This is a genomic window from Hydrogenophaga sp. H7 (assembly GCF_002025745.1).
GTDB lineage: Bacteria > Pseudomonadota > Gammaproteobacteria > Burkholderiales > Burkholderiaceae_C > Hydrogenophaga > Hydrogenophaga pseudoflava.
This window is the reverse complement of record NZ_MCIC01000012.1, coordinates 109591-165098: the sequence shown is the minus strand read 5'-3', so window position 1 is coordinate 165098 and position 55508 is coordinate 109591. Positions and strand designations below refer to the sequence as shown.

General features: G+C 68.8%; 55 protein-coding genes (2 of these 55 only partly in view). 26 read left to right on the top strand and 29 right to left on the bottom strand.

The genetic code is table 11. From position 1 onward, the window contains the following. The 3 genes from BC358_RS07270 to BC358_RS07260 all read left to right on the top strand — a co-directional run. On the top strand, positions 1–1327 hold the 3' portion of the coding sequence (locus tag BC358_RS07270) for an aldehyde dehydrogenase family protein (RefSeq protein WP_079365293.1). It extends 194 nt beyond the left edge of the window; only the last 1327 of its 1521 coding nucleotides appear in the window; its start codon lies beyond the left edge, outside the window; its stop codon occupies positions 1325–1327. Positions 1328–1406: 79 nt separating this feature from the next. Then, on the top strand, positions 1407–1769 hold the full coding sequence (locus BC358_RS07265; RefSeq protein ID WP_079365292.1) for a DUF779 domain-containing protein: 363 nt from the start codon (positions 1407–1409) through the stop codon (positions 1767–1769). 69 nt (positions 1770–1838) lie between these two features. Next, positions 1839–3929, top strand: coding sequence for a TonB-dependent receptor (locus tag BC358_RS07260; protein WP_179130026.1), 2091 nt, complete (start codon positions 1839–1841; stop codon positions 3927–3929). A gap of 13 nt (positions 3930–3942) precedes the next feature. Here BC358_RS07260 and BC358_RS07255 read toward each other — a convergent pair whose 3' ends face one another. Further along, complete coding sequence (locus tag BC358_RS07255; RefSeq protein ID WP_079365290.1) at positions 3943–4701, bottom strand: ABC transporter ATP-binding protein; 759 nt, start codon at positions 4699–4701, stop codon at positions 3943–3945. Beyond that, positions 4698–5756, bottom strand: coding sequence for a tripartite tricarboxylate transporter substrate binding protein (locus BC358_RS07250; protein WP_079365289.1), 1059 nt, complete (start codon positions 5754–5756; stop codon positions 4698–4700). The genes BC358_RS07255 and BC358_RS07250 overlap by 4 nt, the downstream gene beginning before the upstream one ends. A 177-nt stretch (positions 5757–5933) precedes the next feature. On the opposite strand from BC358_RS07250, the gene BC358_RS07245 reads away from it, so the two are divergent. The 8 genes from BC358_RS07245 (at position 5934) to BC358_RS07210 (ending at position 13882) form a co-directional block, all read left to right on the top strand. Then, positions 5934–6938: a PQQ-dependent catabolism-associated beta-propeller protein gene (locus BC358_RS07245; protein WP_079365288.1), complete on the top strand. Its 1005-nt coding sequence runs from the start codon at positions 5934–5936 to the stop codon at positions 6936–6938. Positions 6939–7066: 128 nt separating this feature from the next. Further along, positions 7067–8224 (top strand): branched-chain amino acid ABC transporter substrate-binding protein, encoded by a 1158-nt coding sequence (locus BC358_RS07240; RefSeq protein ID WP_256861443.1) that lies wholly within the window; start codon positions 7067–7069, stop codon positions 8222–8224. Further along, the gene (locus BC358_RS07235; RefSeq protein WP_079365286.1) at positions 8206–9051 is read left to right on the top strand and encodes an ABC transporter permease; all 846 of its coding nucleotides are present in this window, start codon (positions 8206–8208) and stop codon (positions 9049–9051) included. Before BC358_RS07240 ends, BC358_RS07235 begins: the two co-directional genes overlap by 19 nt. Before the next feature lie 21 nt (positions 9052–9072). Next, positions 9073–9870: a quinoprotein dehydrogenase-associated SoxYZ-like carrier gene (locus BC358_RS07230; protein ID WP_079365285.1), complete on the top strand. Its 798-nt coding sequence runs from the start codon at positions 9073–9075 to the stop codon at positions 9868–9870. Continuing rightward, entirely contained in the window at positions 9867–10862 is a 996-nt protein-coding gene (locus BC358_RS07225) for a quinoprotein relay system zinc metallohydrolase 1 (protein WP_079365284.1), read from the top strand. Before BC358_RS07230 ends, BC358_RS07225 begins: the two co-directional genes overlap by 4 nt. Positions 10863–11159: 297 nt before the next feature. Then, positions 11160–12851, top strand: a complete 1692-nt coding sequence (locus BC358_RS07220; RefSeq protein WP_066156046.1) for a PQQ-dependent methanol/ethanol family dehydrogenase — start codon at positions 11160–11162, stop codon at positions 12849–12851. A 165-nt stretch (positions 12852–13016) separates the two neighbouring features. Next, complete coding sequence (locus tag BC358_RS07215; protein WP_243721611.1) at positions 13017–13337, top strand: c-type cytochrome; 321 nt, start codon at positions 13017–13019, stop codon at positions 13335–13337. Beyond that, entirely contained in the window at positions 13313–13882 is a 570-nt protein-coding gene (locus BC358_RS07210) for a hypothetical protein (RefSeq protein ID WP_079365282.1), read from the top strand. Before BC358_RS07215 ends, BC358_RS07210 begins: the two co-directional genes overlap by 25 nt. Positions 13883–13915: 33 nt before the next feature. Here BC358_RS07210 and BC358_RS07205 read toward each other — a convergent pair whose 3' ends face one another. Continuing rightward, positions 13916–14620, bottom strand: a complete 705-nt coding sequence (locus BC358_RS07205) for a DUF5666 domain-containing protein (RefSeq protein WP_079365281.1) — start codon at positions 14618–14620, stop codon at positions 13916–13918. A gap of 253 nt (positions 14621–14873) precedes the next feature. Between BC358_RS07205 and BC358_RS22080 the strand changes: the two genes are divergently transcribed. Continuing rightward, positions 14874–15569, top strand: coding sequence for a hypothetical protein (locus BC358_RS22080; protein ID WP_066155644.1), 696 nt, complete (start codon positions 14874–14876; stop codon positions 15567–15569). Between the two features lie 22 nt (positions 15570–15591). On the opposite strand, the gene BC358_RS07195 is transcribed toward BC358_RS22080, so the two are convergent. The 9 genes from BC358_RS07195 to pqqA all read right to left on the bottom strand — a co-directional run bounded on the left by BC358_RS07195 (position 15592) and on the right by pqqA (position 21418). Beyond that, a complete protein-coding gene (locus BC358_RS07195) occupies positions 15592–16284 on the bottom strand; it encodes a hypothetical protein (RefSeq protein WP_079365280.1) in 693 nt (230 codons plus the stop codon). Then, positions 16281–16805 carry a hypothetical protein gene (locus BC358_RS07190; RefSeq protein WP_066155650.1) on the bottom strand — a complete coding sequence of 175 codons (525 nt, stop codon included), beginning with the start codon at positions 16803–16805 and terminating at the stop codon, positions 16281–16283. The genes BC358_RS07195 and BC358_RS07190 overlap by 4 nt, the downstream gene beginning before the upstream one ends. A gap of 20 nt (positions 16806–16825) precedes the next feature. Beyond that, a complete protein-coding gene (locus BC358_RS07185; protein ID WP_079365279.1) occupies positions 16826–17437 on the bottom strand; it encodes a hypothetical protein in 612 nt (203 codons plus the stop codon). Further along, positions 17412–18137 (bottom strand): MotA/TolQ/ExbB proton channel family protein, encoded by a 726-nt coding sequence (locus BC358_RS07180; RefSeq protein ID WP_256861442.1) that lies wholly within the window; start codon positions 18135–18137, stop codon positions 17412–17414. The genes BC358_RS07185 and BC358_RS07180 overlap by 26 nt, the downstream gene beginning before the upstream one ends. Positions 18138–18141: 4 nt before the next feature. Beyond that, the gene (pqqE, locus tag BC358_RS07175; RefSeq protein WP_256861441.1) at positions 18142–19368 is read right to left on the bottom strand and encodes a pyrroloquinoline quinone biosynthesis protein PqqE; all 1227 of its coding nucleotides are present in this window, start codon (positions 19366–19368) and stop codon (positions 18142–18144) included. Then, entirely contained in the window at positions 19352–19618 is a 267-nt protein-coding gene (pqqD, locus tag BC358_RS07170) for a pyrroloquinoline quinone biosynthesis peptide chaperone PqqD (protein WP_066155654.1), read from the bottom strand. The genes pqqE and pqqD overlap by 17 nt, the downstream gene beginning before the upstream one ends. Continuing rightward, entirely contained in the window at positions 19615–20346 is a 732-nt protein-coding gene (gene pqqC, locus BC358_RS07165) for a pyrroloquinoline-quinone synthase PqqC (protein ID WP_066155657.1), read from the bottom strand. The genes pqqD and pqqC overlap by 4 nt, the downstream gene beginning before the upstream one ends. A gap of 7 nt (positions 20347–20353) precedes the next feature. Next, positions 20354–21271, bottom strand: a complete 918-nt coding sequence (pqqB, locus tag BC358_RS07160; RefSeq protein ID WP_079365277.1) for a pyrroloquinoline quinone biosynthesis protein PqqB — start codon at positions 21269–21271, stop codon at positions 20354–20356. Between the two features lie 72 nt (positions 21272–21343). After that, positions 21344–21418 carry a pyrroloquinoline quinone precursor peptide PqqA gene (pqqA, locus tag BC358_RS07155; RefSeq protein WP_068167214.1) on the bottom strand — a complete coding sequence of 25 codons (75 nt, stop codon included), beginning with the start codon at positions 21416–21418 and terminating at the stop codon, positions 21344–21346. A gap of 31 nt (positions 21419–21449) precedes the next feature. Between pqqA and BC358_RS07150 the strand changes: the two genes are divergently transcribed. Next, positions 21450–22556 (top strand): alpha/beta fold hydrolase, encoded by a 1107-nt coding sequence (locus BC358_RS07150; RefSeq protein ID WP_256861440.1) that lies wholly within the window; start codon positions 21450–21452, stop codon positions 22554–22556. Next, complete coding sequence (locus BC358_RS07145) at positions 22553–23557, top strand: MBL fold metallo-hydrolase (RefSeq protein ID WP_079365275.1); 1005 nt, start codon at positions 22553–22555, stop codon at positions 23555–23557. The genes BC358_RS07150 and BC358_RS07145 overlap by 4 nt, the downstream gene beginning before the upstream one ends. A gap of 18 nt (positions 23558–23575) precedes the next feature. Here BC358_RS07145 and BC358_RS07140 read toward each other — a convergent pair whose 3' ends face one another. Next, entirely contained in the window at positions 23576–25627 is a 2052-nt protein-coding gene (locus BC358_RS07140; protein ID WP_079365274.1) for a sigma-54-dependent Fis family transcriptional regulator, read from the bottom strand. Positions 25628–26031: 404 nt separating this feature from the next. Here BC358_RS07140 and pedF point away from each other — a divergent pair, with 404 nt between their 5' ends. Both pedF and BC358_RS07130 read left to right on the top strand, forming a co-directional pair. Continuing rightward, on the top strand, positions 26032–26517 hold the full coding sequence (gene pedF, locus BC358_RS07135) for a cytochrome c-550 PedF (protein ID WP_066155669.1): 486 nt from the start codon (positions 26032–26034) through the stop codon (positions 26515–26517). Between the two features lie 53 nt (positions 26518–26570). Next, positions 26571–27461, top strand: coding sequence for an ABC transporter substrate-binding protein (locus BC358_RS07130; RefSeq protein ID WP_079365273.1), 891 nt, complete (start codon positions 26571–26573; stop codon positions 27459–27461). Positions 27462–27484: 23 nt separating this feature from the next. On the opposite strand, the gene BC358_RS07125 is transcribed toward BC358_RS07130, so the two are convergent. The 8 genes from BC358_RS07125 to BC358_RS07090 form a co-directional block, all read right to left on the bottom strand. Further along, positions 27485–28591, bottom strand: coding sequence for a helix-turn-helix domain-containing protein (locus tag BC358_RS07125; RefSeq protein WP_079365272.1), 1107 nt, complete (start codon positions 28589–28591; stop codon positions 27485–27487). A gap of 133 nt (positions 28592–28724) precedes the next feature. Further along, positions 28725–29798: an XdhC family protein gene (locus BC358_RS07120; RefSeq protein WP_079365271.1), complete on the bottom strand. Its 1074-nt coding sequence runs from the start codon at positions 29796–29798 to the stop codon at positions 28725–28727. 41 nt (positions 29799–29839) lie between these two features. Then, positions 29840–30439: a CoxG family protein gene (locus tag BC358_RS07115; RefSeq protein ID WP_079365270.1), complete on the bottom strand. Its 600-nt coding sequence runs from the start codon at positions 30437–30439 to the stop codon at positions 29840–29842. Between the two features lie 40 nt (positions 30440–30479). Continuing rightward, positions 30480–31664: a VWA domain-containing protein gene (locus BC358_RS07110; protein WP_079365269.1), complete on the bottom strand. Its 1185-nt coding sequence runs from the start codon at positions 31662–31664 to the stop codon at positions 30480–30482. Positions 31665–31675: 11 nt separating this feature from the next. Beyond that, positions 31676–32608 (bottom strand): MoxR family ATPase, encoded by a 933-nt coding sequence (locus BC358_RS07105; RefSeq protein WP_066155685.1) that lies wholly within the window; start codon positions 32606–32608, stop codon positions 31676–31678. Positions 32609–32678: 70 nt separating this feature from the next. Further along, positions 32679–33467: a xanthine dehydrogenase family protein subunit M gene (locus tag BC358_RS07100; RefSeq protein WP_079365268.1), complete on the bottom strand. Its 789-nt coding sequence runs from the start codon at positions 33465–33467 to the stop codon at positions 32679–32681. A gap of 16 nt (positions 33468–33483) precedes the next feature. After that, positions 33484–35856 carry a xanthine dehydrogenase family protein molybdopterin-binding subunit gene (locus BC358_RS07095; protein WP_079365267.1) on the bottom strand — a complete coding sequence of 791 codons (2373 nt, stop codon included), beginning with the start codon at positions 35854–35856 and terminating at the stop codon, positions 33484–33486. Positions 35857–35867: 11 nt separating this feature from the next. Beyond that, positions 35868–36338 (bottom strand): (2Fe-2S)-binding protein, encoded by a 471-nt coding sequence (locus tag BC358_RS07090; protein WP_079365266.1) that lies wholly within the window; start codon positions 36336–36338, stop codon positions 35868–35870. A gap of 441 nt (positions 36339–36779) precedes the next feature. Between BC358_RS07090 and BC358_RS07085 the strand changes: the two genes are divergently transcribed. From BC358_RS07085 to BC358_RS07040, 10 genes are all read left to right on the top strand, one after another. Beyond that, a complete protein-coding gene (locus tag BC358_RS07085; protein WP_066155694.1) occupies positions 36780–37253 on the top strand; it encodes a 4Fe-4S dicluster domain-containing protein in 474 nt (157 codons plus the stop codon). Positions 37254–37281: 28 nt separating this feature from the next. Beyond that, positions 37282–39129 carry an aldehyde ferredoxin oxidoreductase family protein gene (locus tag BC358_RS07080; RefSeq protein WP_066155698.1) on the top strand — a complete coding sequence of 616 codons (1848 nt, stop codon included), beginning with the start codon at positions 37282–37284 and terminating at the stop codon, positions 39127–39129. A gap of 78 nt (positions 39130–39207) precedes the next feature. Beyond that, complete coding sequence (locus BC358_RS07075) at positions 39208–40563, top strand: NAD(P)/FAD-dependent oxidoreductase (RefSeq protein WP_066155700.1); 1356 nt, start codon at positions 39208–39210, stop codon at positions 40561–40563. 7 nt (positions 40564–40570) lie between these two features. Further along, positions 40571–40825 (top strand): MoaD/ThiS family protein, encoded by a 255-nt coding sequence (locus BC358_RS07070; protein ID WP_066155703.1) that lies wholly within the window; start codon positions 40571–40573, stop codon positions 40823–40825. A 22-nt stretch (positions 40826–40847) separates the two neighbouring features. Further along, positions 40848–41147 carry a hypothetical protein gene (locus BC358_RS07065; protein WP_079365265.1) on the top strand — a complete coding sequence of 100 codons (300 nt, stop codon included), beginning with the start codon at positions 40848–40850 and terminating at the stop codon, positions 41145–41147. A gap of 229 nt (positions 41148–41376) precedes the next feature. Further along, positions 41377–42333, top strand: a complete 957-nt coding sequence (locus BC358_RS07060) for a LysR substrate-binding domain-containing protein (protein WP_079365264.1) — start codon at positions 41377–41379, stop codon at positions 42331–42333. Between the two features lie 58 nt (positions 42334–42391). Continuing rightward, on the top strand, positions 42392–44158 hold the full coding sequence (locus tag BC358_RS07055) for an NADH-ubiquinone oxidoreductase-F iron-sulfur binding region domain-containing protein (protein WP_079365263.1): 1767 nt from the start codon (positions 42392–42394) through the stop codon (positions 44156–44158). After that, the gene (gene fdhF, locus BC358_RS07050; protein WP_079365262.1) at positions 44155–46974 is read left to right on the top strand and encodes a formate dehydrogenase subunit alpha; all 2820 of its coding nucleotides are present in this window, start codon (positions 44155–44157) and stop codon (positions 46972–46974) included. The genes BC358_RS07055 and fdhF overlap by 4 nt, the downstream gene beginning before the upstream one ends. A 64-nt stretch (positions 46975–47038) precedes the next feature. Then, positions 47039–47485, top strand: a complete 447-nt coding sequence (locus BC358_RS07045) for an OsmC family protein (RefSeq protein WP_066155715.1) — start codon at positions 47039–47041, stop codon at positions 47483–47485. Positions 47486–47606: 121 nt separating this feature from the next. Continuing rightward, positions 47607–48173, top strand: coding sequence for an Rrf2 family transcriptional regulator (locus BC358_RS07040; protein ID WP_079365261.1), 567 nt, complete (start codon positions 47607–47609; stop codon positions 48171–48173). A gap of 21 nt (positions 48174–48194) precedes the next feature. Here the strand turns inward: BC358_RS07040 and BC358_RS07035 are convergent, their stop codons facing one another. From BC358_RS07035 to BC358_RS07000, 8 genes are all read right to left on the bottom strand, one after another. Further along, a complete protein-coding gene (locus BC358_RS07035) occupies positions 48195–49190 on the bottom strand; it encodes an FAD:protein FMN transferase (RefSeq protein ID WP_143434213.1) in 996 nt (331 codons plus the stop codon). Between the two features lie 19 nt (positions 49191–49209). Beyond that, positions 49210–49626, bottom strand: a complete 417-nt coding sequence (locus tag BC358_RS07030) for a cytochrome c5 family protein (RefSeq protein ID WP_066155725.1) — start codon at positions 49624–49626, stop codon at positions 49210–49212. A gap of 82 nt (positions 49627–49708) precedes the next feature. Beyond that, positions 49709–50341, bottom strand: a complete 633-nt coding sequence (locus tag BC358_RS07025; RefSeq protein WP_079365259.1) for a nitrous oxide reductase accessory protein NosL — start codon at positions 50339–50341, stop codon at positions 49709–49711. A gap of 2 nt (positions 50342–50343) precedes the next feature. After that, positions 50344–50901 carry a nitrous oxide reductase accessory protein NosL gene (locus BC358_RS07020; RefSeq protein WP_079365258.1) on the bottom strand — a complete coding sequence of 186 codons (558 nt, stop codon included), beginning with the start codon at positions 50899–50901 and terminating at the stop codon, positions 50344–50346. Beyond that, positions 50898–51725, bottom strand: a complete 828-nt coding sequence (locus BC358_RS07015; RefSeq protein ID WP_079365257.1) for an ABC transporter permease — start codon at positions 51723–51725, stop codon at positions 50898–50900. Before BC358_RS07015 ends, BC358_RS07020 begins: the two co-directional genes overlap by 4 nt. Further along, the gene (locus BC358_RS07010) at positions 51722–52666 is read right to left on the bottom strand and encodes an ABC transporter ATP-binding protein (RefSeq protein WP_079365256.1); all 945 of its coding nucleotides are present in this window, start codon (positions 52664–52666) and stop codon (positions 51722–51724) included. Before BC358_RS07010 ends, BC358_RS07015 begins: the two co-directional genes overlap by 4 nt. Then, a complete protein-coding gene (locus BC358_RS07005) occupies positions 52647–53897 on the bottom strand; it encodes a nitrous oxide reductase family maturation protein NosD (protein ID WP_256861456.1) in 1251 nt (416 codons plus the stop codon). The genes BC358_RS07010 and BC358_RS07005 overlap by 20 nt, the downstream gene beginning before the upstream one ends. 41 nt (positions 53898–53938) lie before the next feature. Next, positions 53939–55508, bottom strand: the 3' portion of a protein-coding gene (locus BC358_RS07000; protein ID WP_079365255.1) for a NosR/NirI family protein. Its footprint extends 1067 nt past the window's final position; only the last 1570 of its 2637 coding nucleotides appear in the window; its start codon lies off the right edge, out of view; the stop codon is at positions 53939–53941.

Below are 55508 nucleotides of genomic sequence, written 5' to 3'. Positions count from 1 at the left end.
CCACGCCGCGGCCGAAGCCTGGGGCAAGACCGATGTGACGACCCGCAGCAACCTGCTGCTGAAAATCGCCGACCGCCTGGAAGCCAACCTGGAGCTGCTGGCCTACGCCGAGACCATCGACAACGGCAAGCCGATCCGCGAAACCCTGAACGCGGACATCCCGCTGGCGATCGACCACTTCCGCTACTTCGCCGGTGCCCTGCGTGCGCAGGAAGGTGGCATCTCCGAGATCGACGAGAACACCGTGGCGTACCACATCCACGAGCCGCTGGGCGTGGTGGGCCAGATCATTCCCTGGAACTTCCCGATCCTGATGGCCGCCTGGAAGATTCCGCCGGCCCTGGGCGCCGGCAACTGCATCGTGCTCAAGCCCGCCGAGTCCACGCCCATCAGCCTGCTGATCCTGATCGAGCTGATCGCCGACCTGCTGCCCCCGGGCGTGCTGAACGTGGTCAACGGTTTCGGCCGCGAAGCCGGCATGCCGCTGGCCACCAGCAAGCGCATCGCCAAGATCGCTTTCACCGGCTCCACCTCCACCGGCCGCGTGATCGCGCAGGCCGCCGCCAACAACCTGATTCCGGCCACGCTGGAACTGGGCGGCAAGTCGCCCAACATCTTCTTCGCCGACATCATGGACAAGGACGACTCGTTCCTGGACAAGGCGATCGAAGGCATGGTGCTGTTCGCGTTCAACCAGGGCGAGGTCTGCACCTGCCCGAGCCGCGCGCTGATCCAGGAGTCGATCTACGACAAGTTCATGGAGCGTGTGCTCAAGCGCGTGGCCGCGATCAAGATGGGCAGCCCGCTGGACACCGACACCATGATGGGCGCGCAGGCCTCCAAGGAACAGCTGACCAAGATCCTGAGCTACCTGGAGCTGGGCAAGGCCGAAGGCGCCGAGGTGCTGATCGGCGGCGAGCAGGCGAAGCTGCCCGGTGACCTGGGTGGTGGCTACTACGTGCAGCCCACGCTGTTCAAGGGCCACAACAAGATGCGCATCTTCCAGGAAGAGATCTTCGGCCCGGTGCTGGCCGTGACCACCTTCAAGGACGAAGCCGAAGCCCTGGCGATCGCCAACGACTCGCTGTACGGCCTGGGCGCCGGCGTGTGGAGCCGCAACGGCAATGTGGCTTACCGCATGGGCCGCGCCATCAAGGCCGGCCGCGTGTGGACGAACTGCTACCACGCCTACCCCGCGCACGCCGCCTTCGGTGGCTACAAGGAGTCGGGCATCGGCCGCGAGAACCACAAGAACATGCTGGGTCACTACCAGCAGACCAAGAACCTGCTGGTGTCCTACTCGGAAAACAAGCTCGGGTTCTTCTGATCCCCACAAGGGTTTCGGATCACAAGGGGGAGGCGGGCAACCGCTTCCCCCTTTTGGCTTTCAGAACAAGGAGACGGACATGGTTGAAAAAGTGATTGCAACGCCAGCGGCGCTGGAGCTGATCGAATTCCTCAAGACCAAGCACGGCCCCGGCCTGATGTTTCACCAGAGCGGCGGCTGCTGCGACAACAGCGCGGCCAACTGCTACCTGCTGGGAGAGATCACCATGGGTCAGGGCGACGTGCTCCTGGGCACCATCGGTGGATGCGAGTTCTACATGAGCAAGTCGCAGTACGCCACCTGGCGCCACACGCAGCTGATCATCGACGTGATCGAAGGCCACGGCGGCACCTTCTCGCTCGAAGGGCCGGAGGGCAAGGCCTTCCACACACGCTCGCGGGTGTTCACGGACGAGGAGATGGCCGAGTTGTTCCATTCCTGAACACCTGCGGCCCGGGGCCGCATGGCATGGAACTTGTTGGAAGATCGGCCCCTTCCGGAGACAAGAACCATGACCCCACGCCCCACTTTCACCCTGCGGCGCCTGAACGCCGCGCTGCTCATGGCGCTGGCCGGCACCGCCGGCGCCCAGACCCTGCAGGAGGTGGTCGTCAGCGCCTCGCGGCAGGAGCAGCAGAGCTTCGACGCGCCGGCCTCGGTGCAGGCCGTCGGCCAGGACGCCATCGAGGCCGCCGGCCCGCGCGTGAACCTGTCCGAGGTGATGACCCGGGTGCCCGGCATCACGGTGCTGAACCGCCAGAACTACGCGCAGGACCTGCAGCTGTCGATCCGCGGCTCGGGCTCGCGCTCGCCCTTCGGCATCCGTGGCGCACGGCTGATCGTCGATGGCATTCCCGCCACCATGCCCGACGGCCAGGGCCAGGCCTCGACCATCAGCCTGCCCTCGGCCCAGCGCATCGAGGTGCTGCGCGGTCCGCTGGCCCAGCTCTACGGCAACTCGGCCGGCGGCGTGCTGCAGGTGTTCACCGCCGACGGACCGGCAAAACCCGAGGTCCGCTTCAGCGTGGATGCGGGATCCGAACAGCTGCGCCGCTACGGCCTGCAGGCGGCGGGGCAGAGCGGTTCGCTGAACTACGTGATCGACCACAGCGACTTCTCCACCGAGGGCTGGCGCGTCAACAGCGCGGCCAAGCGCAAGCACACCAACGCCAAGCTGCGCTGGGCGGCCAGCGACGCCACGAAAGTTACCCTGGTGGCCAATGCGTTCGACCAGCCCGAATCGGGCGATCCGCTGGGCCTGACGCGCGAGCAGTTCGAAGCCAACCCGCGCCAGGCGGTGGCGAACGCCACGCTCTACAAGGCCGGCAAGGACGTGTCGCAGAACCAGGTCGGCCTGGTGGCGGAACACCAGCTGGATGCCAAGAGCGAACTCTCGGCGCGGGTCTACGCGGGCCAGCGCGACCTGGACAACCGGCTCTCGATTCCGCTGATGGCGCAGACCTCGCCCACAGCGGCGGGCGGCGTGGTGCAGCTGGACCGCAGCTACAGCGGCACCGGCCTGCGCTACGCGCGCCGCATCGCGGCGGGCGAGGGCGAGGTCCGGCTGAGCGCGGGGCTGGACGTGGAGCGCATGCGCGAGCGCCGCCGCGGCTTCATCAACAACTTCGGCGAGCAGGGCGAGCTCAAGCGCGACGAGGACGACAGCGTGGACAGCACGGGCGTCTACACCCAGGCCGACTGGGCGATCAACGAAGGCTGGAGCGCGGTGGCCGGCCTGCGCGCCAACCGGGTGAGCTTCAAGGTCGAAGACCACTTCATCCGCGACGGCAACCCCGACGACAGCGGCCGCACGCGCTTCACCGCCACCAACCCGGTGATCGGCCTCACGCGGCACCTCAGCCCCGACACCAATGTCTACGCCAACATCGGCAAAGGCTTCGAGACGCCGACGCTGACCGAGATCGCCTACACGGCAGACGGCAGCGGCCCCAACCTGAATCTCAAGTCCGCGCGCAGCACCCACGTGGAACTGGGCCTGAAGACCAAGCTGGGCGAGGGCCAGCGGCTGGACGCCGCGCTGTTCCACATCGGCACCACCGATGAAATCGTGGTCGCGTCCAGCAGCGGCGGGCGCACGGTCTACACCAACGCGGGCAAGACCAGCCGTTCGGGCATCGAGCTGGCGCACAGCGCGCAGTGGAGCCCCGAGTGGCGCACGCACCTGGCGTTCTCCACGCTGAATGCCCGCTTCGACCAGGCCTTTGCCAGCAGCAGCGGCGCCACCGTGGCCAAGGGCAACCGCATTCCCGGCACGATGAACCGCACGCTGTTCGGCGAGCTGGTCTGGCAGCCGCGCGCCTGGCCCGGCTTCACGACCGCGCTGGAGGTCGTGCACCGCGGCTCGATGGTGGTGGACGACGTGAACAGCGACCGCACCGACGCGGCCACGCTGTTCAACCTGCGGCTGGGCTGGGAACAGAAGCTGGGCGCGTGGAAGCTGCGCGAGTACGTGCGCGTGGACAACCTGGCCGACAAGGCCACCATCGGTTCGGTGATCGCCAACGACGGCAACCGCCGCTTCTTCGAGCCGGCGCCGGGTCGGCAGTGGGGTGTCGGCGCCACGGTGAGCTACGCGTTCTGAACCCGGCCGGGGTTCAGAGCCCCGGCTTCTGCAGCGCCTTCAATACCTCTGTCTGGAAATCCGGGCCTTCGGCGGCGGCCATGAAGGCGCCGATGGCGCCGTCGAAGCGCACCGTGCCCTGGTGCAGCAGCAGCAGCCGGTCGGCGGTCTTCACTTCTTCGATGAGGTGCGTGGCCCAGAGCACCGCCAGACCCTGGTCGCGGCACAGGCCGCGCACCGTGTCCAGCAGCTGCTGGCGCGAGGCCGGGTCCAGGCCCACGGTGGCCTCGTCCATCAGCAGCAGGCGCGGGCGGTGCAGCAGCGCGCGCACCAGCTCCACCTTGCGCCGCGTGCCGCCCGAGAGGCTGCGCACCACGGCCTTGGCCTGGTCCTGCAGGCCGATGGCGGCGAGCTGCGCGTCGATGCGTTCTCGCGCCGTCTTGCGCGGAATGCCGTGCAGGTCGGTGTGGAACAGCAGGTTGGCCATCACCGTCAGGTCCAGGTCGAGCGCGCTTTGCTGGAACACCACGCCCAGGCCCGCCAGCGCACGCGCCGGCTGCTGGCGCATGTCGTGGCCGAGCACGGTGATCGTGCCCTGGTCGGGGGTGAACAAACCGGTGAGCAGCTGCAGCAGGGTGGACTTGCCGGCGCCGTTGGGGCCCAGCAGCGCCACCATCTCGCCGGCTTGCAGCGACAGGCTCACGCCCTTGAGTGCGGGTTTGCCGTTGTAGGCCTTGTGCAGGCCCTCGGCCTGCAGCACGGAGTTGAAGGCGGGCGGTATGGGTTCGGTCATGAGGCGGTCTTGGCCAGCAGGTTCATGCGTGCGAGCAGCTTCTTTTCGCGTTCCACGGTGGCGAGCACGGCCTGGCGGTAGTCGCGCGTGCCCAGGTAATCGAGCGACTGATCGTAGCGGGCGAGCGCGCTGGCATGGCGCTCACTGAACATGGCCTTGTGGAACACGTCGTGCAGCTTCTGAACCACTGCGGGCGGTGTGGCGGCCGGCGCGGCCAGGCCCCATGGCGAGGTGTAGACCGCCTGCGGATAACCCAGTTCGCGCATGGTGGGCGCGTCGGGCCAGCGCGGGTTGCGCGTGGCGTTGAAGGTGGCGAGCACGCGCATCTGGCCTTTCTCGACCCAGGGCGCGAAGCCGGTGGAGTTGACGCCCGCCATGATCTGCGCGCCCGCGATGGCCAGCATCTGGTCGGCCGTGCCCTTGTAGGGCACGTGCACGTACTTCACGTTGTGCTGCAGCAGGATCTCTTCCATCGCCAGGTGGGCGGTGGTGCCGATGCCGGTAGAGCCCAGGATCAGCTCACCGGGGTGTTTGATGGCCCAGTCGATCAGCTCGGTGGCGCTCTTGAACGGACTGCTGGCCGGCACCAGCAGGCCGAAGCTCACGCCCGAGACCTGCAGGATGGGCGCGAGGTCGGTCACCGGGTCCCAGGGCACGTGGTTCATCAGTGCGTGGCGGTAGACCGTGATGGGCACCTGGCCGATGGTGTGACCGTCGGCCTCGGCCGCCTTGAGCGCGGGCGCCACCAGCGTGCCGGCCGCGCCGGGCTTGTTGACCACCAGCACCGGCTGGCCCAGCAGCGGCTCGGCCTCTTCGCAAAGGATGCGGATCGTCAGATCGGTCTGACCGCCCGCGGGCCAGGGCACGATGAGTTGCAGCGGCTTGCTGGGGAAGGGCGCCTGGGCCCTCGCCAGCGGTGCGGCGGACGCCAGGGCCAGCGCACCCGCCCGGAACAGGATGTCGCGGCGCGTCGGGTGCCGGGCCTGGGGTGTGTCGCGACTCAGGGTTATCCCTGTGTCATTTTTGAACGCTGGGAACAGCGGGGTGTGTCTCATGGCGGGGCCTGATAGTCTCCTGTCCCTCGGAGAGCCCTCGGGACGGTGCATCTTCAGGCAAATTCTGTTCCCGCAACAGCCCATGACCCACTGGCACCGAATTTGCAGAGGCATCGCGCGCCCGTGGCGATGCCCGCCCGGCCGCTCACCGTTTGACAACACCAAGGAGACAAAGACATGGCCGTCCGTACCACCGCATTCCGCCGTTCCCTGCGCCCCCTGACCGCGGCCCTGTGTGCCGCCGGCGCCTCGCTCGCCTTCAGCCTGCCGGCCCACGCAGAGAGCAAGGTGTATGTGTCCAGCGAGAAGGACAACAAGCTCTACGTGTTCAACACCGCGGGCGAGCGCCAGGGCGCCATCGACGTGTGCAAGCGGCCGCGCGACATGAGGTTCAACGCCGATGGTTCGCAGATCTTCGTGATCTGCGGCGACAGCAACGCCATGGGCGTGGTGGACGTGGCCGGCGGCAAGCTGGCCGGCACCGTGCCGCTGGGCGAGAGCCCGGAGATGTTCGACCTCAGCCCCGACGGCAAGACCGCCTATGTGTCGGTGGAGGACGACAGCGTGCTGGGCGCCTACGACATCGCCACGAAGAAGCCGGTGTTTGAAGTGAAGACCGGTGGCGAGCCCGAGGGTGTGCTGGTCACGCCCGACGGCAAGACGGCTTACGTGACCTCCGAAGTGGCCAACGTCGTCCATGTGATCGACCTGGGCACGAAGAAGGTGACCAAGAACATCAAGGTCGGCAAGCGCCCGCGCCGCTTCGTCATGTCGCCCGACGGCGGCGAGCTGTGGGTCACCAACGAACTGGACGCCACCGTGAGCGTGGTCGACACCAAGACCCACACCGAGAAGCAGAAGATCAAGTTCGAGGTCAAGGGCATGCGCCCGGCCGACATCACCCCCGTGGGCATGGCCATCAGCCCGGACGGCAAGAGCATGTGGGTGGGCCTGGGCCGCGCCAACCACGTGGCCGAGGTGGACGTGGCGAGCAAGGCGGTGAAGAACCAGGTGCTGGTGGGCAAGCGCGCGTGGGGCCTGGGCTTCACGGCCGACGGCAAGACCCTGTTCGTGGCCAACGGCCTGTCGGACGACATGACGCTGGTGGACACGGCGTCGGGCAAGGCACTGAAGACGGTGCCGGCCGGGCGTGTGCCGCACACCATTCTTGTGAGCAAATGACAGAGCCTGTGGCCCACCCCCATCGCTTGCCCACTTCGTGTGGCCGCTCCGCCCCTCAAGGGGCAATGCCTGCGGCCCGGCAAAGCCGGTTCCGCGGCATTCTGGGCTTGGGTTTGTGGTGTGCCTGCGTGTGGGCGTCGGTGCCTGCTCCAGCGCTGGCCGCCACCAAGGTCACCATCGCGGTGGTGTCGCTGGACGGCGACCCGCGCCACGCGCCGCGCCGGCTGGAGAAGGCCTACCCCGGCCACCCCACCGGGCGCGCCATCGACGGCGTGCAGCTGGCGGCCGAAGACTCGGCGTTTGAGCTGGACGCCGCCGGCATCGCGCTGGAGGTGAAGGACGTGGTGCTGCCCAACGCCGCGGGCCTGACCAAGGCCTTGGCCGAGCTGAAGGCCGCCAAGGTGCAGCACGTGGTGGCCGACCTGCCGGCCGCCGAATTGCGTGCGCTGGTGCAGGCGGCGCCGGCCGCGCTGGGCGGCGCCATCGTGTTCAACGCCGCGGCCGACGACGACGCGCTGCGCGGCGCGCAGTGCGCGGCGCACCTGCTGCACACCGTGCCGAGCCGCGCGATGCTCAGCGACGCGCTGGCGCAGTACCTGGCGGCGCGCAACTGGCGCAAGGCCCTGGTGCTGCAGGGCCCGCTGCCGGGGGACGCACCCATGCTGGAGGCCTTCAACCGCTCGGCCAAGCGCTACGGCATCAAGGCCACGTCCACCAAACCCTTCAAGCTCACCGGCGACCCGCGCGAGCGCGACCTGGGCAATGTGCGCCTGCTCACCGGCAGCGACCGCGAGCACGAGGTGGTGGCGGTGCTCGACAGCGACGGCGAGTTCGCGCGCACCGTGCCCTACGCCACGCAGTTGCCGCGGCCGGTGGTGGGCGCCAGCGGCCTGGTGGCCGTGCCCTGGCACCCGCTGTGGGAGCGCAACGGCGGGCCACAGCTTTCGCGCCGCTTTGCGAAGGAACACAAGCGCCCCATGACAGGCCACGACTGGGCCGCCTGGATCGCAGGCCGTGCCGTGGCCACCGTGCTGGTGGACCTGCCCAAGGCGCCGGTGGCCCAGCAGCTCAAGGCCCTGCGCGGTGGGCCGGTGGCGGTGGACGGCTTCAAGGGACCGCGCCTGTCGTTCCGCGCCTGGGACGGTCAGCTGCGCCAGCCGATCTTCCTCAGCCATGTGGACGGCGTGATCGGCACCGCACCGCTGGACGGCGTGCTGCACCCCAGGGAAGTCATGGACACACTCGGTGTCGACGAAGCGGAAAGCGCATGCAAACAGCGACCCTGACCACGCCCGACGCGGCGCCCGCCCTGCTGCCGCACCTGCTGCGCGCACTGCGAGCGGTGGTGGGCCGGGAGATCGGCCGCTTCCTGCGCCAGCCCTCGCGCCTGGGCTCGGCCCTGGTGCGGCCGCTGCTGTGGTTCGTGGTGTTTTCGGCCGGTTTCCACAACGTGTTCGGCGTGGCGATTGCGCCGCCCTACGAGACCTACGTCGAATACAAGGAATACATGGTGCCCGGCCTGCTGGGCATGGTGGCCCTGTTCAACGGTATGCAGAGTTCGCTCTCCATGGTCTACGACCGCGAGATGGGGGTGATGCGCCTGCTGCTCACGGCGCCGCTGGCGCGCGGCTGGCTGCTGGCCTTCAAGCTGCTGGCGGGCACCGCGCTGTCGGTGCTGCAGATGGTGGTGTTCCTGGCGATCGCGTGGGCCTTCGGCGTCGAGCTGCCGCTGCTGCACCTGCCGGCCGCGCTGCTGGCCATGGTGTGTGGCGCGGTGATGCTGGCCTCGGTGGGGCTGGTGCTGTCGGTCTATGTGAAGCAGCTGGAGAACTTCGCCGGCACGATGAACTTCGTGATCTTCCCGATGTTCTTCATCAGCCCGGCGCTGTACCCGCTGTGGAAGCTGGAGGAGTCGGGCGCCTGGTGGCTGCTCAAATTGGCGCAGGCCAACCCCTTCACCCACGCGGTGGAGGCGATCCGCTTTGCGATGTACGGGCAGTTCAACACCATGGCCTGGGCGGTGGTGCTGGGCTGCACGGTGGTGTTCTTTGTCGCCGCGCTCTGGGGCTACGACCCGCAGCGCGGTTCGATCAGCAAGAAGCCTGGCGGTTGAGCCAGGCCCGGAGATCCAGCCATGCGCCTTGCTTCCAACCGCCGCCAATGGCTGCTGTCGACCGCCGCCCTGGTCGGCGGGGCAGCGCTGGCGCAGGACGACCAGACCGGCGGCGATCCGCTGGGCTCGATGCAGTACCCCAGCCTGCGCGAGCAGACCATTGGCAAGGCCACGGCGACGTTCAGCGACGCGGTGATCGTCAAGGGGCCGGCCTTCGCCGACGACGCGATGAACGTGCCGCTGCTGGTGGACGCGCGGGCGCTGTCGGCGGTCGGTGGCGGGGTGGTGCGCATCAAGGTGTCGGTGGACCGCAACCCGGTGCGCCAGGTGCTGGACTTCGAACCCCTGCGCGCGCTGCCCATGCTGGCCTTCCGCATCCGCATGGAACAGGCCTCGCCGGTGCGCGCCTTTGTGCAGACGAAGGACGGCCAGTGGCACGTGGGCAGCACCTGGGTGCAGGCGGCGGGCGGCGGCTGCACGGTGCCCGGCATCACGCGCGCCGACGGCTCCTGGAGCAAGACGCTGGGCCAGGTGCAGGCGCGCTTCTTCAACAACGTGATTGAGGGCAGCCGCCGCCTGCGGCTGCGCGTGATGCACCCGATGGACACTGGTCTGGTGGCCGGCATCCCGGCCTTCTACATTGAGCAGATGGAGCTACAGGACGCGGGCGGACAACCCTGGTGGCGCATTGCGCTGCACGAACCGGTGTCCGAGAACCCGCTCATCACCTTCGAGCTGCCGCCACAGTCGCCGCCAGCCTTTCGTTTGCTCGGCCGCGACAACAACGGCAACCGCATCGACGCCGAGGTGAGGGCATGAGGCGTCTGTCCACCACGCTGATGGTGTTGTGTGCGGCTGCCGTCCAGGCTCAGACCGTACCGGTTCCGGCGTTCAGCTCAAAGCCCGATCTGGCGCGCGCGGACTACGACCTGAAGCCGCGCCAGATTGCCACGGGCACCTGGGTGATCGAAGGTGAGGTGGCCGACTTCTCGCGCGCCAACGGCTGCAACATCATCAACACCGCCTTCATCGACACCGGCGACGGTGTGGTGGTGATCAACACCGGGCCGTCGCGGTTGTACGGCGAGCAGCAGCGGCGCGCCATCGAACGACTGACCAAAGCGCCGGTGCGCAAGGTGCTGCAGCTCAACCTGCACCCCGACTACTTCTTCGGCCACCAAGCCTGGGCCGACCGGCCCACCGAGGCGCTGGCCGGCACCATTGCCGGCGCGCGCGCCGAGGGCGGCGCCTACGCCGACAACCTGTACCGGCTCTGTGGCGACTGGATGCGCGGCACCGAGTCCACGCCCTCGCGCGAGGCCATCGACCCCAAGAACCTGCCGCAGACACTGTCACTCGGAGCGCACAAGCTGGAGCTGATGCGCCTGCACGGCCACACCGCCGACGACCTGGTGGTGCTGGACACAACCACCGGTGTGCTCTTTGCGGGCGGCCTGGTGTTCACCGAGCGCGTGCTGACCACGCCGCACGCCGACTTCGCCGCGTGGCTGGCCAGCCTGGACACGCTGGAGCAACTGCTGGCCACTGGCAAGGCCAAAACCGTGGTGCCCAGCCACGGCCCGGTGCACGAGGGGCTGGCCGGCCTGCGCCAGACGCGCGACTGGCTGCAGTGGCTCACGAACCTGATGCAGACCTCCGCCGAGCGTGGCCTGGACCTGGGAGAGGTGCTGCGCACGCCGGTACCCGAGCGCTTCGCGAAATGGGCTGCGCAGCCTGCGGAACTGCAGCGCTCGCTGACCCAGTGGTACCCGCGCTACGAGCAGCGCGTGCTCGCTGCGCCGCAGCGGTGACACATTTTTGAACAGTGTCACAGAGGTGTCCCGGCCACTGTGGCGCGGTTGGCGCAGTTGATGCCTTCGAGGACCGCTCCCGGGGCCTCCAGCGCGCTCAAACGTCGGTGTAAACCCTAGGCCTTTCGGGGCCGGCCCGCTGGCACGGATGTTGCCCTTTGCTGTCTGTGATGTGTACGCCAGGCACCGGAGGGTCGGAGCCACGAGCGGTCCGGCGGCACCCACCACAGAAAAGCCATCAACCCTCGAACGAGCAGGAGACCCACAGTGAAACGCACCCTACTGAGCCTTTTGGTCATGGCCGCCACGGCCCACGTCAGCGCCCAGGGCGTGACCGACGCCATGATCGCCAACGACGCCGCGACGCCCGACAACGTTCTGAGCTGGGGCCTGGGCACGCAAGGCCAGCGCCACTCCACCCTGACGGGCATCAACGCCAAGAACATCAACAAGCTGGTCCCGGTGTGGTCCATGTCCTTCGGCGGCGAGAAGCAGCGCGGCCAGCAAAGCCAGCCGCTGGTCCACAACGGCAAGATGTTCGTGACCGCGTCCTACTCGCGCATCTACGCGGTGGACAGCAAGACCGGCAAGAAGCTCTGGAAGTACGAGCATCGCCTGCCCGAGGGCATCATGCCCTGCTGCGACGTGATCAACCGCGGCGCCGCCCTGTACGACAACCTGGTGATCTTCGGCACGCTGGACGCCCAGCTCGTGGCCCTGGACCAGGACACCGGCAAGGTGGTGTGGCGCGAGAAGATCGACGACTACTCTGCGGGCTACAGCTACACCGCTGCGCCCCTGATCGCCGAAGGCCTGCTGATGACCGGCGTGTCCGGCGGTGAGTTCGGTGTGGTCGGCCGCGTGGAAGCGCGCGACCCCAAGACCGGCAAGATGGTCTGGACGCGCCCGGTGGTCGAAGGCCACATGGGCTACAAGGACGGCAAGGAAAACGGCATCACCGGCACCACCAACGCCACCTGGCCCGGCGAGACCTGGAAGACTGGCGGCGCGGCCACCTGGCTGGGCGGTACCTACGACCCCAAGACCAAGCTGGCCTATTTCGGCACCGGCAACCCCGGCCCCTGGAACAGCCATGTGCGCAAGGGTGACAACCTGTACTCCGCGTCGACCGTTGCCATCGACGTGCAAAGCGGCCAGATCAAGTGGCACTACCAGTCCACGCCCAACGACGGCTGGGACTACGACGGCGTGAACGAGTTCGTGACCTTCGACATGGACGGCAAGCGCGTCGGTGCCAAGGCCGACCGCAACGGCTTTTTCTACGTGAACGACGCCGAAACCGGCAAGCTGCTCAACGCCTTCCCCTTCGTGAAGAAGGTGACCTGGGCCACCGGCATCGACCTCAAGACCGGCCGTCCGAACTACGACCCGGCCAACCGTCCTGGGGACCCGACGGCCGCCGGCGGCGACGGTGCCAAGGGCAAGTCGGTGTTCTCGGCCCCCGGCTTCCTGGGTGGCAAGAACCAGATGCCGATGGCCTACAGCCCCAAGACCGGTCTGTTCTACGTGCCCACCAACGAATGGGGCATGGAGATCTGGAACGAGCCCATCACCTACAAGAAGGGCGCGGCCTATCTGGGCGCCGGCTTCACCATCAAGCCGCTGTTCGACGACCACATCGGTTCGCTTCGCGCGATCGACCCCAAGACCGGCAAGGTGGCCTGGGAAGTCAAGAACGAGGCCCCTCTCTGGGGTGGCGTGCTGACCGCGGGTGACCTGGTGTTCTGGGGCACGCCCGAGGGCTACCTGAAGGCCGCCGACGCCAAGACCGGCAAGGTGGTGTGGCAGTTCCAGACCGGCTCCGGTGTGGTGGCGCCTCCCATCACCTGGACGCAGGATGGCGAGCAGTACATCTCGGTCGTGTCCGGCTGGGGTGGTGCGGTGCCACTGTGGGGTGGTGAAGTGGCCAAGAAGGTGAACTTCCTCGAACAGGGCGGCTCGGTCTGGACCTTCAAAGTCATGAAGTGACCCCCCTGCGCCGCTGACGCGGCTTCCCCCCTGGGAGGGGGGACCACATCAGAGGCCCGGCGGAGCCGGTTCCTCGGTGTGTGCTGGATGGGGCACTTCCTCCGATGATGTTCTGGAGGGGGCCCTGTCCATTTTTTCGTCTGTTGTTTCTACCGGTTTCTGATCATGCGCACTTTTCTTCTCCTCTCCAGTCTTGTTCTCTCCACCGGCGCTGCCCACGCGGTCGATGAAGCGGCCGCGATCGAGCTGGCCAAGAACAATGGCTGCCTGTCCTGCCACTCGGCCAAGGAAAAGATCGTCGGCCCCGCCTACAGCGATGTGGCCGACAAGTACAGGAACGACAAGGACGCCGTGGCCAACCTGGTCCAGGCAATCCAGTACGGCAGCAAGGGCAAGTGGGGCCGCATCCCCATGCCCGCGCACCCGAACATGAGCGCGGCCGACATCAAGACCCTCGCGCAATGGGTCATGACCGCCCAACACTGACCGCGCTGGTCGCGGCGGTGCTCAGCATGGGCGCCGCGGTGGCACAGCCAGTCCTGCCCGAGGGCGAGAGGTCCCTCGTGGCGGTCACGCGCGACGGGCAACGCACCCGCATCGGAGCCGTCACCTTCGGCCCCGCCAGCGGAGGTCGGTCGAGCTTCCAGGTGAAGATGGACCACGCGGTGATGCGCGACCACTTCCTGTCCATGCGCGAGTTCAAGTGCCTGCCGGCGGCGCAGGAAATCACCTGCTTCGTGCCCTATCCGTATCCGCACCCGGGCACCGTGAACGTCAGCGATTTCGGCTGGCTGGAACACAACCTGCTGTTCTTTTTCAAGCAGCCGGCCGACTTCGGCGCCAAGCTGTGGAACGGTGTCATCTTCAGGTTCGCACCGACGCCGGCGGGACTGGTGGGCACACCGCAGGCGGTGGACCTCAACCGCATCGGTGTACCGCCCGAAAAGTCCGACGTGCCGCCCTACGGCCGCTTTGACCGCGACGACTTCGCGCCCGGCGCGCGCTGGGTGCAGGAACTGCGGATCGAGTGAAGAGGGTGTGGGCGCGCGGCCCGCGCGCCCATCTCAATCCTTGTCGCAGTCCGATTTGCCCAGCGCGTCGCAGTCGTCGTCGCTCTCGTCCGAGTTGTCGTCGTCGTGGTCGTCCCCATCGTCATGGTCGTCGCCATCGTCGTCGTGGCAATCGGACTTGCCGGTGGCGGTGCAGTTGTCGTCGTTCGCATCGTCATCCGACTCATCGTCACCGTCTTCAGTCTTGACGCGGCTGGCCACCAGGACGCCGTTGGTCATGGTGCCGTAGACCTCGACGCGCATGCCCACGCTCAGCGTGCGCGGGGCGGCGCTGGCGTCCACGGGGATGCCGTCCACGCTGAAGCTGGAGGGGCTGGCGTAGGCCGTCACTCGACCTTCGAGCTCGTTCGGGTTGGCGTTGTCGTCGTCGTGGTCGTCGCTGTCATCGAGTTCGACCTTGCTCGCCTGCAGCGTGCCATTGACCATTTCGCCGTGGACCTCCACGCGGCTGCCGGTGGTCATGCCCTGGGGCGTGGCGCTGGAGCCACTCGCATCCACCGGAATGCCATCGACGCTGAAGCTCTGCGGGCTCTCGTAGCTGGTCACGGTGCCGGTGAGGGAGCGGCCGCTGGCGGTGGTGCTGCTGCTGTCTCCGCTGCCACCACCGCAGGCGGCCAGGCCTGCAACCAGCAGGGCGGTGATGATCAGCCGCCCTGCGGTCAAGGACAAGCGGGTGGGCGTGGTGGGGGTGTGCGTCATGGTGAAGGTTCCTCGGTGTTGTTGTGAATGACGGCCATGCAACGCACGCCAGCGGGGTGTGGCGCAGTCGCTCGCGTCGGCGCACAAGATCAGGGGCGAGCATTAAGACAGGCTGAAATGGCAAAGGGTTTTTCAAGGCTTACCTTTGGTTGCGCCGCATCCGGCCAGGGCGCTGGCCTGTAACAAACGGACACCCAGGGTGGTACCCCGGTGGGTAGCATTCGTGCTCCGTCAACCACACAGGACAACGACTATGAAGACACCCCACACCACCTCTCTGACCAGTGGCCTGCTGGCCGTCGCCGCGGTGGTCTGCATGGGCGCAGCCTCGGCCGCCGACGTGGTGGTGACCGTCGGGACCACCCCGACGCCGACACCCACCGCGCCGACCACCTCGCCCTCTGCCCGCCAGCAGGAACTCACCATGCAGCTGGCCAAGGCCGATCTCAGCAAGCAGGGCATCACCGAACCGACCACCGAACAACTGGCCCTGGCGGCCAGCAACGTGCAGGCGCTTCGCGACCAGGGCATGGGCTGGGGCGCCATTGCGAACAGCCTGGGCCTGCGCCTGGGGGCGGTGGTCAGTGCGGCCAACCGCGCCGATCAGGCCGAGAAAGAAGCTCTGCGCAAGACCAAGCCGCGCGACACGGTGAGCACCGATGCGCCCGAACAGGACCGCGTGGGCCTGGCCCTGGGACGTCCATCCGATGCGGGCAAGGGCCGCAGCGACGGCGCCGGCTCGTCGGGCAACGCGGGTGGCGGCAAGGGCGGTGGCAACGCCAGCGGCGGCGGTGATGGTGGCGGCGGCAAGGGCGCCGGCAACTCCGGCAATGCGGGCGGTGGCAAAGGTGGAAGCAACGCCGGTGGCAACCGTGGCGGCAACAGTGGCGGCAAGGGTGGTGGCAACGGCGGCGGAAACGGCGGGGGCAAGGGCGGCGGCAAGAACTGATCGCTGACGTGGGCCGGGTTGCTCAGCGCAGCTGCTCGGCCCGCAGCGTGCCGCCGGTCATGAAGCCCGCCGGCACTTGCTCTTCGCGTTCCAGCTTCACCAGCCCCTCGCCTTTGCAGTACCACTCGCGGCTGATCAGGGGCACGTCGGTGAAGCCGTTCACCGGGTCGGTGTAGAGATTCAACCGGGCCTGGCCCACCACGCGCAGGCAGGGTTGGTGCGCGCTGCCGTCGGCCAGCGTCACCATGTCGTCCACCGCCTCGATGCGCCAGGTCATCTGCACCTTGTGCGTGTACTTCAGGTCGCGCGGGTGTTCGTTCCTGCGTTGCAGGAGGTAGGGCACGGTGGCCGTGGTCCATTCGGTGCCGACCGCGTAGGGCGCCTTGAGCACCCACATGGGTTCGGCATCGGCCGTCGGTTCGCTGTCGATGTCGGTGCGGGTCGCGATGCGGCGCACGCCCTGGTCGTCGACCTTCAGGTAGTAGCTCACACCGGCCGAATGATGCCGCACCGCGACCGGTTGGTCCTGGAACACCACAGGCTCGTCCACGCGCATCACCCACTGTTCAGGATCGCGCGGCTCGTCCATCTGGTAGCTCACCGACATCGTCTGTTCGTCGCCCACGCGCAGCGGGAACCACTCGCTGCCCATGTCACGGCCGCTGCAGGCGGCCAGCAGCGCCAGCGGTGCGCAGAAAAGCAGGTGGCGGCTCATTTTTCGGGCAATTGGGCGCGGGGCAGGTCGCGCAGCTTGATCTCGACCTTGTCGTTGCCCGCCGGGCGCAGCCAGGGCAGGCTGCCGGTGCCGCGCTTCGGTTCGGTTTCGCCCAGCTGGGTGTTGCCGTCGCGCGCCTTCTTGATACCGTCGCCCAGGATGCGGTGCAGGTCCTTCTCGTAGGGCAGCTTGAACTGGCGGGGCATGGCCAGCGGCGCATCGTCCTTCATCGGATGCACCCAGAGAAAGATGGCGCCTTCGTGGCCACGGCCGGGGCTGGGCTCGTCAAACACCGCCGAGAGCAGCACGAACTGGCGCGGCAGCTCGTCCTCGGCCGGCCAGCCGGCCAGGCCGCGGAAGGTCTGGAACGAGAACACATAAAAACCGCTGACCAGCACGACCAGCGAGGCCTTCAGGCCCCAGTGCCAGCGTGTGCCCAGGCACAGGATCAGCAGCAGGAAGGCCAGCAGCGCGTAGGCGATGGACAGGAGCAGCAACTGTGAGGAGACGGCAGGGATCATGGTTCTTGTTGTGGTGGGGTTCAGAGCCCGGCGCGCTGCACGATGGTCTTGGGCGTTGTCGACAGGGCCAGCACCTGGCCCGCGTCGTCCAGCGTGAAGCGAACCAGTGTGCGTTCGTCGCCCTTGCGCGGGATCTGCTGGGTGCCGGTGTAGACGATTTCGGCCTGCGGATTGACCTTCACCACCGCCACCGTCACCTCCACCGGCTGCTGGTCGCCGCTGTCGTAGTAGTGGGCGTTGACCACGTACTCGCCCGGCACGATGCCGCGCAGGGTCACGATCTCCTGCCGTATGGCACTGGTGATGAGCTTGCCGTTGACCAGCACGCTGTTGTTCTTGGCGCCGCGGTCGTCGCGGTCCAGGTGCAGCATGCCGGCGTCGCGCTGGCGGAACCACAGCGTCTTGCCGCCGGGTTCGAGCACCCAGGTGTCCACGTCGTTGGGGTTGTTGTCGGGCCAGGAGACCGTGACCATGAACTCGGCCTTGGCCGGCACGTCGCCCGCCTTGCGGGCCTGCGGGTTGAAGGCCAGGATGGCGATGACAAAACAGAAGACGAACGCGATCAACATGTTGAACAACATGTCGTAGAACGGATCGGCCTCGGTGTCACGAATCGGCCGGCCGATCGCCATCGCGCAGTCCTCCGTTCGTGAGCGAGAGCGCCAGCGCGTCTGCCACCAGGGCGTCGGCAAAGCGGTCCAGCCGCATCAGCTGCAGGCCCAGCAGGATGTTGCCGGTCAGGCCTGTCACGGTGGTCAGCAGCGCGATGCCCAGGCCGCCCGTCAGGCTCTTGAGCAGCTGCGCGCTCTGGCTGGGGTCGAAGCTGTCCATCTGGCCCAGTTGCAGCGCGAGGATGGAAAAGCCGATCACCTTGCCCAGCAGGCCGAGCTTGAGCTGGATGCCGTTGAGCCACCAGGCCATCTCGTGCGGGCCGTGCGCGCGCTCGCCCAGCACCTGCAGCCAGGACGCCCGGTCGGCGCTGGGCCTTGCGGTGCCCTGCAGGAACTCACCGCTCCAGCCGTGCGGCTGTCCCGCGTCGAGCGCACTGCGCTGGCGGCCCAGGTCCCAGGCGCGGCGCCCGGCCCAGAGCGAACAGCCGATGAACAACACCACGATCACCAGCGTCAGGTGCGTCGGGTCGGCCTCGACCAGCCGGTGCCAGGCACCCGCGCGCCAGAGCAGCCAGGCCGCGAACACCAGCAGACCCATGTAGGCCAGCCAGAGCAGGAACAGGCCCTGGTCCGCGCGCTCGATGTTCAGTGTGGGCCGGCCGGCGCCGGGCATGCGCCGCACCAGCAGCGCGCCGAACATGCGGTGGGTGGAGGTGTTCATGGGTTCACGGCGCACGGCCGCCCGAAGCCGTGAACGCGCCCCCTTGGGGGGCAGCGACCGCCGCAGGCGCGGAGCGTGGGGGCTCGTGCAATGCCTTCGACTCGGCGTCGCTGCGGAACACGATGGGGATGTTGCGGTGCTTCGGTGCGTCGCGCACCACCGCCACCACCTTCTGATGGTGGGCCGACTTGCTGCACACCGGGTCGGTCTCGGCCGGGTCGCCGGTGAGCAGGAAGGCCTGGCAGCGGCAGCCGCCGAAGTCCTTGTGGCGCTCGTCGCAGCTGCGGCAGGTAGGCTTCATCCAGGCGTCGCCGCGGTAGGTGTTGAAGGCGTTGCTGCGCTGCCAGATGTCGGCGATGGACACGTCCTTGACGTTGGGCAGCGCCAGGCCAGGCAGGTCGCGCGCGTTGTGGCAGGGCATGGCCAGGCCGTCGGGCGCGATGGACAGGAACACTGCACCCCAGCCGTTCATGCAGGCCTTGGGGCGTTCCTCGAAGTAGTCGGGCACCACGAAGAGCACGCGGGTCTTGTGGCCATCGGTCTTCGCGTCCTGCTCGGCGCGGAAGGCGTTGACCTCGGCTTCGGCGACCTTCAGTTCCTCGGCCGTGGGCATGAGGTGGTCGCGGTTGATCCAGGCCCAGCCGTAGTACTGGGTGTTGGCCAGTTCCAGGTACTCGGCCTCCAGCGCCACGGCCATGTCAATGATCTTGCGCACGTGCGGCAGGTTGTGCCGGTGCAGCACGCAGTTCATGACCATCGGCCAGTCGTGCGCCTTGATGAGCTTGGCCACGCGCTGCTTGAGGTCGAAGGTCTTGGTGTGGCTGAGGAAGTCGTTCAGCTCCTTGGTGGAGTCCTGGAACGACAGCTGCACATGGTCCAGGCCGGCGTCCTTGAGCTTCTGCGCGCGGGCCGGGGTGAGGCCCACGCCCGAGGTGATGAGGTTGGTGTAGTAGCCCAGGCGGTGCGCCTCCTGCACCAGTTCTTCGAGGTCGTCGCGCAGCAGCGGCTCGCCGCCGGAGAAACCCAGCTGCGCCGCGCCGAGCTTGCGCGCCTGCGTCATCACGTCCACCCACTGCGCCGTGGTCAGCTCGTCGGTGACTTTGGCGTGCTGCGTCGGGTTGTAGCAAAAGACGCAGTGCAGCGGGCACTGGTAGGTCAGCTCCGCCAGCAGCCACAGCGGCGGGCCGGCGGGGATGGGCGCAGCGCTCAGAAGATCAGTCGATCCAGCCACGGCGTTGGCCCTCTTCGAGCAGGTTGCGGACTTCAGGGCCGATGCCCTGCGCGTTGAACGCGGCTTCCAGCTCAGTGACGATGGCATCGACCGAGCGCTCGCCATCGCAGCGCCTGAGGATCTCGGCGGCGCTCGGGTTGAGCTGCACCATGCCTTCCGGGTACAGCAGCACCCAGCGCGACTGCGCCTCTTCGTACTGCAGCCGGAAACGGCGCGAGAGCTTCGGGCGGGTGGGCAGGGCGGTGTTCACTGGCAGGCCTTTTCAATGGCGTCGAGCATCGTCCACAGAATGTCCAGCTTGAACTGCAGGATGTCCAGCGCGTGGTGCTGCTGCTCGCGCGTCTGGAAATGGGCGAGGGTGACGCGCAGGCCGTGTTCCACGTCGCGGCTGGCCAGCGGAATGCGGCTGCGGAAGTAGGCGAGGCCGTTGGATTCGATCCAGGGGTAGTGCGTGGGCCAGGTGGCCAGGCGGTCCTTGTGGATCTGCGGCGCGAACATCTCGGTGAGCGAGGAACACACCGCTTCCTGCCAGGGCGCGGTGGCGGCGAAGTGCACATAGGCGTCGCAGGCGAAACGCACCGCGGGCACCACGTGCTGCAGCGACCACAGTTCTTCGCGCGAAATGCCCACGGCCTCGCCCAGCCTTGTCCATGCCTCGATGCCCCCTGCCGCAGAGCCCTGGTGGTCGCCATGGCCGTCGTGGTCGAGGATGCGCTCGACCCACAGGCGCCGGTGTTCGCGGTCGGGCATGTTGGCCAGGATGGCGGCGTCCTTGCGCGGGATGCAGATCTGGTAGTAGAAGCGGTTGGCCACCCAGCAACGGATCTCGTCGGGCGTGCAGCCGCCCGAGTTCATGCGCACGTTGAAAGGGTGGTGGATGTGGTAGCTGCGGCCCTTGTCGCGCAGCTGGGCCTCGAACTCCTGCGCGCTCCAGGCGGGCAGGCCTTCGTGGGGGCGGTGGTGGCGGGCGATCTCCATGGCGTGCTCAGAAAGAAATGTCCATGCCGTCGTGGGCGACCTCGATGCCGTGGGCCGTGAGTTCGGCGCGCTCGGGCGAGTCTTCCACCAGCATGGGGTTGGTGTTGTTGATGTGGATGAGCACCTTGCGCACGCCGGCGGGCAGGCGGTCCAGATGTTCGACCATGCCGCCCGGGCCGCTTTGCGGCAGATGGCCCATGTCGAGTGCGGCCTTGGCCGAGAGGCCCAGGCGCTGCATCTCGTCGTGGGTCCAGAAGGTGCCGTCGACCAGCACCACGGCGCAGCTGCTCATGAGCTCGATCAGATCGTCGGTGACCTCGGCCAGGCCGGGCGCGTAGAACGCCTTGGCGCCTGTGGCCGGGTTGGTGATCAGCAGGCCGATGTTGTCGCCCGGCCGCGGGTTGCCGCGGAAGGGCGAGTACGGCGGCGGCTTGGACGACAGCGAGACGGTGTGCAGCTGCAGGCCGGGCAGGGCGGTGATGTGCACCGCGCGGCCGTCGATGGGCAGCTCCTGCCGCTCGGTGCCACAGTAGTGCGAGAGGATGCCGGTGATCGGGAAGCCGCTGCCGATGTCGGAGAAGACCTCGGGCGTGGCCAGCAGCGGCAGCGGCGTCTTGCGCTCGCGCAGCATCAGCAGGCCGGTGACGTGGTCGATCTGCGCGTCCATCAGCAGCACGGCGGCGATACCGCTGTCGCGGATGGCGCGGGCGGGCTGCAGCTCGGGGTTGTCGCGGATCTGGGTGAGGATGTCGGGCGAGGCGTTGACCAGCAGCCAGTCCTGGCCGTTGTCACTCACCGCAATCGACGACTGGGTGCGGGTGCGCGCTTTCAGCGTGCCGCGGCGCAGGCCGCTGCAGTTGGGGCAGTTGCAGTTCCACTGCGGGAAACCGCCGCCGGCGGAGGAACCAAGAACGCGGATGCGCATAGACTGGATTGGGAAGAAAAAAGGCGCACGTGTGGGAACACCCGTGCGCCTGAGGTCGCTCGTCGCCGGTGGTCAGCGGTTGGCGATGTACATCGTGATTTCAAAACCGAAACGCAGGTCGGTGAAGGCGGGGGTGGTCCACTGCATGTCTTGTCTCCAGTTGGGGTTGGCATGAATCGTGACTGCTGACCTGCCTGCACTGTTGCAGTTCAAGCCGCACCCGATGATCAGCAAAAACGATGCCACCGGACAAGGCCCCTGGCGCCGCCAGCGCGACTTCGATCTCGGGGCGCCGCACCGCATGGCCTGGCACCTCGGGGGAAACCCTGGGGGCGAGCCCTGGCTGCTGCTGCACGGCGGTCCGGGCAGCGGTGCGAACCCGGGCCTGCTGGCGCCGCTGGATCTGCGCCGGCAGTGCGCGATCGCGCCCGACCAGCGCGGCAGCGGCGGCAGCCGCCCACGCGGCAGCACGCTGCGCAACCACACGGCGGCGCTGGTGTCCGACCTCGAAACCCTGCGGCAGCACCTGGGGCTGGAGCGCTGGTCGCTGCTGGCCGGTTCGTGGGGCACGGTGCTCGCGCTGGCCTATGCACAGGCCCATCCGCAGCGGGTGCAGCGGCTGGTGCTGCGCGGGGCCTTTGCGCTGTCGCGGCGCGAGATCGGCGGCCTGCTGCAGGGCGCGGCATCAGGGAAGACCCTGAGTGTGCCTGCGGCCGTCTGGCCAGCCTCGCGCAGCGTGTCACTGCCCGCGCTGCTGGCCCGTCTGCGCCAGTTGCTCCAATCCGGTACACCCGCTGTTGCAGGTCTGCGCGCGGCGCGGCGCTGGGCCCTGCTCGAATCGCGCGCAGCGGCCCGGGGCATGTGGCGCGCGCTGCTCGGTGCAGGCCCCGTTGTGGCTGGAGCCCGACCGGTCTGGGCTGCTCAGCGGCGGCGCGAGCGGCGTCTGGCGGCCGGGTTCCAGCGCCGTGGCGACCGCTCCGACCGCACGGACCGGGCGCTGCGGCGCAAGTTCCGCATCCAGTCCCACTACCTGTTGCGGCGCGGCTTTGTGCGCCCCGGCTGCCTGGACAGGGCGGTGCGCGCGGTCGCGCTCGCGGGTGTGCCGGTGGACTGGGTGCACGGCGCGTTCGACGCGGTGTGCCCGCCGCAGAACAGTCGGCGCTGGCAGGCGCTGATGGAGCGCCTGTCGCCCGGTCTGTCGTCGCTCACGTTCACCCGCGCCGGCCATCTGGGGCATGAGCCGGACACGCTGGCGGCGCTGCGCGAGAAGGTGAGGCGGTCATGAACGTCGGCGTGAACGCGTGGTGTCGCCGGGCGCTGGCCGCACTGCTGCTCGTGCAGGCGGTGTCTGTGCTGGCGGCCACGGATTGCAGCAGCCCGGAACCCGTGCCCTGGCGCGCCGTGGCGCCGGGCGCCTGGGTCTGGCTGCCGCCGGACGGAGGCGATGTGTCGCCCGCCAACGCCGGCCATGTGCTGCCCATCAGCGTGCTGGTGTCGGGGCGCCAGGCGCTGGTGATCGACCCCGGGCCCAGCCACCGAGACGGCGAGCGGGTGCGGCGTTCGCTGGCCTGCCGCTTTGGCGCGCAGGTGCGCTGGATCGTCAACACCCACGCGCATTCCGAGAACGTGCTGGCCAACTCGGCGTTCGCCGCCGACGTGGCGGCGGGGCGTACGCAGATCCTCGCAACCGCCCCGACCCGCGAGGGCATGGCGTTGCGCTGCCCGGACTGTCTGGCGAGCCTGACCCAGCGCGTGGGCGACGACGCGATGGCCGGCACGCGCATCGTGCTGCCCACGCGCACGCTGTCCGAAGGCGAGGTGCTGCGCCTGGGCCGCTGGCGGCTGCGCGTGATGCGGGTGGAGCATGCGCACACCGAGGGCGACCTGGTGCTGTGGGATGCGCGGCAGCGTGTGCTGTGGGCCGGCGGGCTGGTGTACCAGGGCCGTGTGCCGGAACTGGCACAAGGTCATCTGGACGGCTGGATCGCGGCGCTGGACCGCCTGCAGGCGCTGGCGCCACAGCAGGTGATCGCCACCACATGGTCGGTTGCTCCAGCGTCCGGCTTCCCGCCCGCGCTGCAGGACACTCGCGCCTACCTCGCCGCGCTGCGCGAGAAAACCCTGCAGGCCATGGACGCCGGCGCCCAGCCGCAGGAGATCGACCGCGTCGCCTTGCCCGCCTTCCGCACCTGGGCGGGCTACGAGGCGCGGCACGGCTTCAACGTGCTGCGCGCCTGGCGCGAACTGGAGCCGGTGTGGATGGACCAGGCGAAACCCGCCAGATGATCCAGCAGCGCAGGGGAGTCAACCCAACAGATCCGGCGGTAGCAGGTGCTTCTTGCGGTAGATCGTGTTGCGCGAGACGCCCAGCGCCTTGGCCGCGGCCGACACATTGCCGCCGTGCAGGCGCAGCATCTGCGCCATCGCACTGATCGCCACGTCCTGCAGCTTCTGGCCGTCCACCGCCGGTTCGGGCATGGGCGGCGCGCTTGGCAGCTCGGGCAGCGAGGCGTCGACGGTCGGCACCGGCGTGCTCATGCGCTGCGCCACCGGGTGTGGCAGGCCGTGTTCCAGCTCTTCGAGGAAGTCGTCCGGCAGGTGCTCCATGTCGATCATGCCGGCGCAGCCGACCATGACCACCGCCGTGCGCAGCAGGTTGTGCAGCTGGCGGAAGTTGCCCGGCCAGTGGTAGCGCTTGAAGATGTCCATCACCCGCGGTGCGATGCCGATGTTCTGCCCGTTCTCGCACAGTGACTTCACGATCTTCTGCACCACCAGGTCGAAGTCGGTGCGCTCGCGCAGCGCCGGCAGCCGCACCACCAGGCCGTTGAGGCGGTAATAGAGGTCTTCGCGGAAGTCGCCGCGCGCGATCATGTCCTTGAGGTTCTTGTGGGTGGCGCTGACGACCGCCACGTCCACGTCGACCTCCTTGCCCGCACCCAGCGGGCTCACGCGCCGCTCCTGCAGCACGCGCAGCAGCCGCGCCTGCAGGTGTTTGGGCATGTCGCCGATCTCGTCGAGGAACAGGGTGCCGCCGTTGGCCTGCAGGATCTTGCCGATCGAGCCCTTCTTGCGCGCACCGGTGAAGGCACCTTCCTCGTAGCCGAACAGCTCCGACTCGATCAGCGTGTCCGGGATCGAGGCGCAGTTGACCGAGACGAAGGGCTGGCCCGAGCGGTTGGAGTCGCCGTGGATGGCCTGCGCCAGCAGGTCCTTGCCGGTGCCGGTTTCACCCAGGATCATCACCGGGATGTCCTTGCCCGAGACCATGCGCAGCTTGTGGATCACGGCCGAGACCTGCGGGTCCCCGGTGTCCAGGTACTGCAGCGTGGACAGATGCGGTTTGCGCGGCACCACCTTGGCCACTGCGGGCGACGGTGTGGCGGCGGCCTGTTCCTCGGCCTGCTGCGGCGTGACCGGCATGGGCCGGCCGGCGTTCCAGGGATTGGCCGCCTTGATCTTGACGCGGCACCACACGGCCACGCCGTTGTGCAGCACCAGCTGCTTGGGCGTGGGCAGGGTGCCGCTGAACAGGTCGACCAGCGAGGAGATCGGGATGCCGAACAGCGAAGAGAAGGTGTGGGCCTTGAGCGCGGCAAACGGCAGGCCGATCTGGAACTGCGCGCTGCGGTTGGCCGAGATGAAGCGGCCTTCGGGCGAGAACACCGCGATTCCTTCGACCAGGGTCCCGAGAAACTCCGAGCGGGTGTGGAAGTGCACCCGGATCGCCTTCGGGAAGATGTCGGCGAACATGTGGTTCTCGATCATCTGCGCCGACATGCGCACCAGGGCGAGGGTGTGCTGGTGGAAGCTGCGCTGGTCGCCGGTCACGTCCAGCGCGCCGATGACCTGGCCGTAGGGGTCGAAGATCGGCGAGCACGAGCAGGTCAGGAACTTGTTGGCATTCAGGAAATGCTGGTTGCCATGGACGGTGAGCGCTTCCTCTTCGGTCAGCGCGGTGCCGATGGCGTTGGTGCCCTTGGTCTGCTCGGACCAGTCCATGCCCGGCATCAGGGCCACGCGCGAGGCCTTCTCCAGAAAGTCGTTGTCGCCCAGCGAGTGCAGCACCATGCCCTTGGCCGAGGTCAGCAGCACCATGCTGTGGGTGTTGGCGATCTGGTCGTAGAGCGTTTCCATGACCGGTGCCGCGTGCTGGAACAGGAAGCGGTTTTCGTCCAGGGCGCTGGTCAGGTCGCCGCGCAGCGGGCTGGAAAAGTCGGGTTCGCTCTGTTCGGTGATGCCAAATGCACGCGAGCGCTGGTGCGACTGGCCGATCGGATCGTGACCGGCCTCGTGGGGGGCGGAAGGCATGTTGACACGCTCTCGGCCGGGTGGCGTGTACATGGCGGCATTCATGTTGTCTCCAGGGTCCGGGGGAAGGCCTCCCCAGTAATCCATCGACCAGTTCGGCTCAATGGGGCCGAACTGAAGGGGGTCGTGGTCGTTGCTGTCCTGACTCATGTGATTTTCTTCATATCTGTGCCACGAATCAACAGTGGGAAATCCCTGAATGAAACAAGCTGTGGCAGGTGCCTCCTTCCGGTACAAAGCAAATCCCCGGCCAGCCCGAAGCAGCCTGTTGTGCCCGTTCGGAATGGGACAGTGGTTGGGGCGTGGAACAACAGGGTGGTTCAATTTGGAACACATGGTCGTTGCAATCGGGCCGGGATGTGGGTGGTACAGGGGCGGTTCTTTTTGTGGCCCGCTTATTGCTGACCGGGTGTCAGAAGCCTCTTTTTTCTGAACCTGGAGACAAGCCCATGAACGTCCGTTTTTCCCTCGCATCCCGACGCGCCGTCGCCCTGCTGGTGGCCGGCCTGACCGCCACTGCGGTGTACGCCCACGGGGACGTGGTCCCGCAGGCCGTGGACACCAGCACCCTGCCGCAGCTGGGCGCCAAGTGGCTCGATGCCAACCCCTACAACGAGCAGAGCCCGGCCCGTAAGGAAGCGCTGCGCATCGGCACCTCGGCCTACAACCAGAACTGCGCCCGCTGCCATGGCCTGGAAGCCATCTCCGGCGGCATCTCGCCCGACCTGCGCAAGATGGACAGCGACTGCTCCGGCCTGGCCGACGCGGCCAAGAAGGCCTCCTGCATGAAGGAGATGGACGACTACTTCATCTCCACCGTGCGCCGCGGCCGCGTGCGCGACGGGCGCGTCTACATGCCGCCGTTCGAAGGCACGCTCACGCAGGAAGCGATCTGGACCATCCGCACCTACATCGAGACCCGCCGCGAACCCTGAGCCCGCGCCACCGGACGGGCCGTCAGCTACAACATCACAGAGAGACAAGACCCATGACCGACTCCACCCTGAAGACTTCCAGAGGCCTGCGCCGCCGCGAAGCCCTGGCGCTGCTGCCGGCCGCGCTGGCCATGCCCTGGCCGGTGCTGGCGCAGACCGACCTGAGCGACCTCGCGCGCATCCGTGCGAACGGGGCGCTCAAGGTCGCGGTGTACAAGGACAACGCGCCGTTCTCCAGCGGCCCGGCCACGGACATGACGGGCCTGGACGTGTCGCTGGCCGAGGCGCTGGCCCGGCAGATGAACCTCAAGCTCTCGCTGCTGCCGTTCGACGCGGGCGAGAACATGAACGACGACCTGCGCAACATGGTCTGGCGCGGCCACTACCTGGGCTACGGCCCGGCCGACGTGATGCTGCAGGTGCCGGCCGACCGCTTCCTGGCCAACGGCAACCCGCAGGTCACGATCATGGCGCCCTACATGCGCCAGTCCAATGTGCTGCTGCACGACAGCCGGCGCCTGGCCTCGGCCGCTTCCCCCGAAGACCTCAAGGGCCTGCCGCTGGCGGCCGAACGCGGCGCGGGCGCGGCCAGCGTGCTCATGGGCTACGGCGGTGGGCTGTTGCGCAACCAGGTCTCGATCTACCCCTCGGGTGTCGAGGCCGCGCAGGCGGTGATCGACGGCAAGGCTGCAGGCGCGTTCGTGCTGCGGGCGCAGGCCGAAGCCGCGCTGTTCCAGCGCAAAGCCTCGGTGGACCAGTTCCCGCTGTCCAAGCTCAACCTCAACAACGGCATCGCCGACACCGGCTGGCCGGTGGGCATGGCGATCAAGGCCGCCCACAAGGACCTGGCGGCCGCACTGGACACAGCGATGAAATCGCTGCGCGAGAGCGGTGAGCTGCTGGCCATGTTCAAGCAGCACGGCTTGACCCTCACAGCCCCCTGAAGCCGCGCAGCGGCGCAGGGGGGTTACTTCTTTTTCGTGAGTTTTCGGTAGACGGTCGCGCGGCTGATGCCCAGCGCGCGGGCCGCTTCCATCACGTTGCCGCGTGCGTCTTCCACCGCGCGGCGGATCAGGGCAGCCTCCACGTCTTTGAGCGGCACGCTGTGGCTGGCCGGGCGCGGTGAACCGGAGACGCGGCCCGGCCCCTGGGCCAGCAGCTGCAGCCGCAGGCCGGACCACAGCGGCACCTCGAAGGCGGGGCGCTGCGCGCGGGCGGCGTCGAACAGGCCATCGGTGGGCACCGCGAAGACTTCGCTGCAGTGCATCGCGCCCTGCTGCGGCATGAGGCCCAGCATGTCGGAGGCCGCGCGGTTGGCTCCGATGATGCGGCCGTCGTCGTCCACACACACCAGGCCGTCGTTGTCGTCGCCCAGCACGCGGCCCGGCCAGTTCAGGCGCAGCAGCATGCGGTGCGGGCGTGAGGTGGTCAGCGCGTTCTCGATGCTGCGCGCCGACTGCGTCACCAGGTGCTTGAGGGCGGGTTGTTCCGCCACGTCGACGCCAGTGAGATCCAGCATGCCGACGCAGTGGCCGTCCGGCCCCCAGATCGGCGCACCGGCGCAGCTGAAGGCGCCGTTGTCGTGGAAGAAGTGTTCGCCGCGGTGCAGCCAGACCGGCTCATGGTCGGTCAGCGTGGTGCCGATGGCGGTGGTGCCGACGGCCCGCTCGGAGAGGTCGACCCCCACGCGCGCGATGGCCGCGGCCCGCGGGTTGTTGCGGTCGACCGGGCCGTCCACGTCGATCACCGTGCCGCGCGCGTCGGTCAGGATGGCGAAGTAGCGGGTGTGCACCATCGCCCGCGAGAGCGAGCGGATCACCGGCGCGGCGGCCTGGATCAGGGGCTGGCTGACCTCCAGCACATGCCGCATGGCGCTGGCCGACACCGGCTCGAAGGCCACGCGCTGGTGCGGGTCCTGCCCCATGGCCAGACAGCGCCGCCAGGAGCGCTCGATGGGCGCGGCCAGCCAGGGCGAGGGGGCGCTGTCGCGCGCCTCCAGCACAGACAGGCGCGCACGTTCGATCAGGGCCAGACGCTGGTCAGGGAGCAGGGGGGATTGGACGGTGGTGGTCACATCGGCCTCGGCGTTCGTGGGCGGAACAACAGTGTTGCAGATTGAGACAGTGCCCGGGCAGGCCCCCGGACAATGCACCTCTTTTGCAGTCAACCGCAAGTCACATGCCACGCCGCGGCCGGGGCCGCGGCGCTCAGGCCACGCGGGACGCGCTGAAGCAGACGGCGCCGCCTTCGTCCGCGCTGCGGGGCTGGAGCTGGTCCTTGGCCGGGCCGACCTGGGCGTCGCGCGGCAGCGCCACGCCGTTCTTCACCGCCAGCACCTCGGCCATGATGCTGACCGCGATTTCCGAGGGCATCTTGCTGCCGATGTAGATGCCGATGGGGCCGCGCATGGCGGCCAGGCTCTCTTCGGTCTGGTCGAAGTGTTCGATCATGCGCGCGCGCCGGGCCTCGTTGTTGCGGCGCGAGCCGATGGCGCCGACGTAGAAGGCCTCGGTGCCCAGGGCTTCGAGCAGGGCCAGGTCGTCCAGCTTGGGGTCGTGCGTGAGCGCGATGACGCAGGTGCGGCGGTCGACACCGAAGGCCTGCACCACGTCGTCGGGCATGCCGGTGAGCAGCTTGGCGCCGGGCACGTTCCAGCTGCCGCGGTATTCCTCGCGCGGGTCGCAGACCGAGACCGAGAAGCCGCAGAAGATCGCCATGGTCGAGAGGTACTCGGCCAGCTGGCCGGCGCCGATCAGCAGCATGCGGTACTCGGGCCCGAAGGTGTTGCGCAGCACCTGGCCGTCGTCGCTGAGCGCCTCGGGCCGTTCGCAGGGCGCGACCGTGACCCGGCCGGTGGCCAGGTCGGTGCTGCGCTGCATCAGCCGCCCCTCGCCTAGCGCCGTCACCAGCGTGGCCAGCGCGTCGGCGTCGGGGTTGAACTCCAGCATCAGCTCCAGCGTGCCGCCGCAGGGCAGGCCGAAGCGGTGTGCCTCGTTGGCGCTCACACCGTACTTCACCCGCTCGGGCGGGCCGTCGGGGATGTCGTGGGTGCCCGCACCCGCAGCGCCGTCCGCACGGCGGTAGCGGTAGATCAGGTCGTCCTCGATGCAGCCGCCCGAGACCGAACCGATCACGGCGCCGGTCTCGCACAGCGCCATGATCGAGCCGACCGGGCGGGGCGAAGACCCCCAGGTGCGGATCACCGTGGCCAGCAGCGCACGCTGCCCTTGCTGGCGCCATTGCAGCAGATGGCGCAGCACCGTGATGTCGAGGTTTTCCATGGTGTCTCCAGTCCTGGCAGGTATTGTGCGCGGCGAAGCCTTCAGCGGCTGAGCCACCACAGGGCCAGCAGCACCACACCGCCCGCGATCCAGACCCAGGCGGGAATGCCGCCGCTTGCCGCGGGGGCCTCGGCCACCGGTGCCTCGCCCGCCGCAGCGGCCTTCGCCGCCGCGTCGCGCGCGGCGTAGGCCTCGGGGTGGGCCTGCTGCATGGCCTCGTCGAAGCGCTTGAAGAAGTCCTCGGCCATCGACTTGGCGGTGCCGTCGATCAGGCGCTGGCCCAGCTGCGCCACCTTGCCGCCGACGGTGGCGTGCACGGTGTAGTCCAGCGTGCAGCCGCTGCCGTCGGGCGTGAGCTTGACCGCCGCGGTGCCTTTGCCGAAGCCGGCCACGCCGCCCTGGCCTTCGAAGTTGATCTTGTAGGACTCGGGCGCCACGATGTCCGAGAGCAGGATCTTGCCGGCGAACTTGGCCGCCACCGGCCCGATCTTGAGCGCCATGCCCACCGCGTACTGGTTCTCGCCCGTGGCCTCGACCTTGTCGCAGCCCGGGATGCAGGCCTTGAGCACGGCGGGGTCGTTGAGCGCGTCCCAGGCCTGCTGCTGGGTGATGGCCAGTGAGCGGTTGCCTTGCATGTCCATGGTGGTGTGTCCTCTTTCTTGTGGGGTCTGAACGAAGGGCTCAGCGCCGCAGCACCGCCGCGATGCTGGCGGCCAGGTCTTCGAGCTTGCTGAGGTTGTGCACGGCCAGCATGCCGTGCGCGTGGGTGTGCAGTGCGGCTGCGCCGCGGGCCAGCGGGGCATAGCCCTCGAAGCGCAGCAGCGGGTTGAGCCAGAGCAGGCGGCCGCAGCGCCGGCGCAGCCAGGCCAGCGATTCGGACAGCGCCGTGGGCTCGCCGGTGTCCAGGCCGTCGCTGACGATCAGCACCAGCGTGCGGCGGCCGACCAGGCGGCGCGCGTGGTCCTGCTGGAGCGCCTGCAGCGAGGCGCCGAGCTGGGTGCCGCCGGCGAAGTCGGCGATCAGTTCGTTGGCGGCGACCAGCATGTCGTCGGTGTCGGCGAGCCGGAACGCCGGCGTGAGGTCGGTCAGCCAGGTGCCGAAAGCGAACACGTCGCGGCGCCGGTGGTGGCGCGTGGCCGCGTGCAGGAAGGCCAGCAGGAGCCGGGTGTAGCGCTCCATCGAGCCCGACACGTCCACCAGCACCATCAGGGGTAGCGGCTGCTCGCGGCGTGAGAGCTGCGGCAGCTCCATCAGCTCGCCGCCGTGGCGCACCGCGCGGCGCATGGCGCGCTGCCAGTGGGGGCGTGTGCCGCCGGGACCGGGCCGGGTGCGGCGCGAATCGTAGGTCGGCAGCGGCAGGCGGATGTCGCGCGCCAGCCGCTCCACCATCCGGTACTCGGTGCCCGAGAGCGTGTTGAAGTCGGCGTGGTGCAGGCGCCGGATGTCGCTGGCCGTCATGGCGGCGTCGAACTCGACCTTCTGGTCTTCCTGTTTCGGCTTGGCCTGGTGCCCGTAGCTTTTCTGGGGCGACAGCGCTTCGCGCACGCGCGGCCGGCGCTTGCTCGGCTCGGCCTTGCCCTCGGCGCTGGGCAGCAACTGCGACAGCAGCTTCTGCGCGATCTCGGGGTTGCGGAAGTAGGTGTCGAACAGCTCGCGGAACACCAGGCGGTCCTGCTCGCGGGCCACGAACACCGCCTCCATCGCCGCGCTCACGTCCTCCTTGCGCTCCAGCCCGACCGCCATGGCGGCGCGCGTGGCCAGCGCGATGCGCGAGCTGTCCACGCGCACGCCGGCACGGCGCAGCGCGCGGCCGAAGCCGGCGATGTTGTCGGCCAGTTTGCCGGTGCGGGAATCTCCGAGCTGCATGAGCGGCGGACTCAGGCGGGCGTGTCGGCCGGCTTGAGCAATTCGGCGGCCATGTCGCGCGTGAGTGCGGCCACGTCCTCGCGCTGCTTGAACAGGATGCCGGCGGTGTCGCTCAGCACCTCGGGGTCGACCGCCAGCGTGTCCAGCGCCACCAGCGCTTTGGCCCACTCGACGCTCTCAGCGATGCCGGGCGAGCGCTGGAAGGCGTTGGCGAAGGGCTGGCTGCGCAGGCGCTGCACCACGTCGGCCACCTGGGTCGCCAGCGCGGCCGAGGCCTGCGGCACCTGGGCGCGCACGATGTCCAGCTCGCGTTCGCGCTCGGGGTAGTCGAGCCAGTGGTAGAGGCAGCGGCGCTTGACCGCGTCGTTGAGCTCGCGCGTGCGGTTGCTGGTGAGGATGGTGACCGGCGGGCAGGCCGCGCGCACCGTGCCGAACTCGGGGATGCTGACCTGGTACTCGCCCAGGTACTCCAGCAGAAAGGCCTCGAAGGGCTCGTCGGCGCGGTCGACCTCGTCGATCAGCAGCAGCGCGCCGGGCTCGGGGGCCTGCAGCGCCGCCAGCAGCGGCCGTTTGATCAGGTAGCGCTCCTGGTAGACCTCGCGCTCGATGCGCGCCACCTCGTCGGCGCCGCCGTCCGTGTGCGCGACCTCCAGCCGGGTCTGGGCGGCGCGCATGTGCAGCAGCTGTGCGGCGTAGTTCCACTCGTAGAGAGCCTCGCGCTGCTCCAGTCCGTCGTAGCACTGCAGGCGCAGCAGGGCGCGGCCCAGTGCCACCGACAGCGCCTTGGCCAGCTCGGTCTTGCCGACGCCCGGTTCGCCTTCGAGCAGCAGCGGGCGCTGCAGCTTCAGGGCCAGGAACACGGCGGTGGCCAGGCGGCGGTCGGCGTAGTAGCCGGCCGACTGCAGGGCTTGCATCAGGGCATCGATCGAGGCGAAGGCGCTCATGGGGATGTTCTGTGAAGGAAAAAGGGCCCCGGGTCGGTGAACGCGGGGCCCTGGCGGTGACAGCCGGAAATCAGGCCAGTTGGGCGACGGCGCGCTGGGTCAGCACGCTGATCAGGTTGGCGCGGTAGGCCGCGCTGGCGTGCAGGTCGCCGCTGCAGTCGTCGGCGCTGACCTTGACGCCGGCGGCCGACTGCGGCGTAAAGCTGGCGTTCAGCGCCGCTTCCAGACCGGCATGGCGGAACACGCCGTTGCCGGCGCCGGTCACGGCCACGCGCACGCCGCCGTCGGTCTGCGCCACGAACACACCGATCAGCGCAAAGCGCGAGGCCGGCTGGTTGAACTTCAGGTAGGCCGCCTTCTTCGGGATCGGGAAGCTGATCGTGGTGATCAGCTCGCCGTCTTCCAGCGCGGTGCTGAACATGCCCTGGAAGAAGTCGTCGGCGGCGATCTTGCGCTTCGTGGTGTGCACCGTGGCGCCCAGGCCGAGCACGGCGCTGGGGTAGCAGGCGGCGGGGTCGTTGTTGGCGACCGAACCACCCATGGTGCCCATGGCGCGCACCTGCTTGTCGCCGATGTGGCCGGCCAGGTGGGTGAGGGCGGGAATGGCGGCAGCCACCTCCGCGCTGGTCGCCACGTCGATGTGGCGCGTCATGGCGCCGATGACGAGGGCGTTGCCTTCGCGGCGGATGCCGGCGAGTTCCTTCACTCCGCCGAGATCGACCAGGTTGCCCGGGTCGGACAGGCGCAGCTTCATCGAGGCCAGCAGGGTCTGACCACCGGCCAGGGGCTTGGCGCCGCCGGCGGCGGCCTTCTGGGCGTCGGCGAGGGACGCGGGTTTGTCGAGCGTGAATGCGTACATGGTGTCCTCCTCCCGGTCAGGCCTTGGCGGATTGAATGGCTTCCCACACGCGCCCCGGCGAGGCGGGCATGTCGAACTCGGTGACGCCCAGCGGTTTCAGGGCGTCCAGCACGGCGTTGATGACGGCCGGTGGCGAGCCGATGGCGCCGGCCTCGCCGCAGCCCTTGGTGCCCAGCGGGTTGTGGGTGCAGGGGGTGCAGATGGTGCCGATCTTGAACTCGGGGAAGTCGTCGGCGCGCGGCATGGCGTAGTCCATGAACGAGCCGGTCAGCAGCTGGCCGCTTTCCTTGTCGTAGACGCAGTTCTCCAGCAGTGCCTGGCCGATGCCCTGCACGATGCCGCCGTGCACCTGGCCCTCGACGATCATCGGGTTGATGATGGTGCCGAAGTCGTCGACGGCGGTGAACTTGTCGACGCGGGTCTTGCCGGTCGCGGGGTCCACCTCGACCTCGCAGATGTAGGTGCCGGCCGGGAAGGTGAAGTTGGTCGGGTCGTAGAACGCGGTCTCGTTCAGGCCCGGCTCCAGCTTGTCCAGCGGGTAGTTGTGCGGCACGTAGGCGGTCAGCGCGACCTGGCCGAAGGTGACCTTCTTGTCGGTGCCCTTGACGGTGAACTCGCCGTTGGCGAACTCCACGTCGGCGTCGCTGGCCTCCATCAGGTGGGCCGCGATCTTCTTGGCTTTGGTCTCGATCTTGTCGAGCGCCTTCATGATGGCCGCGCCACCGACCGAGATGGAGCGCGAACCGTAGGTGCCCATGCCGAAGGGCACGCGGCCGGTGTCGCCGTGCACCACGTCCACCGCGTCCACCGCGATGCCCAGACGGGCGGCCACGACCTGGGCGAAGGTGGTTTCATGGCCTTGTCCGTGGCTGTGGGAGCCGGTGAACACGGTCACGCTGCCGGTGGGGTGCACGCGCACCTCGCCGCACTCGAACAGGCCGGCCCGCGCACCGAGCGCGCCGGCGATGTTCGACGGCGCGATGCCGCAGGCCTCGATGTACGAGCTGTAGCCGATGCCGCGCAGCAGGCCCTTGGCCGCGCTGGCGGCCTTGCGCTGCTCGAAGCCGGCCACGTCGGCCATGTCTTCGGCCTTGGTCAGCGCGCCCAGGTAGTCGCCCACGTCGTACTGCAGGGCCACCGGCGTCTGGTAGGGCCAGCTGTTGATGAAGTTGCGTTTGCGGATCTCGGCCTGCGACAGGCCCAGGTCCCAGCCGCAGCGGCTGACCAGGCGCTCCAGCAGGTAGGTGGCCTCGGGGCGGCCGGCGCCGCGGTAGGCGTCGACCGGCGCGGTGTTGGTGAACCAGGCGTCCACCTCCACATAGATCTGCGGGCAGGTGTACTGGCCGGCCAGCAGGGTGGCGTAGAGGATGGTCGGCACCGCGGACGCGAAGGTCGAGAGGTAGGCGCCCATGTTCGCGTCGGTGTGCACCCGCATCGCCAGGAACTTGCCGTCCTTGTCCATCGCCATCTCGGCGTGGCTGATGTGGTCGCGGCCGTGCGCATCGGTCAGGAAGGACTCGCTGCGTTCGCAGGTCCACTTGATGCTGCGGTTGGTCTGCTTGGCGGCCCAGGTCAGGGCCACGTCTTCGGCGTACAGGAAGATCTTCGAGCCGAAGCCGCCGCCCACGTCGGGCGCGATCACGCGCACCTTGTGCTCGGGCAGGCCCAGCACGAAGGCGGTCATCAGCAGGCGCTCGACGTGCGGGTTCTGGTTGGCGACGTAGAGCGTGTATTCCTCGGTCGCGCGGTTGTAGCTGCCGATGGCCGCGCGCGGCTCCATGGCGTTGGGCACCAGGCGGTTGTTGGTCAGGTCGATCTTCGTCACGTGCGCAGCCTGCGCGAACGCCGCGTCCACCTGGCCCTTGTCACCGATGGCCCACTTGTAGCAGTGGTTGTCGGGCGCGGCGTCGTGCAGGGCGGGGCCCTTGCTGGCCTCGCGCATGTCGATCACGGCCGGCAGCACGTCGTAGTCCACCTCCACCGCCTCGGCGGCGTTCTTGGCCTGCTCCAGCGTGTCGGCGATCACCATGGCCACCTGATCGCCCACGTAGCGCGCCTTGCCGATGGCCAGGATTGGGTGCGGCGGCTCCTTCATCGGCGTGCCGTCGGTCGAGGTGATGAGCCAGCCGCAGGGCAGGCCGCCCATCTTGCCGTCGATGTCGGCGCCGGTGAACACGGCCACCACGCCCGGCATGGCCTTGGCGCGGCTGGTGTCGATGCCCTTGATGGCGGCGTGCGCGTGCGGGCTGCGCACGAAGACCGCGTAGGTCTGCGCGGCCTGCGTGATGTCGTCGGTGTACTGGCCGGCGCCGGTGAGGAAGCGGTAGTCCTCCTTGCGGCGGACGCCTTCGCCGATGTGCGGCAGCTTGCTGAAGTCGGATGCACCCATGTCGTGTCTCCTCAGGCCGAAGCCATGTCGGCCTTGCCCTTGAGCACGGCCTTGACGATGTTCTGGTAACCGGTGCAGCGGCACAGGTTGCCTTCGAGCAGCTCGCGGACTTCCGTCTCGTCGGCCTCGGGGTGGTGCTTGCAGAGGTCCACCGCGCTCATGACCATGCCCGGGGTGCAGAAGCCGCACTGCAGGCCGTGGCATTCCTTGAACGCCGCCTGCATCGGGTGCATGGCGCCGTCGGCGGCGGCCAGCCCTTCGATGGTGGTGATCTCCGAACCGCTGACCTGGGCGGCCAGCACGCTGCACGACTTGATGGCGCGGCCGTCCTTGATGACGGTGCAGGCGCCGCACTGCGAGGTGTCGCAGCCGATGTGGGTGCCGGTGAGCTTGAGGTGCTCCCGGAGCACCTGGACGAGAAGGGTATTGGGCGGAACGTCGACCGACCGGGCCTGGCCGTTGACCGTGAGCTGAACCTGCATCTGTGTCTCCTGATGGTTGGGGCCTCTTGGGGTCCTCAAACAGTGAAACATCGCAGCGCCGCGGCGATTTGAGTGTTAACCCTCAATTGCAAATTGCGGTCTGAAACATTCTCAAATTGAGACGCTTGAAAAGGCAATGAAATGCATTGATTTCAAAGGAAATTTGTGAAATCAGCTGCATTTCTAAGCTATGTATTCCGATTCCTATGTTGGGTGGTGTTATTTCGCCGGATGAACGTTGTTGATTCGGTAATTCCGTTTGAAATCAAGGCGTTGTGCAGGGCAGCATGTGGCAGTCTCAATCTGAGACTTTCTGATAGCGGCGCGGAGCTTTTCGGGTTAACCCTGACGAAGTGGCTGTGCTTCACGTCAACAATCGTATGAACACATGGTCATAGGTCTCCTGATGGGCCATGTGTGCCCCACCACCGGAGAAACTACATGCAGAAAACACTCCACATCAACGCCGACAAGTGCACCGGCTGCCTGCAGTGCGAAATGGCCTGCTCGTTCGAGAACTACGGCACCTACGCCACCTCGAAGTCGCGCATCAAGGTCTTCGACTTCCACCACACCGGCAAGAAGGTGCCCTACACCTGCACCCAGTGCGACGAGGCCTGGTGCCTGCACGCCTGCCCGGTGGAGGCCATCACGGTCGACAAGGTGACCGGCGCCAAGGTGGTGAACGAAACCACCTGCGTGGGCTGCAAGGTCTGCACCATCAGCTGCCCCTTCGGCACCATCAACTACGTGCAGGAAACCGGCAAGGTCCAGAAGTGCGACCTCTGCGGCGGCGAGCCGGCCTGTGCCGACGCCTGCCCGACCGGCGCCATCACGTTCATTGATGCCAACTGGTCTGGCATCGACAAGATGAAGCAGTGGGCCGACAAGCTGGGCAACCAGGCGGCCGCCTGATCCCCCAACACATACAAGGAGCATCAACATGTCTTGGGCTGGAAAAATCCTCCGCGTCAACCTGACCGCGGGCACCGTCACATCCGAACCGCTGAACATGGAGTGGGCCAAGGCCTACCTGGGTTCGCGCGGCCTCGCCACCAAATACCTCACCAGCGAAATCGACCCCAAGGTCGACCCGCTGTCGCCGGAGAACAAGATCATCTGGGCCACCGGCCCGCTGACCGGCACCATGGCCTCCACCGGCGGCCGCTACACCGTGGTCACCAAGGGCCCGCTGACCGGCGCCATCGCCTGCTCCAACTCGGGCGGCTACTGGGGTGCCGAACTCAAGATGGCCGGCTGGGACATGGTCATCTTCGAAGGCAAGTCGGCCAAGCCGGTCTACCTCTACATCAACGACGACGTGGCCGAGCTGCGCGACGCGGGCCACCTCTGGGGCCAGAGCGTCTGGAAGACCGAAGAGATGCTCAAGACCAGCCTGCAGGACCCGCTGCTGCGCGTCTCCAGCATCGGCAAGTCCGGTGAAGTGGGCGTGCTGTACGCGGCCGTGGTGAACGACCTGCACCGTGCGGCCGGCCGCTCGGGCGTGGGCACCGTCATGGGCAGCAAGAACCTCAAGGCGATTGCCGTGCGCGGCACCAAGGGCGTGGGCAATGTGCGCGACCCCAAGGCCTTCATGGCCGCCGCCAAGGCCGCCAAGAAGGTGCTGGCCGACAACGCCGTCACCGGCCAGGGCCTGCCCACCTATGGCACCCAGGTGCTGATGAACGTGATCAACGAAATCGGCGGCTTGCCCACGCGCAACCACCGCGACGTGCAGTTCGAGGGCGCCAAGGACATCTCGGCCGAAGCCATGGCCACGCCGCGCGCGACCGACGGCAAGAAGCACCTGGTGACCAACCAGGCCTGCTTTGGCTGCACCATCGCCTGCGGCCGCATCTCCAAGATCGACGAGAGCCACTTCTCGGTGGCCAACAAGCCCGAGTACTGGGGTGCGTCGGGTGGTCTGGAATACGAAGCCGCCTGGGCCCTGGGCGCCGCCAACGGCGTGAACGACCTCGAAGCGCTGCAGTTCGCCAACCTGATCTGCAACGAAGAGGGCATGGACCCGATCAGCTTCGGCGCCACCATCGGCGCCGTGATGGAGCTGTACGAAATGGGCGTGCTCACCAAGGAGCAGATCGGCATCGAAGCGCCGTTCGGCTCGGCCAAGGCGCTGTGCGAACTGGCTGTGATGACCGCCAAGGGCGAAGGCTTTGGCAAGGAGATCGGCCTGGGCTCCAAGCGCCTGACCGCCAAGTACGGCCACCCCGACCTGTCCATGAGCGTCAAGGGCCAGGAATTCCCGGCCTACGACGGTCGTGTGATCCAGGGCATCGGCCTGGCCTATGCCACGTCCAACCGCGGCGCCTGCCACCTGCGCGGCTACACCATCGCGTCCGAAGTGCTGGGCATCCCGGTCAAGACCGAGCCGTCCGAGAGCGCGGGCAAGCCCGAGCTGGTCAAGGCCTTCCAGGATGCGACCGCGGCCTTCGACTCCGCCGGCATCTGCATCTTCACCAGCTTCGCCTGGACCCTGGCCGACGTGGCACCCCAGGTGCAGGCCGCCTGCGGAGAGGAGTTCACGATGGAACACCTCAACCACATCGGCGAGCGCATCTGGAACATGGAGCGCGAGTTCAACAACGCCGCCGGCTTCACCAAGGCCGACGACAACCTGCCCAAGCGCCTGATGACCGAAGCCGCCAAGACCGGCCCGGGCAAGGGCACGGTCAGCAAGCTCGGCGAGATGCTGCCCAAGTACTACGAAGTGCGCGGCTGGGACACCGAAGGCCGTCCGACGGCAGACACCAAGGCGCGCCTGGGTCTCTGATCCTGCGCATCGGGGACTGATGCACCGAAGAAGCGGTCCCCGTGACCGCTTCTTTTTTTGGAGTTTGGAGAACAGAACATGACCCACCACGTCATCCTCGGCGCCGGCCCGGCCGGCGTCATCGCGGCCGAAACCATCCGCAAGCACGCACCCAAGGACCAGATCACCGTCATCGGTGACGAGAACGAAGCGCCGTATTCGCGCATGGCCATTCCCTACCTGCTGATCGGCAAGGTCGGCGAGGAGGGCACACACCTGCGCCACACGGCGGGCCACTTCGAGAAGCTGGGCATCACCGTGCGGCGCGGGGTGCGCGCCAAGGTGCTGGATTCGGCCAAGCGGACCATCGAACTGAGCGACGGCAACACCATCGCGTTCGACAAGCTGCTGATCGCCACCGGTTCCTCGCCTGCGACCCCGCCGATCCCCGGCATCAACGGCCCCGGCGTGCACAGCTGCTGGACGCTGGCCGACGCACGCGCCATCGCCAACCTCGCCCAGCCCGGCGCCAAGGTGCTGCAGATGGGCGCGGGCTTCATCGGCTGCATCATCATGGAAGCGCTGCAGCAACGCGGCGTGGAACTCTCCGTCGTGGAGATGGGCGACCGCATGGTGCCGCGCATGATGGGGCCGACGGCCGGCGGCATGATCAAGGACTGGTGCGAGACCAAGGGTGTGAAGGTCTACACCGGCGCCCGGGTCGAGGCCATCGAACGCGGCACCGGCGCTGAAAAGGGCCTGCTGGGCAAGATCGCCGAAGTGGTCGGCATCGGCCAGAGCGCCATGCCCAGTGGCCGGATGACGGTGCGCCTGTCCACTGGTCAGCAGCTTGACGCGGACCTGGTCATCAGCGCCACCGGCGTCAAGCCCAACATCGGTTTCCTGGAAAATTCCGGCGTGCGCTGCCTGGTCGGCGTGCTGACCGACGAGCACCTGCAGACCAACGTGCCGGGCATCTACGCTGCGGGCGACTGCGCCGAGGCCTTCGACAAGGTCAGCGGCAAGACCATCGTCAGCGCCATCCAGCCCAACGCCGCCGAACAGGCGCGTGTGGCGGCGCTGAACATGGTCGGCCAGCAGGCCGAACTGATGGGCGTGACGCAGATCAACGTGCTCGACACCCTGGGCCTGATCTCCAGCAGCTTCGGCAACTGGGAAGGTCTGCCGGGCGGCCAGCACGTGGAGCTGACCGACAAGGCCAACCACAGGCACCTGAGCCTGCAGTTCAAGGGCGACCAGATGGTGGGCTGCAACAGCGTGGGCTGGACCGAGCACGTGGGCGTGATGCGTGGCCTGGTCGAGGGGCAGGTGAAGCTGGGCGAGTGGAAAGACCGGCTGATCGCCGACCCCACGAAGCTGATGGACGCTTACCTGTCCGCCGCGCAGGGCCAAGGCCACTGGAGTGGTGCAGCCGATGACCGGCGCAGGGCATGATCCTGGCATGAAGATCACCTTCAAGCTCTTTGCCACGCTCACCGACCACCTGCCGCCCGAGGCCCGGCGCAGCAACCAGATCGAACTGGATGTGGCGCCCGATGCGCCGATCAGCCAGATCATCGAACCCTTCGGCCTGCCGCCGAAGCTGGTGCACCTGGTGCTGGTCAACGGCAAGTACGTCGCTCCCGAGCAGCGCCTGAGCGCGACGCTGAGCGAGGGCGACGTGCTTGCCATCTGGCCGCCGATCGCCGGCGGCTGAGCGCCGCTGCGGACCAGTCCCCATGCAATCGGATTACCCCGAACGGTTCGAGCGCGACGTCGGCTGCAGCGAGGCCGAGTGGCTGGGCTGGATGCCGCGGGCGCTCGGGGCCCATGCCTGGCGGCGCGAGGGGGCGCGCATCACCGTGGACATTCCCCCGGGCGCGCTGGACATCGCCTGGGAGCCCCTGCCCGAGCGCCGCATCGCGCTGCTGCGCATGCAGCGCTTGAAGGTGGTGTTCGCCTTCCGCGGGCTGGATGCGGACCAGCGGCGGACGTTCATGAAGCCCTTTGACCTGAGCCTTCAGCGCGGCGGCGGTTGAACTTTCGTGTCATCGTCAACGGGGCCCTGAACGCGGAGTCCTGCTTCGAGAGCCGCGCCAGCCGCCTGCTGGACAAGTCGCTGAGGGCGGAAGAGAAAACCGGCCTGCTCCCTCCCCATATGCCGGCCGAGAAACGCAAGGCCTGCGAGACCCTGGCCCGCCATCGACCGCAGCAACGTCCGCTACTGAGTCCCGCGCGGAGGGGGCGGTCCTGCTAGGCTGCAGGGCCATGAACCTGCTCACCTCCATGCGCTACCTGGTGGCGCTGCACGACCACCGCCACTTCGACCGCGCGGCCAAGGCCTGCCACATCACCCAGCCGGCGCTGTCGAATGCGCTGCGCGCCCTGGAGCGGGAGCTGGGCACGCCCATCGTGCGCCGCGGCCGCACCTACTCGGGCCTGACGCCCGAAGGCGAACAGGTGCTGGCGTCCGCGCGCCGCATGCTGCGCGAACACGAAGCCCTGCAGCAGTCCCTGGCCAGCCAGCAGGACCAGCCCGTGGGCAGCCTGCGGCTGGGGGTGGTGCCGTCGGCCGTGCCGGTGGCCACGCGTTTCTGCGCACTGCTGCAATCGCGTCACCCCGGCATCGCGCCGGTGCTGCTGTCCCTGCCGTCGGGCGAGATCGAATCGGGCCTGAAGGCCCTGACGCTCGACCTGGGCCTGGGCTTTCTGGAGCGCGTCAGCGCCCGCGGCAGTGGCTTCCAGGTGTTTCCGCAATACCAGGAGCGCCTCTACCTCGTGACCCAAGCGCCCCGTGCGGTGCGCGCCAAGTCACCGCCGCCCAGCCGCATCGGCGAGCCGCTGGCCTGGGCCGACACGGTTGGATTTGATCTTTGCCTGCTCACGCCCGACATGCACAACCGCAGCATCGTCGATGCCGCGTTCGCCCGCGCGGGTGTAGCGGTGAAGCCGGTGATGGAGACCAACTCCGTGCTCTCGCTGGCGCTTGCAGTGCGCACCGGCCCGCTGGCGAGCGTGATGCCTGGCGCCCTGGTCTCCAGCCTGCGCGAACAGCCGGGTCTGCTGTTCCGGCCCCTGGTGAAACCCGAGGTGCAGACCCCGGTCGGCTTCCTGGTGCGCCGCGAGGTGGCGCTCACGCGCACGCAGGAGGCCGCGCTGGCGCTGGCCCGCGATGCGGACTGGCGCGCCGAGCTGGCCGCCACCAGCGGTTCATTCAAGACTTGAATGAACCCATGTCCCAAACCAATTTGACGGCACGCTGCGCAACCGACACAGTGCGGCGATGAGTTCGTCCGCCATTCGCACCATCCCGATCGTCCCTTCGCGCGGCCCCGCCGCCGAGGTCCGTCCGCACGACGCACGTCCGCAGAAGCGGGCCCGCGACCGGCTCAAGGGTCGCCAGGCCACGCCCGAGGCCCTGCAGGCGCTGCGCGCCCTGATCGGCGAGCGGCCCGAAGAGGGCCACCGCCGCGACCTGCTGATCGAACACCTGCACAGCATCAACGACGCGCACCACGGCCTGCCCGAGGCCCTGCTGGTGGCGCTGGCGCAGGAGATGAACCTGCCGGTGGCCGAGGTCTACGAGGTGGCGAGCTTCTACCACCACTTCGAGGTCCTGCGCGACGGGCAGATCGGGCCGGCGGTCACGGTGCGGGTCTGCGACTCGCTCAGCTGCAGCCTGGCCGGCGGCGGTGAGCTGCTGCAGCGCCTGCGCGTCCGGCTGGGCGAGGGCGTGCGTGTGCAGGCGGCGCCCTGCCTGGGGCGCTGCGCCCAGGCGCCCGTGGCCCAGGTGGCGCAGGCGGCGGTGCCGCACGCCAACGAGTCCAGGGTCGAGGCGCTCGCGCAGCGGGCGCTGGCGGGTGAAATCCTGCCGCGCGAACGCGTGCCCGAGTTTGTCGATCTGGCGGCCTACCGCGCCGGCGGCGGCTACCGGCTGGCGACGGCGGTCGCGCAGGGCGCGCACGACCCCGAGGTCCTGATCCAGACGCTGGAGCACGCCGGCCTGCGCGGCCTGGGCGGAGCCGGTTTCCCGGCCGGCCGCAAGTGGCGCATCGTGCGCGGCTTCGCGGCGCCGCGCCTGATGGCGGTGAACATCGACGAGGGCGAACCCGGCACCTTCAAGGACCGCCACTACCTCGAACGCGATCCGCACCGTTTCCTGGAAGGCGTGCTGATTGCTGCGGCGGTGGTCGGCATCGACAAGGTCTACATCTACCTGCGCGACGAGTACCACGACTGCCGCGCGCTGCTGCAGGAACAGCTCGCCGCGCTGCAGGCCGACCCGCCGTACCCGCTGCCCACCATCGAGCTGCGGCGCGGCGCGGGCGCCTACATCTGCGGCGAGGAGTCCGCGATGATCGAGAGCATCGAAGGCAAGCGCGGCGAACCGCGCCTGCGCCCGCCCTACATCGCCGAGGTCGGCCTGTTCGGCCGGCCCACGCTGGAGCACAACTTCGAGACGCTGTACTGGGTGCGCGAGATCGTCGAGCGCGGTGCCGACTGGTTCGCCTCGCACGGCCGCCACGGCCGCAAGGGCCTGCGCAGCTTCAGCGTCAGCGGCCGGGTGCGCGAGCCCGGCGTCAAGCTGGCGCCCGCGGGCATCACGCTGCGCGAACTGATCGACGAATTCTGCGGCGGCATGGCCGAGGGCCACACGCTCCACGCCTACCTGCCCGGCGGCGCCAGCGGCGGCATCCTGCCGGCCAGCATGGCCGACATCCCGTTGGATTTCGACACCCTGCAGCCGCACGGCTGCTTCATCGGCTCGGCGGCGGTGATGGTGCTCGGCCAGCACGACAGCGTGCGGGAGGCCGCGCTCAACGTGATGCGCTTCTTCAAGGACGAGAGCTGCGGCCAGTGCACGCCCTGCCGCGTCGGCACCGACAAGGCCGCGCGCCTGATGGCGTCCGACACCTGGGACCAGGACACGCTGCGCGACCTCGCCGACGTGATGGGCGACGCCTCGATCTGTGGCCTGGGCCAGGCCGCTCCCAACCCGATCCGCTCGGTGTTGAAGCACTTTGCGCACGAGGTCGGAGGTGCAGCATGAACCGCCCGCTGAGCCCCGAGCAGCTGATGCCGGTGAAGCTGAATTTCGAGCTCGATGGCCGTGAGGTCGAGGCGTTTGAAGGCGAATCGATCTTCGACGCCGCGAAGCGCCACGGCACCGAGCTGCCGCACCTGTGCCACAGCGACCCGCTGCGGCCCGACGGCAACTGCCGCGCCTGCGTAGTCGAGGTGGCGGGCGAGCGTGCGCTGGCCGCCAGCTGCTGCCGCAGCGTGACGCCGGGCCTGAAGGTGCTGACCGACAGCCTGCGCGCGAAGAAGTCGCGCCAGATGGTGCTGGAGCTGCTGCTGTCCGACATGCCCGACCAGGGCCACCAGTGGCTCGACGCCGATGGCCGACAGCCGCACGGCGAGCTGAGCGACTGGGCGCAGCGCGAAGACGTGTCGGTGCGGCCCGCGCTGCAGGCCCTGCGGCGCGAACAACCTGCGCCCGACCTCTCGCACCCCGCGATGGCGGTGAACCTCGACGCCTGCATCCAGTGCCGGCGCTGCGTGCGCGCCTGCCGCGAGGAGCAGGTCAACGGCGTGATCGGCTTCGCCGGCCGTGGCGGCCACGCCGAGATCGTGTTCGACCTGGGCGACGCCATGGGCGCGAGCAGCTGTGTGGCCTGTGGCGAGTGCGTGCAGGCCTGCCCGACCGGCGCGCTGTCGCCCAAGAGCCTGGTGGGTTCGCAGGCGGTGGACCGCTCGGTGGACTCGGTGTGCCCGTTCTGTGGTGTGGGCTGCCAGCTCAGCTACAAGGTGCGCGACGGCCAGATCGTGGCGGTCGAGGGCCGCGACGGCCCGGCCAACCACGGCCGCCTGTGCGTCAAGGGCCGCTTCGGTTTCGACTACGTGCACCACGCCGGCCGTCTCACGGTGCCGCTGGTCCGCCGCGAGGGCGTGCCCAAACACGGCGACGCGATCCCCGCGCGCGACGCCGACTGGCGCGACACCTTCCGGGAAGCCACCTGGGACGAAGCCCTGGAACTGGCTGCCGGAAAACTCAAGGCGCTGCGCGACACGCACGGTCCGAAGAGTCTGGCCGGCTTCGGCTCCGCCAAGGGCACGAACGAAGAGGCCTACCTGTTCCAGAAGCTGGTGCGCACCGGCTTCGGTTCCAACAACGTCGACCACTGCACCCGCCTGTGCCACGCCTCCAGCGTCGCGGCGCTGCTCGAAGGCGTGGGCTCGGGCGCGGTGAGCAACCCGGTCAACGACGTGGCGCACGCCGAGCTGATCCTGGTGATCGGCTCCAACCCCACGGTCAACCACCCGGTGGCCGCGACCTGGATGAAGAACGCGGCGCAGAACGGCACGCGCATCGTGCTGGCCGACCCGCGCATCACCGACATCGGCCAGCACGCCTGGCGCACGCTGCCGTTCCGGCCCGACACCGACGTGGCCCTGCTCAACGCGATGATCCACACCGTGATCGACGAGGGCCTGGTGAACCAGGACTTCGTCGCGCAGCGCACCACGCACTACGAGGAGCTGGCGCAGAGCGTGGCGCGCTTCAGCCCCGAGGCGATGGCGCCGGTCTGCGGCATTCCCGCGCAGACGATCCGCGAGGTGGCGCGCGCGTTCGCGACCGCGAAGGCCGCGATGATCCTCTGGGGCATGGGCGTGAGCCAACACGTGCACGGCACCGACAACGTGCGCTGCCTGATCGCGCTGTGCGCCATCACCGGCCAGATCGGCAAACCGGGCAGCGGCCTGCACCCGCTGCGCGGCCAGAACAACGTGCAGGGCGCGAGCGACGCCGGCCTGATCCCGATGATGTTCCCCAACTACCAGCGGGTCGACAACGCGGCGGCCCACGCCTGGTTCGAGGACTTCTGGGGCACGCCGCTGGACCGCGCGCCGGGGTACACCGTGGTCGAGCTGATGGACAAGGCGCTGGCCGACGACAGCGACCCGCACAAGCTGCGCGGTCTCTACATCATGGGCGAGAACCCGGCCATGAGCGACCCCAACCTGAACCACACGCGCCACGCGCTGGCCTCGCTGGAACATCTGGTGGTGCAGGACATCTTCATGACCGAAACCGCCTGGCTGGCCGACGTGATCCTGCCCGCCAGCGCCTGGCCCGAGAAGACCGGCACCGTCAGCAACACCGACCGCATGGTGCAGCTGGGCCGGCAGGCGATCGACCCGCCGGGCGATGCGCGCGCCGACCTCTGGATCATCCAGCAGATGGCGCAGCGCATGGGTCTGTCGTGGCGCTACGAGGGCGAGCACCACGGCGTGGCCGCCGTCTACGACGAGATGCGCCAGGCCATGCACGCGGCCATCGGCGGCATCCGCTGGGAGCGGCTGGAGCGCGAGGGCAGTGTGACCTACCCCTGCCTCACCGACGACGACCCGGGCCACCCCATCGTCTTCATCGACCGCTTCCCGACCCAGGACGGCCGGCTGCGGCTGGTGCCGACCGAACTGGTGCCGGCGGACGAGACACCCGATGCGGACTACCCCATGGTGCTGATCACCGGCCGCCAGCTCGAACACTGGCACACCGGCAGCATGACGCGCCGCGCGACCGTGCTCGACGCATTGGAGCCCGAGGCCACGGCCAGCCTGGCCGCGGCCGACCTGGCGTGGCTGGGCGTGAGGCCGGGCGAGCGCATCACCGTGCGCTCGCGCCGGGGCGAGGTGACGCTGCGCGCGCGGCAGGACGATGGCACCGCCGCCGGCTGCGTGTTCATTCCGTTCGCCTACTCGGAGGCGGCGGCCAACCTGCTGACCAACGCGGCGCTGGACCCCTTCGGCAAGATCCCGGAGTTCAAGTACTGCGCGGTGTCGGTGCAGAAGGCGGGGTGATGCTTCATACCCCGGGGAGAATGGCTAAGATGAAGCCACTTGTCCCACTCCATCGGAAAACGCCATGAGCGACAACGCCAGTGTCACCATCACCCGCCAGTCCGGCTACCAGTTCCTGGTCGACTTCGGCGAGACCCTCCCGCAACTGCTGGCCGACGAGCCCGCGCCGCTGGGGCAGGGTGCCGGGCCCGCACCCGACCACATGCTGCTGGCCGCGGTGGCCAACTGCCTCAGCGCCAGCCTGCTGTTCTCGCTGCAGAAGTTCAAGCAGGACCCGGGCGCGCTGATCGCCACCGCCACACCGGAGATGGGTCGCAACGAGAACAAGCGCCTGCGCATCCAGCGCATCCATGTGCAGCTGGAGCTGGGCAAGACCGCCGCCGAACTGGAGCACCTGGACCGCGTGCTCGCTCAGTTCGAGGAGTTCTGCACCGTATCCATGAGCGTGCGCCAGGGCATCGCCATCGACCTGCAGGTGCGCGACGGCGCGGGCGCCGTGCTCAAGGGTTGATCAGCCGACGATGCGCGGCAGGTGCGCTGCATCAAATAGTCGGTCGCCGTCCGCCTGGACAATCGGGGTAGAGTGATGCCTCAGGCTACCCCGGCCTGTATCCGATCGAGACGGTGAACCGATGCGACTGACCCAGTGGACCGATTACAGCCTGCGTGTGCTGATGTACTGCGCGGCCTGCGAAGGCCGTGCCCAGCCGCCCACCGTCAGCGAGATTGCCGAGGCGCACGGCATCTCTCGCAGCCACCTGACCAAGATCGTGATGATCCTCGCCGGCCATGGCTGGCTCGCCACGACCCGGGGGCGTGGGGGCGGCCTACGGCTGATGGCCGACCCGCGCCGGCTGACTCTGGGGCAGGTGATCAGGGAGACCGAGCCCGACCTGAACCTGGTCGAGTGTTTCGATGTCCAGCACAACACCTGCCGCCTGAACGGCTACTGCCGGCTCAAGGGTGCGCTGGGTCAGGCCATGCAGGCTTTTCTGGTGGCGCTCGATGGCGTGACGCTGTCCGACCTGCTGGCGCCCACGGCCCGGTCGGCCGCGGTGGCGGGGCAGTTGCCGCACCTGATCCCGATCCAGATGGCGGCGCTGCAGCGCCCGGCAGCCAAAGCGGCGCCCGCCCCGAAGAAGCCGGTCCGCCCGGCGACCGCCCGCAAGACGGCCAAGCCGCCCCCCGCCAAGGGTTGAAGCCCCGAAGGGGCGGGGCGCTCAGGCGGCCTGCAGCCGCTGCGCCATGCGGCCGCGGGTGTGCACCTCGCCCGCCGTGTCCACGAGCAGACTGTCGACCCCCGGCAGCGAGGCCATGAGGTCCAGGCCGCGCGCTGGGCCGCCGACCATGGCGGCCGCGCCGATGCCGTTGACGGCGGCCGTGTCGCGGGCCACCAGCACCACGCCACGCACCCCCTCGGTGGGCCAGCCGGTGCGCGGGTCCAGCACGTGGTGGTAGCGGCGGCCGGCCTGCCGGAAGCTGCGTTCGTAGTCGCCAGAAGACGCGACGCAGCCGTCGCGCAGCGTCACCACGCCCAGCAGCTTCTCGGGTGCGCGCGGATCGCGCAGGCCCACGCGCCAGTCCTGGCCGTGGAGCTGGCCACGCGTGAGCACGTCTCCGCCGCCGTTGATCATGGCGTGGCGGATGCCGTGGTGTTCCAGCACCTGCATGCCGGCCTGCAGCACGGGCAGCTTGGCCACGCCGCCCAGGTCGATGCGCATGCCGGGGCGGGCCAGCCGCACGCGGTCGCCCTCGATGCGCACATCGCGGTGGTTCACGAACCGGCGTTCTTCCAGCAGCTCCTGTGCCGAGGGGCGGCGGGGCTGCGCGGGGTCGAACGACCAGCCGTCGTAGGCACCGACGCTGATGTCGAAATCGCCGCGCGTGCGCTCGGACAGCGCGGCGGCCTGCCGCAACACGGCCAGCAGCTCGGGCGGTGCCTGCACCGATCCACGGCCTGCCTGCCGGTGCAGGGCCGAGACCAGGCTCTCGCTGCGGTAGCGGCTCATCAGGCGTTCCTGCCGCTGCATCTCGGCCCAGGCGGCCTCGATGGCGCTCGCGGCGTCCGGCGCGTCAGGAACCACCATGTCCACCCGCGTGCCCATCAGCACCCGGCTGTCGCGCCGGACCCCGGCCAGGGCCAGGCCCGGATGGAGGCTCCAGCCGGCCACGAGCAGGCCCAGGCCGGAGAGGAGGTGGCGTCGGTGCAGGTTCATGGCGTGGCCCGGTGATCGGTTACTGCGACAGCGCGACCATGTGGTCGACCGCGGCCTTGACCTCGTCATCGGTCAGGGATGCGCCACCGCCGCGCGCGGGCATCATGCCCTTGGCGCCGGTGAAGCCTTCCAGGGCGTGCTTGTACAGCGTGTCGTTGCCCTGGGCGATGCGCGGACCCCAGTCGGCCTTGTCGCCGGGCTTGGGGGCGCCGGCCACACCAGCGGCGTGGCACAGGGCGCAGGTGCTGCCATACACCTTCTTGCCGACCGCGTTTTCGGCCACCGGTGCAGGGGCCGGGGCTGCCTCAGGGGCGGCGGGAGCCGCTGCAGGAGCGGCCGGTGCGGTGCTGGCGGCAGGGGCTTCGGCGGGCTTGTCGCCGCAGGCTGCCAGGGTCAGGGCGCAGCCGAGGGAGAGCAGGAGGTGTCGTGCGTTCATGGGAGCTTTCTTTGAAGAAGAGGAGACGAGCAGATTTTAATATGCATTCAATATGAATCTTAAAAACTTGACTTGACGGTGATCAAACCGCGGCGTCGTGGCCCTCGTGGGTCTGCGGGGCAAGCCGCTGCAGCTCGGCCGGCAGCGTGCGCCGCAACGCGTCGGCACCGACGGCGGTGCCGCCCTGGCGGGCGATGAAGGCCGCGGCCGCGGCCGCGCTGGCAAACGCGGGCAGGTTGCCCGAGCGCATGGGACCCAGGGTGCGCGAACCGTGCACGTACACCGCCTGTTGCGCGGGCACCCAGGCGCCGGTCTCCAGGTCGGTGGCGTACATCGCGAGGATGCGGCTGGCCTGCTGGCCCACGGTGTAGCGCGGCACGTTCTGCAGGTAGAGGAACAGGCTGAGCGGCGAGTCGAGGTACTGCACGTCGCCGTTGGAAAAGATCACCTGCGCCGCCCAGCGCGGCTGGCGGGCCGGGAACATGCCGCAGACCGGGCAGCGTGCGTGCTCGGGAATGGGGCGCGCGGCCGCCACCGGGAGCCCCGATGCCGGATCGAACGCGAAAGGCGGCGCGACCAGGCAGATGTCGTCCGGCGGCGCCGTGCCCGGTGCGGCACGGGACGCGCCGGGCGGCCACCAGCGCTGGGCCGCGCCGGTCAGCAGGACCGCGCCACCCGCCACCGCCAGTCCCAGGATGCTGCGTCGTTCGAGCATGCTCACATGCGCGTGTCTTGCTGCGCACCGCCGCTGAGATCGACCATCGCGGGCTGGATCTCGGCAAAGCGCAGCGCCCGGCCGCCCTGCTGCTGCACGAAGGCCTGCGCATCGGCATCGCTGGCGAAGCTGATCGCGGTGGGGCCCATCGAACCCCTGCGCCGGCTGCCCAGCACATAGACCGCCTGGCGGGCGTCGATCCAGTGGCCGCGGGGCTGTTCCCAGTCGGCCTTGGCCATGTCCTGCACGAAGGCGCTGACCACGGTGCGCACCTGCTCGGGCGCGAGCAGGGTGGACAGCAGTTCGGTGGTGTCGCAGAACCACTGCACCTCGGCCACGTTGGCAAAACGGATCTGGCCCTTGGGGCCGGGGTAGTCGGAAAGCAGCATGCCGTCGAGCGAGCAGCTGGAATGCGGCTGGATCTCGGCCGGTGCCTGGGCTTGCGCGGACGAGGCGGTGTCCTGCCCGCAGCCGGCGAGGCTGAGGGCCGCGAGACCGGCCAGGCCGGCGCAGCCGCACAGCAGGCGGCGGCGGTTCACGAAGGGGAGGTCGGGGGTCATGCGCGGAATCTCCAGGAAGCAATCAGCAGGGGCCCGGCGATCCAGGCCAGCATGGCGGCCGTCAGCCCGCCCACCTGGCCCATGGCCGGTGGCAGGATGCTGGCCAGGCCGTACAGGCGCTGGGCATCGTCGAGCGAAAACACGTTGAGGATGCGGAAGATGTCGGCCGGGTTGAGCAGCAGCAGGTAGGCAAAGGCCTCGCCACCGACCTGGCCGCCGGTGGCCACCAGCAGGCCCAGCAGCAGCAGGTCGAACACCAGCACCAGGCCGAACCAGAGTGCGATCGCCAGGCCCGAGGCGCGGGTGCGGTCGCGCGCCAGTACCGACAGCAGCACCGCCAGGCTCAGGAAGGCCAGGCCCAGCAGCACCGAGCTGAGCACGAAACCGCCGTAGTGGTAGAGCGCGCTGGCGCCGAAGCGCTGGTACAGCACGCCCGCCACCAGCGCGAAGCCGGCCACGGTGGACAGCGTCAGCGCCGCGGCCAGGCCCAGGTACTTGCCCAGCAGCAGTTCCAGCCGGGTGATGGGCAGGGCCAGCAGCAGGTCCAGCGAGCCGCGCTCGCGCTCGCCCACGATGGCGTCGAAGCCCAGCAGCAGCGCGATCAGCGGGATCAGGTAGATCACCAGGCTGACCAGGCTGGCGATGGTCAGCTCGATGGAGCGTGGGCCGATCTGGCCCTGCGCGGCCGAGCCGAAGTAGGTGATGAGCAGCGAGAACGCGGTGAACACCACGGCGACGGCGAGCACCCAGCGGTTGCGCAGGCGGTCGCGGAATTCCTTGGCGGCCAGCGCCTGCATCTGGTGCCAGGTGAGGGCGGGGGTCATGCGGCCTCCTTCAGACCGAAGTACACGTCTTCCAGCGAGGGCTCCTGCACCTGCAGGTCGGCCAGCCCGGCCTGGCCCAGCCAGTGCAGCACGGCCATCTTGTGGGCGCGGTCGCAGCGCAGCACGCGCTGGTCGGCGGCCACGGGTTGCCAGTCGAGCGTGGCGCCCGCCAGCGCGTCGGGCCGCTGCTGGTCGAGCGCGTGCAACTGCCCGGGCGAGCCGGTCAGCACGAAGTTCAGGGGCATGCGCGAGCGCTCGCGCAGCGACTGCACCGAGCCCTGCGCGCAGACGCGGCCGTTGCTGAGCATGGCCAGCGCGTCCACGCGCTGCTGCAGCTCGGCCAGGATGTGCGAGCTGATGACCAGCGTCACGCCCTGCTCGCGCAGCACGTCCAGCTGCTCGTAGAAAGCACGGATGGCGGAAGGGTCCAGGCCGGTGGTGGGCTCGTCCAGCAGCAGCAGGCGCGGTTCGCCCAGCAGGGCCTGCGCGAAACCCAGGCGCTGGCGCATGCCCTTGGAGTATTCGCGCACGGCCCGCTGCCCGGCCTGGCCCAGCCCCACGCGGTCCAGCAGCTCGCCGCACTGGCGCTCGGGCGCGCCCTTGAGGCGGGCGAAGAAACGCAGCGTCTCCAGGCCGCTGAGGTTGTCGTAGAGCACCAGGTTCTCGGGCAGGTAGCCCAGCGTGCGCCGCACCGCGCGGAAGTCTGGCCCGTTGACCAGGCTGCCGCTGATGCGGATCTGGCCACGGCTGGGCCGGATCAGGCCCAGCACCAGCTTGAACAGGGTGCTCTTGCCGGCGCCGTTGTGGCCGATCAGGCCGAACAGCTGGCCGCTGGGCACGGTGAGGTCCACGCCGTCGAGCGCGTTCAGCGGCGCCTTGGCGCTGCCGTAGGTCTTGGTCACGCCTTCCAGGCGCAAGGCATCAGCGCTGTGTGTGTTCACGCCAGGTGCTCCATTGAGGGTGGGCCGGCGCCATGGCCGGGTGGGGGTCGACCACGCTGGGCACGCGCAGGACGGGGAATTGCTGGCCGAGGATGCGCAGGGCCTCCACGGCGGGGCTGCCCATGAGCAGCTGGACGATGGGGTGGCGCCACTGCAGGCGGTCGACCAGGTCGTTGGCCTCGTAGCCCACGTCGCCGACGCCGTCGCCGTTGCGGTCCCAGCCGCGGTAGTTGCTCCAGTGGTTGCCCTGGCCCGGCTCGGGCCGGCCCCAGGGCTCGTCGCGCGCGCCCACGTAGCGCACCTGCTCGCGGTTGGCGATGAAGTCGTTGCCCACCACCTGGTTGCGCGTGGAGCCGGCCGAGAGGTGCACGCCGACGCGGTTGTTCACCACCAGGTTGCCGCGCAGGGTCACGTACTCCACGTCGTAGATGAAGAAGCCGCGGTCGTTGTCGGCCACCACGTTGCCCTCGATCACCGAGTCCTGCATGGTGCGCAGCATGATGCCGTGGTCGGTGTTGCCCCAGGTGCGGTTGCGCTGCACCACCTGGTCGCGCACCTCCATCAGCGCCAGGCCGCCGCGGTTGTTGTAGCTGTCGTTGTCTTCCCACAGGTTGTGGTACGAGTTCATGTAGTGCGTGCCGTAGCGGCTGTGGTGCAGCCGGTTGCCGCGGAACTCGGCGTGGTGCGAGACGTCGACGTAGAGCGCGTCGCGCACGAAGCCGATGTTGTTGCCGACGATGCGCGCGCCTTTGGTGTTGTAGAGCTGGATGCCGTTGCCGCGCTGCGCGGAGTTGAAATCGCGCAGGCCGGTGATGAGGTTGTGTTCGATGCGCACGTCGTCGGCCTTCTCGATCCACAGGCCGAACAGGTTGTAGGTCAGGTCGCAGCGGCGCACCACCGCGCGGTGCGCGCCGGGCTGGAGGTAGATGCCCGCGTTCTGGTCCTTGAGGCTGGTGCCCGAGTCGCGCACGATCAGGCCTTCGATGAGCACATCGGGCGCGGTGACGCGGATGGTGTCGCCCTTGCCGCCGCCGCTGAGCGTGGGACGGCCGACGCCGCGCAGCGTCAGCGGCTTGTCGATGCGCAGGTTCACCGCGTAGAAGCCGCGCTGCACCTCGACCACGTCGCCGGCCGCCGCCTGCGCCACCACGGCTTGCAGGTCCGCGCCGGGCGCCACGGGCCAGACCGCGGCCCAGGACGGGCCGGCCAGCGCGAGGCCGGCCACTGCCAGCCACGCACGCAACCGCGCACGCAGTTGCACAGGCCAGTGGGTCACGCCAGCGCTCCCAGCGACTTGAGCAGCAGGAACAGCGTGGCGCCGATCAGCAGGTTCTTGAATCCGACGTAGCTGAGCATGTCCATCCAGTTGGCCTCGCGGTAGCGCGCACGCCACCAGGGGCCGTCCTTGACCACGCGCTTGCCCTGCATGCGGATCAGCACCTCGTACACGCTCCAGCCGAACCACCAGCCGATGATGGCGCTGGCCGAGAGCCGGCCATCGGCCGCCAGCACCCAGGCCGCGGTGGCCGCCAGCGCCAGCGACAGACCGGCGTAGGCCAGGGCGCGCTGGTTCTGCCAGCCGTCGCGGCTCCAGGGCCAGAGGTGGTGCACCAGCTCCTGCCAGAGACCGCGCACACCAGGGGCTCGGCCGCCCGGCCAGGGCTGGGCCGGTGGCGTGGGCATGCGGGGGTCCGGACCTTGTGCGGCCTTGGCGCTGACCTGCGATACCGCGGGGATCACCGTGAGCGGGATGTAGTAGCCGTCCCGGCCAATGGGCGTGATCAACAGGCCGTCGCGCTCGCGCCGCTTGCGTTCCTTGGCCAGCGGCGGGCAGCCCTTCTCGTCGGTGTAGAGCACCATGCAGTCCAGGCAGTGCAGGCACTCGCGGTGGTCGATGCGGCCGTCGGCGTCGATGGCCTGGGCACCGCAGCCCACGGCGCAGGCCTTGCAGCTGTTGCAGTCCTGCTTGCGCCGCAGGCCGAACCAGCGGAAGGTGCTGGGCATGGCCAGCGAGGCGCCCAGCGGGCAGATGTACTTGCAGTACGGCCGCTCGATGAAGATCGACAGGCCCAGGATGGCCGCCACGAACAGGCCATAGGGCCAGCTGCGGTTGGTGATGCCGACCAGGAAGGTGGTCTTGAATGGCTCCACCTCGGCCAGCACTTCGGCCAGGCCCATGGAGAACATCGACACCACCAGCAGGCCGAAGAAGATCGCGTACTTCAGCCACTTCAGCCGGTCGTGCAGGCGCTGCGGCACCCGCCGCTGCCAGCGTTTGAGGCCGATCTTGCCGGCCACCTTGTAGATCGCCTCCGACAGCGAGCCGAACGGGCACATCCAGCCGCAGAACAGGCCGCGCCCGAACAGGAACACGGTGACGATGATGAAGATCCAGAACACGAAGATGAACGGGTCGGACAGGAACAGCGACCAGGTCCACTGGAACAGCAGCGAATGGAACCAGGTCAGCACCTGCGTGATCGAGGGCTGGGCCATGACGCCGAAGCCGACGAAGGTGATCGACAGGGCCCAGGCGCTGTACTTGAAGGCGTTGACCGGCCACTTGTTCTTGTGCGTGGAGCGGCGGGTGAGCTGGTCGCGCAGCGCGTAGACCACGGTGACGGCGACCAGCAGCGCCACGAACAGGGCGATCTCGACGGCGCGGGATTTCCAGATGCGCACCCAGGGCGCCTCAGGTTCCTGCACCACCGGCCGGCCGCCCTGCAGCAGTTCGTCGGGCAGCCAGTACCGCGCTTCGAAGTTGGCGAAGCTGCGGTGGCCGGTCGCGCGGTCCACCCGGTTACCCAGGAAGGCCAGGCGCCAGGGGTGGGCAGCCGAGAAC

Bases quoted from the DNA above. Each gene is read 5' to 3' on its own strand.
- BC358_RS07265 (WP_079365292.1), top strand. From the start codon at position 1,407: ATGGTTGAAAAAGTGATTGCAACGCCAGCGGCGCTGGAGCTGATCGAA.
- BC358_RS07260 (WP_179130026.1), top strand. From the start codon at position 1,839: ATGACCCCACGCCCCACTTTCACCCTGCGGCGCCTGAACGCCGCGCTG.
- BC358_RS07255 (WP_079365290.1), bottom strand. From the start codon at position 4,701: ATGACCGAACCCATACCGCCCGCCTTCAACTCCGTGCTGCAGGCCGAG.
- BC358_RS07250 (WP_079365289.1), bottom strand. From the start codon at position 5,756: ATGAGACACACCCCGCTGTTCCCAGCGTTCAAAAATGACACAGGGATA.
- BC358_RS07245 (WP_079365288.1), top strand. From the start codon at position 5,934: ATGGCCGTCCGTACCACCGCATTCCGCCGTTCCCTGCGCCCCCTGACC.
- BC358_RS07235 (WP_079365286.1), top strand. From the start codon at position 8,206: ATGCAAACAGCGACCCTGACCACGCCCGACGCGGCGCCCGCCCTGCTG.
- BC358_RS07230 (WP_079365285.1), top strand. From the start codon at position 9,073: ATGCGCCTTGCTTCCAACCGCCGCCAATGGCTGCTGTCGACCGCCGCC.
- BC358_RS07225 (WP_079365284.1), top strand. From the start codon at position 9,867: ATGAGGCGTCTGTCCACCACGCTGATGGTGTTGTGTGCGGCTGCCGTC.
- BC358_RS07220 (WP_066156046.1), top strand. From the start codon at position 11,160: ATGGCCGCCACGGCCCACGTCAGCGCCCAGGGCGTGACCGACGCCATG.
- BC358_RS07215 (WP_243721611.1), top strand. From the start codon at position 13,017: ATGCGCACTTTTCTTCTCCTCTCCAGTCTTGTTCTCTCCACCGGCGCT.
- BC358_RS07210 (WP_079365282.1), top strand. From the start codon at position 13,313: ATGGGTCATGACCGCCCAACACTGACCGCGCTGGTCGCGGCGGTGCTC.
- BC358_RS07205 (WP_079365281.1), bottom strand. From the start codon at position 14,620: ATGACGCACACCCCCACCACGCCCACCCGCTTGTCCTTGACCGCAGGG.
- BC358_RS22080 (WP_066155644.1), top strand. From the start codon at position 14,874: ATGAAGACACCCCACACCACCTCTCTGACCAGTGGCCTGCTGGCCGTC.
- BC358_RS07195 (WP_079365280.1), bottom strand. From the start codon at position 16,284: ATGAGCCGCCACCTGCTTTTCTGCGCACCGCTGGCGCTGCTGGCCGCC.
- BC358_RS07190 (WP_066155650.1), bottom strand. From the start codon at position 16,805: ATGATCCCTGCCGTCTCCTCACAGTTGCTGCTCCTGTCCATCGCCTAC.
- BC358_RS07185 (WP_079365279.1), bottom strand. From the start codon at position 17,437: ATGGCGATCGGCCGGCCGATTCGTGACACCGAGGCCGATCCGTTCTAC.
- BC358_RS07180 (WP_256861442.1), bottom strand. From the start codon at position 18,137: ATGAACACCTCCACCCACCGCATGTTCGGCGCGCTGCTGGTGCGGCGC.
- pqqC (WP_066155657.1), bottom strand. From the start codon at position 20,346: ATGGAGATCGCCCGCCACCACCGCCCCCACGAAGGCCTGCCCGCCTGG.
- pqqB (WP_079365277.1), bottom strand. From the start codon at position 21,271: ATGCGCATCCGCGTTCTTGGTTCCTCCGCCGGCGGCGGTTTCCCGCAG.
- BC358_RS07145 (WP_079365275.1), top strand. From the start codon at position 22,553: ATGAACGTCGGCGTGAACGCGTGGTGTCGCCGGGCGCTGGCCGCACTG.
- BC358_RS07140 (WP_079365274.1), bottom strand. From the start codon at position 25,627: ATGAATGCCGCCATGTACACGCCACCCGGCCGAGAGCGTGTCAACATG.
- pedF (WP_066155669.1), top strand. From the start codon at position 26,032: ATGAACGTCCGTTTTTCCCTCGCATCCCGACGCGCCGTCGCCCTGCTG.
- BC358_RS07130 (WP_079365273.1), top strand. From the start codon at position 26,571: ATGACCGACTCCACCCTGAAGACTTCCAGAGGCCTGCGCCGCCGCGAA.
- BC358_RS07120 (WP_079365271.1), bottom strand. From the start codon at position 29,798: ATGGAAAACCTCGACATCACGGTGCTGCGCCATCTGCTGCAATGGCGC.
- BC358_RS07115 (WP_079365270.1), bottom strand. From the start codon at position 30,439: ATGGACATGCAAGGCAACCGCTCACTGGCCATCACCCAGCAGCAGGCC.
- BC358_RS07110 (WP_079365269.1), bottom strand. From the start codon at position 31,664: ATGCAGCTCGGAGATTCCCGCACCGGCAAACTGGCCGACAACATCGCC.
- BC358_RS07105 (WP_066155685.1), bottom strand. From the start codon at position 32,608: ATGAGCGCCTTCGCCTCGATCGATGCCCTGATGCAAGCCCTGCAGTCG.
- BC358_RS07100 (WP_079365268.1), bottom strand. From the start codon at position 33,467: ATGTACGCATTCACGCTCGACAAACCCGCGTCCCTCGCCGACGCCCAG.
- BC358_RS07095 (WP_079365267.1), bottom strand. From the start codon at position 35,856: ATGGGTGCATCCGACTTCAGCAAGCTGCCGCACATCGGCGAAGGCGTC.
- BC358_RS07090 (WP_079365266.1), bottom strand. From the start codon at position 36,338: ATGCAGGTTCAGCTCACGGTCAACGGCCAGGCCCGGTCGGTCGACGTT.
- BC358_RS07085 (WP_066155694.1), top strand. From the start codon at position 36,780: ATGCAGAAAACACTCCACATCAACGCCGACAAGTGCACCGGCTGCCTG.
- BC358_RS07080 (WP_066155698.1), top strand. From the start codon at position 37,282: ATGTCTTGGGCTGGAAAAATCCTCCGCGTCAACCTGACCGCGGGCACC.
- BC358_RS07075 (WP_066155700.1), top strand. From the start codon at position 39,208: ATGACCCACCACGTCATCCTCGGCGCCGGCCCGGCCGGCGTCATCGCG.
- BC358_RS07070 (WP_066155703.1), top strand. From the start codon at position 40,571: ATGAAGATCACCTTCAAGCTCTTTGCCACGCTCACCGACCACCTGCCG.
- BC358_RS07065 (WP_079365265.1), top strand. From the start codon at position 40,848: ATGCAATCGGATTACCCCGAACGGTTCGAGCGCGACGTCGGCTGCAGC.
- BC358_RS07060 (WP_079365264.1), top strand. From the start codon at position 41,377: ATGAACCTGCTCACCTCCATGCGCTACCTGGTGGCGCTGCACGACCAC.
- BC358_RS07055 (WP_079365263.1), top strand. From the start codon at position 42,392: ATGAGTTCGTCCGCCATTCGCACCATCCCGATCGTCCCTTCGCGCGGC.
- fdhF (WP_079365262.1), top strand. From the start codon at position 44,155: ATGAACCGCCCGCTGAGCCCCGAGCAGCTGATGCCGGTGAAGCTGAAT.
- BC358_RS07045 (WP_066155715.1), top strand. From the start codon at position 47,039: ATGAGCGACAACGCCAGTGTCACCATCACCCGCCAGTCCGGCTACCAG.
- BC358_RS07040 (WP_079365261.1), top strand. From the start codon at position 47,607: ATGCGACTGACCCAGTGGACCGATTACAGCCTGCGTGTGCTGATGTAC.
- BC358_RS07035 (WP_143434213.1), bottom strand. From the start codon at position 49,190: ATGAACCTGCACCGACGCCACCTCCTCTCCGGCCTGGGCCTGCTCGTG.
- BC358_RS07030 (WP_066155725.1), bottom strand. From the start codon at position 49,626: ATGAACGCACGACACCTCCTGCTCTCCCTCGGCTGCGCCCTGACCCTG.
- BC358_RS07025 (WP_079365259.1), bottom strand. From the start codon at position 50,341: ATGCTCGAACGACGCAGCATCCTGGGACTGGCGGTGGCGGGTGGCGCG.
- BC358_RS07020 (WP_079365258.1), bottom strand. From the start codon at position 50,901: ATGACCCCCGACCTCCCCTTCGTGAACCGCCGCCGCCTGCTGTGCGGC.
- BC358_RS07015 (WP_079365257.1), bottom strand. From the start codon at position 51,725: ATGACCCCCGCCCTCACCTGGCACCAGATGCAGGCGCTGGCCGCCAAG.